The following is a 57,671-nucleotide window of genomic DNA, read 5'->3' on the forward strand; positions in this document are numbered from 1 at the left end:
CGATGGCGCCGGGTTGTCGGAGCCACGCCGCGAGAAACCGCTCACGCGCGGCGGGAAAGCACTGGCGATCGTAGTCAAACAGCGGTTCGAACGGCAACGCCGACGCACTCAAAATGGTCGACCGTGTCGCGTCCTGGGCGATGGCTTGAACGACACCCTGAAAACGAATGTTGCGATACGCAAGCCGAAAGCCGGACTTTCTGTAATTCGCCTGTTGAGCGACGACACCATCCAATCCGACATTGCGGTGACGCAGATAGTCCATGCCGTGCTGCCAGACGCGCATCCCGAAGCCTCTACCACGAAACGCCGGCTTCACGATATACAGACCGATAAAGCCAAAGTGTTCGCCGTAGGCGACTGCGGATATGCACGCAACCGGTTCGCCGCGCCACTCGCCGATAAAAAACCCGCCAGGATCCCCGGCACGAAAGGATTCGGCATCGTGCAGGCCGGGGTTCCATCCTTCCACCGCAGCCCATTCGACCGACAATGCTACGTCGTCGGCCGCCATGTTGCGCACGATAAAATCACCATGCTCGTCCGGGTGCATCACGATTGCCTCGCCCACTGCTCCTGAAGAATAGCGGCCGCCGCCGTGGCCGCCACCTGGCAGCCGAGGACGATATGTTCCTCAGCCGTATCTTCGATAAAGTCGTGGCTCACGCCGCCAATGCTCGGCACAAACATCATGCAGGCCGGCATGCAACGCGCGATCACCTGCGCATCGTGCGCGGCCCCGCTCGGCATGCGCAGCCATTGCCCCGGCGCGACGGCATCGGCGGCACTCGCGAGATGCGCCGCGAGCGCCGCGTCCATCGTCACAGGCTCCATAGGCTCATCAACGCTCGTCAGTTCCACATTCAGAGGACCTTGCGCATTGAAGTCCCGCACGAGCGCCACAAGCGTCTCTTCCATCGCCTGCAGGCGCGCGGTGTTCGCGTCGCGGAATTGCAGGTACATGTCGGCCCCCCCCGGCACGACGCTAAGCGAGCCCGGGTCGAGGTCAATGCGTCCCACGGTCCATACGGTATCGGCATCCGCGAGTTGCGCGAATGCGTCGTTCATCTGCGGGATAAAGGCGACCAGCGCCGCGCCGGCATCGCGCCGGATCGACATGGGCGTGGTGCCGGCATGATTGCGTTGCCCCGTGAAACGCAACCGCAGTTCGCGAAGCCCGACGATCGTGGTGACCACGCCGATGGATTTCCCAGCGGCTTCGAGCCGTCCGCCCTGCTCGATATGCGGCTCAAGGTAAGCAACGTGCCGGCCTTGCTCGAAGCGGGCGCGCGGCAGACCGGCAAGACCGGCGGCTTCGAGCACGTCCTGAAGGTGCTGGCCTTCCCGATTCGCTGCACGCCGGATCGACTCCTCAACGGGCTCGCCAACGAAACTGCGGCTACCGAGCAAGCCGGAAAAGGTCCCCTCTTCGTCGATCCATGACGCCACGTCGACCGCGAGATGACTCGTCGTGTCGTTTTCAGCCAGCGCGCGAGCGATCTCCAATCCATAGATGACGCCCATCGCGCCGTCCAGCCAGCCGCCAGTGGGCTGCGTGTCGGTATGAGAGCCGATCACGAGCGCGGGCCCACTTTTGCGCGAGCGGCCGAATACAGTCCCCACACCATCGATGACGGCATCGAGACCCGCCTCCGCCATGCGCCCAGCGAGCCAACGGCGCGACTCAAGGTCCACTGGCGAAAGCGCGAGGCGTACAACGCCGGGGCCTGTGGCGCCGAAGTTGCGCAGGCGCTTGAGATCGGTCAGTAACCGGTCCGGATCGATCTTCACCACGGTTTGATCTCCTTCGATCGTTCAGATTCACACATGTCGTCCGGGCTGCTATCCAGCGTATATTCACCGGACCCGCGGCCCTATGTTTCGGACCTTCACCATCAGCCTTCGTTGGCAGTCTTCGTTCTTATCGCATCTATCGATAGCGTGTTTATCGTGCAAGCGCCCGGAAATCGCTCGGCGACATGTCATACGCACGGCGAAACGCGCGATTGAAGTCCGACGCGCTATTGAAGCCTACGCCATAAGCAATCTCGACGATCGCTTTCCCCGGGTATCGGTGTAATTCATCGGCGGCCTCGCGCAGCCGGCGATTGCGAATATAGGCGGCCAATCCACCTTCGGGTTCGAAGAGACGATACAGCGTGGGCCGTGAAAGTTGCGATGCAGCGAGCACGCTCTCCAGCGTGAGATCCATCTGCCCCAGATTGGCTTCGATGTAGCGGCGCGCCGTCGAGAACATAGCGGTGCGAGCAGCCGCGCGTGCATTGCCGGTTAGACGCGCCTCCTTCCCGAACGCCGCCGCAATCAACAACGCACAGGTGTACATCGCGCTATGCGCTTCCTGCGCATTCATCTTGTGCAGGTTCTGGCCAAGATTGGCGAGATGGCCTGGAATCATCTGCGCGAGCGGCGAGTGGTATTCGATCATGCTGCCATGAATCGATTCAGCTTCCGGCAAGACGGATTCCACCAGCGAACGCGGCAGGAAAAGCGCCTGCACTCGGCACGCACTGCGCGTCATATGCATCGGCTGGTTCATATCCAGCGCGAGAATGCCCGGCCTCGTTTGCAACGCCTTGCGCTTCGGATACAGACCTGCTCCGGTCTCGATGCTGCCTTCCACGACCACATGAAAGACAAACTGGCGGACCGAATCGGTGGAAATACGCGCGACGGATCGCGCCTGCGATACCGGATCCGTGCGGCAATCCATGAACGTCAGATCGGCGGCCGTGTAACTGTCGATCGCGCCGCTGAAGCCATCGGCCAGTTGCCGGCGCGAAATCGGCACATCGAGAAAGTGGCCCAGGCGGTCCCGCCACGCAGGCAACTGCGCGCGTGGCGCTTCGTGGTGCGTATCAAAGTGGGTGTAAATGCAAGCCGCAGGAGCCGCGTCCCGGGCCTCGGAATCGGTCGTCAAGGCTTTCCCCCGCCAGTTCTGTTGTCAGCGCATGATAGCCGCAGGCGGGGGAAATTTTCGCAAATGTCGCTAATTTGCGACCGATCCGGACTTCATGCGAAACGGCAGAAACAGCTATTTTTCCGATCGCCAGTGACTCGCCGCGAGGCGATCTGCAAGGGCGTCCGCCAGCATTGATGCCCGTGCTGCGACAGACGCCCAAATCCGCGGCAACGCTCAGAAATTTGTGAAGAAGGCCCGCGCAGCAACCATGCAGAACGACGCGACCAGTTCACCGTGATAGGCCTGAAGCACCGCTGAGGCGCCGCCGTCGGTTGCGCCGCCCGCAACGGCCTGATTCGCAAGCGTCGCTTTCGCACTGGCGAAACCCTGTTTGATGGGCGCGTACGGATCATTGGGCCCGGCAATCGGAGAATCCACGTCCAGCACGGACGTGAGCCCTGCCGGCACTTTGGCGTTCTGCCAGTAGGCCTGCTCGATACGTGCGTTGAAGAAAAACACGGTGGGATCCGAGCCGCCGCCGCACAGCAGCACCGGCGCTCGCGGCACCCAGTTGCGCAAGTCATTGCGCTTGAACGCCTGGCGCAACGGATGCATAGGATTTGCCGCGGGCGTCAACGCAACCGTCGTGTTGGGAAACGCGCCATCGGGATTGGCCTCGGCGTCTTCCAGAAGACTCAGCCGATACGCGTTGCGCACGAGATTGGCTTTGCCGAATCCGGCAGCGAACAAAGGCGTTAGCGAGGGCGGGGTGAGGGGTGGCGACGTCGGCGGCGTCATCGACGCATATTGCGGTGCGGGAGGAACGCTGCTGAAGAGTTGCGCCGAGGGCAGTTTCCCCTGAGCGAACAACGTATTGAGAGGCTGCAGGCTTGGCAGCAGATTCTCAATGCCAGGGGCGTAGGCCGCTTCATAGAAGTCGCCAGGTTTGCGATAGATGTTCTCGTAGGCATGCTGATATCCCGTCACGATCAAAGTCGTGAACAGTGTCGAACCCAGGTTGACCTCGCCTTCGACGAGCGCGTCCGCGGTGGCGGCGAGCGCATACGGACCCGATCCCGGCGCGGATGCCGTGACTTTGACGCCAGCCGCCTGCAACGCACGATGCGTCGCCAATGCCACGAAGCCGCCTTGCGAATAGCCGGTGACAAAGAGCTTGCCGTTCTCGCGCGCCCCGCTTCCTGGTTTCGCTTCACTCAGTGCAACCCGCGCCGCCCGAAGCGAGTCGATCACATCGGCGGATTGCTGGTCGGCGTTCAGGTAGGGGTGGTACGTGAGATCGGAGCCGGCGTAGCCCGCGTAGTTAGTCGCCACCACGATATAGCCCTGCGCCGCGTACATGGCGGCAACGCTGATCCCTTCCCCGGCGCCGTCACCGTTGCCTGGATCCGTTTGCGTGATATCGGCGATGTTGTAGTTGCGATACGCGGTCGTGCCGTGCGCGTAGAGCATCAGCGGACGCGGCCCGCTACATGCCGCCGACCGGCCGGCCGGCATCATCAGCGCGCCGCTGGCGGTGGTGGGCTCGCCCGCGCCGCCGATGGTCCGGTAGCGGAAAGTCACCATTTCCACGCCGCAAGCAGGCGTGCCGGCGATCTGCGCGAGTTGCTGGCCGGATGCGTTCGACGCAAGCAATTTTGAAAACGCCGCGGCGCTGAGCCGTAGCGTGACGCGATGATCGAGTAGCCGGCCGCGGGCATTGCACTCCTCATCGCAACTGGAGCCGGCTTGCACACAAGCACTGACGCCCAACGTGAAACAGGTCAGCAGCACGAGGGTCGTGTTTCGCATCGCAACAGGCATGTGAGGCTCCGTCTTGTTGGTATTACGGCGATTGGGCTGCCTTACAGAGTGAGACGAGTATAGGTAAACAGAGTGGCGCACCGCCAGCCTCCAGTGCGCACCAGCGGCGCCGACGCCCTATCGCTCAGCGATACGGTGCCGGCCGGCGGCCAGGCTCGCGGACGCTGGCGTCCACCTTGCAATGTGGGTTTGAGCTTGCCTGTTACTTCCAGAGCGTGCGGCCGAAGAACGTTAGCGTGCGGTCCCAGGCCTGCTGCGACCAGACCGGATCGAACTGGGTCTTCGCGATACGGCCCGGCCCGACGGCGGTTTCGTTCGCGAACGCATGATGCGCGAGATAGCGATGAAACTCGACATCGACATCGGCCGCGGAGAGCTTGGCTTCCAGTGCGTCGACCGTTCCAACCGGGAAGAATTCGTCTTGCGTAGCCCAGTGACCGAGAACCGGAACCTTGATTTTCGAGGCATCGATATACTCGAGCGGAGGAAAGCCGTACCACACCACGCCGGCCGACACTTCAGGGATATTGCATAGCGCAAGCAAAGTAAGCGCGCCACCCATGCAATAGCCGGTCACGCCAACGTTCGCCGAATGCTGCTTCAGGTACTGAACGGCACCCCGAACGTCCTGGGCGGCGGCGTCGCCAAAGTCGAGCCCGCTCATCAGGTGGTGGGCCTCTTCTTCCTCAACCGTCGATTTGCCGCGGTAGAGATCGGGCACCAGCGCCAGATAGCCGGCCTGCGCGAGCCGGTCCGCCACGCCGCGAATCTGGTCGTTCAAACCCCACCACTCCTGAATCACCACGATGGCGGGCGCGCCCTCCGGCTTCTCTGGCCTGGCGAGATAACCCTGAACTTCCTTGCCGTCAGGGCGGTTAAACGTGATCATCGATCCTGTGGTCCGTTTCATCAGTTGCTCCTCGAGGTAGACGAAGCCGCTAGCATAGCGCCAGTGTGTGGCAGTCTCCACGCGGCAACTATTGAAGTTGGCCAAAGCAATCACTCGAACTCATACTGCGCTTACTCGTCGTTTCCGGTTCAAGCCACTCATGTTCGCCCTCAATCACATTGATGGAATCCGCCGATCCAGATCACGTGGCGGTATCAAACTGTCTGCAGCGCTCTCCCTCATTGCCGTCGCGTTGTTGAGCCCGGCCTTCGGCAGCGCCACCGCACCCGATACATCGGCTGTGGCGGCGCACGCCGCCCCCACTCACGTGCGGATTCTTCGCATCTCCGGAGACGTTGTGCGAGAGGGCCGGTGGGCCTTTCTCATCACCGCGCTGAACCACACGGTACCGACCTACGGCCCGTACGTCATAGACGACTATTTTTCGCCGATGTCGGCTCAGCGCGAGGCCGACGAGGTGATCTCGGGCCGCGTGATCAACGTCGTGGCGAGCGAGCCCGGACACCCGGAACTCGACGCAGCGGCGATTCCGGTGCCGATTCCCATCGACCGTGGCCTGCTGGGCTATCGGGTGGCGCTCATCAATCAGGGCGAGCAGGCAAAGCTCAACGCGATCCACGACCTCCAGGGTCTTCGCACGCTCAGCATCGGTCAGGGTCAGGACTGGGGCGACGTGCCCGTATATCGCCTCGCCGGCGTTCCACTCGTCACCGCAAGCCGCTACGAGCTGCTTTTTATGATGCTGGCCGACCACCGCTTCGACATTTTCCCGCGCGGCGTGGTGGAGATCACGCATGAATTGAAGGCTTTTCAGGCCAGCTACCCAAATATGAGAATCGATTCTCATCTGCTGATCCGATACCCGTATGCCCAGTTCTTCTACGTCAGCAAAACCGAGCCGCTGCTGGCGAGACGGATCAGAGACGGCCTCGAGGCCATGCTGAAGGACGGGAGCTTTGAGGCGCTGTTCCGTGAACACTTCGCGCAAGGAATCGCCGATCTGCACCTCGAACGCCGTGTGCTGATCGAATTGAAGAATCCCTCTCTCCCGCCATGGGTGCCATTGGATCGCAAAGAACTCTGGCTCGATCCATTCGACGGGAAAAAGCGGGAGGCAAGCGGGAATTGATTCGGAAGACTATAGAAGCTAAGGATTTCCTGACCAGAAAATCAGGGAACCAGCAGCCCACAGTCCGGACTGTCTGACGGCGGCGCCTGGGCAGGGCGTTTAAAGTGGTTCATCACACACCGTCGCCGGACCACCGTCATGACCGACTACTTTTTGCCGTGCAAAGAAACAGTCAAACGCATCGACGAGCTGTGCACAGGTCTATTTGAGCTTTGGTGTGAAGAAAGAAAACGGGTACCGCTTGCCTATCTTTTGCACTGCTGGCCGCTCACCGGTCACGATCTGCCTGCGATCAAGCGTCTGGCCGACGCCATGTCGGATTTGTGTCAGTTTCAGGCGGGGAAAATCACTAAGCGTGAGTGGAGCATGATGCGCGAATTAATCGGCAGTGCCCGCGAAATTGTTGGAGAGCCTGTGCCACGTGGCGCGGCTACCGCGAATGGCGTTGGCATCACGTGGATGCGAGCACGGCTCGCAAACGCAGCGGATCAGGTGTCGGCGGTTGCAGTAGCAGATATCCTCGCCGGCCCCTTATAGACCGCAATTCCGCCGCGAGTGCAGAATACAGATATAAAAATCACTGCACTCGCGGGGAAATATGGCGGTGAATAGCTTTGGCTCACTCTTTGCCACGCCCGGCCGATTCAGGCACAGCGTGGTTTTCCGGCTATTGGCTACCGTGCTGCTGTTCAGTTGCGCGGTCACGCTATTGCTGAGCGCACTACAACTCTATCGCGACTATAGCCGCGGCGTCGAACTGATTGAAACCCGTCTATCAGACATCGACAGAAGCAATCGCGACAGCCTTGGCGAGGGTTTGTGGCAGCTCAATCGCACTGAACTTCAACTTCAACTGAACGGCATCTTGCGACTTGCCGACATGTGCGCCGCCGAGGTTCGCGAGACCGGTTCGAGCGGCACGCCGATGGTGGTGACAGCTGGCCAGCGCATGACGGGCGCCGTGATATCCCGCGAATTCCCGATCTTTTATTCTATCCACGGGACTCAGCAGAAGATCGGCAGCCTCTATGTACAAGCGACGCTTGCGAACCTCTATCATGCACTGACGCAAACCGCGCTGGTCATTCTGGTCAGTCAGGCCACCTATACGTTCATCGTTGCGCTGTTCACCATCTACATCTTCTCGCGCCTCGTTACGCGGCATCTCGCCACGATTGCCCGCCTGGTCGGCGAATACGATTTCCGTGCGGCGCCGAAGCCGTTCGTCCTGCCGCGCCGCCGGCCGAGCCGGCCGGACGAACTCGATCGCGTGGTCACCGCGTTCAACAGCATGGGCGCGCGGCTGCACGACGCTTATCTCGCCGAGCGCGATGCCACCGCGCAGCGGGAAGCGCGACATCTGGCCGAAGCCGCCAACCGGGCCAAGAGCGAGTTCCTCGCGAACATGAGCCATGAACTGCGTACGCCGCTGAACGGTATCCTCGGTTATGCGCAGATTTTGCTGCGCGACAGCAACCAGAGCGAGCGTCAACGCAACGCGGTCGAAGTTATCCACCGTAGCGGCGAGCATCTGCTGACGCTGATCGACGATACGCTCGATTTCGCGCGTATCGAAGCCGGCAAGCTGCGCATTGAGATGAGCGACGTATCCCTGCCGGGCGTCCTCGATACGATCCGCGACATCATCGGCGTGAAGGCGGAGCAGAAGCGTCTGCGATTCCTGTGCGAGTCAGCCGCCGACCTGGGCTGCGCGGTGCGGGCAGATGAGCGCCGCTTACGGCAGGTACTGCTTAATTTGCTGGCGAATGCGGTCAGATTCACGGACGCAGGATGGGTCAGTCTGCAAGTCACCCGAACACCTGCGGGCGCGGTGCGCTTCTGCGTACGCGATTCGGGTATCGGCATCCCCGCCGACAGGCTCAGCGCGATATTCGAGCCTTTTGAGCAAGCCGGTAGCCCCGAACGGCGCGCCGGCGGCGCAGGGCTCGGTCTCGCGATCAGCCAGCAGTTCGTACGTGCAATGGATGGCGAAATCCGCGTAGAAAGCGAGGTGGCGCACGGAAGCGCTTTCTGGTTCGATCTCGCGCCGGCCGTTGTCGACGCGTCCGCAGCACGCGCCGACCTGTCCACCCCTGCCGCGCGGCGCGTAACCGGCTATACCGGCCCGCGCCGCAAAGTGCTGATGATCGACGACGAACCCGTCAATCGGGCCGTGGCAATCGAATTTCTGGAACAACTGGGCTTCGACGCTGTGGAGGCCGCCAGTGGACATGAAGGACTCGCGAAGGCGCGCAGCGAGGCGCCGTCGCTCATCATGACCGACATCCTGATGCCGGAAATGGACGGACTCGAGACGACGCGCAGATTGCGTCGATTACCGGGACTGGGCGATATTCCGATCATCGTCGTGTCGGCGAATCCTTCCTGGAGCGACGAGAAGCGAAGCACCGACGCAGGCGCAAACGCTTTCCTTTCCAAACCGATCGACTTCGACCGGTTGCAAACCCATCTGGCGGACTTACTGGCGCTGGAGTGGACTTACTCGCCGGTGACCCGCCCGCCGCAATCTGAAACATCGCGAACGCCCTCTTACGTGTTGCCCGAGGTGTTACCCGATGATGAGCTCGACAACCTGCATCGTCTCGCCCGTCTGGGCGATATGCGCGCCATTGCCGAATGGGCCGACAGGATGGCGGCGCTCGACGAGCGCAATCTGGCCTTGGCAACGGAGTTGCGCGCGCTCGTGAAAGGCTATCAGTCAAAAGCTATTCTGCTGCTCGTGGAGGAACATCTCGAGAGGAAGCACCAGCGATGAATGACGATTGGCCGCACATTGAAGAACGGGAGCGCGCCCAGCGCGGGCATAATCGTCCCTATTCACGTCCCGCTCAGGACCGAGAAAAACACATGATAAAAATCCTCATTGCAGACGACCATGCGATCGTGCGAGGTGGCCTGAAGCAGATCATCGCAACCACCACCGACATGATCGTTGCCGACGAGGCGGCCGAAGGCGCCGAAGTGCTCGATAAACTACGCGCCCGGTGTCCGGACCTGTTGCTGCTCGATATGACGATGCCGGGAATTAGCGGCATCGACCTGATCCGGCGCATCAGGACGGAGTACACCAGCCTGCCGGTGCTCGTGCTGAGCATTCACAACGAGGCCCAGGTCGTCTCGCGCGCATTGCGCGCTGGTGCAACCGGCTACCTCACCAAAGATAGCGACCCGGAGATCCTGCTTACCGCGATTCGCAAGCTGGCCGAAGGCGGACGATTCATCGATCCGAAGCTGGTGGACTCGATGATCTTCGGCACGCATTCCGGTGACACCCCACCGCACGACATTCTGTCCGATCGTGAATTCCAGGTGTTGCAAGCCCTGGCTGGTGGAAAGAGCATCAACGACATCGCCGAAGCGTTCTCGCTCAGCGCGAAGACCATCAGCACACATAAAATGCGCCTCATGCAAAAACTGGGACTCAACAATAATTCGGAATTGATTCGCTACGCGATCAGACATCACATTAGTACGGAATAGAACTCAACTAAGGAAATCCCTACACGAATATCAGGATGCCCTGATGCATGAATTCGGTGACGACCGACCGACAAATTTTTTTGACGGCCTTATGCTTGGCTCATGCTTTTGGTTTATGATCACTCCCCAGCGAACTTGGCCCATTAAAAGATAAATCTGTGCCACGCTGCCATGCCAACGCATAGTTAAACTTGGTACGCGGGAAAAAATGCCCGCGCCTGGCACCATCACCCGTAAGTTTGACTGACTACCGTCTCTCAGGTTCTGGCATGCAATCCTCGGACGCCAGAGTCTTTCCGGCCGACACAATGTGTCGGCTTTTTTTTGTCAATTACTGCCAGAGACTTCCAGAAAAAACTTTCATCTAATTGATTTTTCAAGTCTTTTAATTGAAGAGAAGAATAAGATCTCCCGCAAACCTTTGCGGGATTAAACCCTGTGCCTTTATACAGGCTAGATGGCGAGTACTATCACGACCGACAGACCGAGACGGCGGAATCGGGAGAAAAAAGGTTGATTAATTTTCTCGCATAAGATACCCGAAGTCTATTTGTATGAACAATAGGCAGATGTCGATTAGGACGAAGCTGGAGGCACATCGGTACGCTTCAGAAATTGTGGCTCCCTGCGCCATTGAGTGGCCTGCTCGAACGCATAACCCAGTGCCAGCAACCGTGCTTCGCTCCAGGCGGGTCCAACAAACGACAAACCAACCGGCAAACCACGCACTTGCCCCGCCGGCACTGTCAGATGCGGATAGCCGGCCACCGCGGCTGGCGTTGAAAAGCCGCCGTTATTGCTGTCACCGTTGATGAAGTCGGTCAACCATGCGGTCCCGCCCGTCGGCGCGACGATCGCGTCCAAGTCATGCTGACGGAGCACGCGGTCCAAACCTTCGTCACGCGATTGCGTGCGGCAAGTTGCCAGCGCGCTTTTATACGCATCGCTATCGAGACCACCCAGGGCTTCAGCCTGAGTGAAGAGTTCCTGGCCGAAGTAAGGCTGTTCGCGATTGAGATGCGCGTTGTTGAAAGCGAGCAGATCGGCGAGATTGCGAACCTGTGCATGCGGCGCGAACGTGTCGAGCCACAGCGGCAGATCGTGCTTGAATTCATGCAGCAAGACGGACAACTCTTCCTTGTCGTAACTGACGCGCGGCAGATCGACCGGATCAATCACTTCGGCGCCGAGCAGCCGCAGTTGCGCGATCGCCAGTTCGATCTGCTGGTCGACTTCGTCGTGCCCTGTAAAAAACTCTCGCGCGACGCCAATCCGGGCGCCTTTCAACGCGTCCTTGTTCAGCGCGCGAACATAATCGTCCGGTGCAGGTGCTGTCGACGTTTGCGGATCACGCGCGTCCGTTCCTGCAATTGCCGAAAGCAGCAACGCCGCGTCGTGGACCGATCGGGTAATCGGACCGGGCGTGTCCTGCGTGTGTGAAATCGGAATGATGCCGTCACGGCTTACCCGTCCGACGGTCGGCTTGAGTCCTACCACCCCGCAGATCGACGCAGGTGACACAATCGATCCGTCTGTTTCGGTGCCGATCGCCATTGCCGCCAAACCCGCGGCGATCGCCGCCGCGGAGCCGGAGCTCGATCCGCTCGTATTCCTGTCCAACGCATAGGGGTTGCGCGTCAGCCCCCCGCGCGCACTCCAGCCGCTAGTCGAGCGCGTGGAACGGATGTTCGCCCATTCACTCAAATTCGTCTTTCCGATGATGACCGCACCCGCTTCACGCAGACGGCGCACGAGGTCGGCATCGCGGGTTGCGCGAACGCCGTCGAGGGCAAGCGAACCTGCCGTTGTTGCCATCCGGTCGCCGGTTGCAATGTTGTCCTTAATAACGACGGGCACGCCATGCAACGGGCCACGGCGCACGCCCTTGCTGCGCTCGCCGTCCATCGCGGCCGCGATCCGCATGGCATCGGGATTCAGTTCGATCATGCTGCTCAAGCGCGGGCCACGCCGGTCGATCGCTTCGATACGGCCCAGGTAGTGGCGCGCGGCCTGCGTGGCGCTCATATCCCCGCCCGGTATGAACGCAGAGCGTTCGACGGGTGCCGATGCCGATGAAGTGGCGCCGGCGCCTTTTGACAATAACCCGGCGGCTAACAAGCCGAATGATTCAAAGAATCTGCGTCGTCGCATGGGGAAGGTTGAATTGAGGTTTGTCGTGGGGTTCCGCGAGGCGTGACATGTTGGCCACGCGGTCCATGTATGCGCGGGTCCCCACAGGCACCGCACAGCGCCGACGCCCCCTTCAAGTCAGCCGATCACGGCGTCCAGCGATAAACAATCATACTGGACCCGTTGTAGTTGTCTTTCGTGATCACATACTCACCGGCCGATCTAAGGTATGCCCTGAGGCCATACATCGAATCCACGTCATTGCCCACATCCACCGTACCCGCACTCGAATTGATCAGCGTCGTATCGAGGTTGCCTGTCGTGAGATTGAAGGCGTCGATGTTGGGCACCGTATGCACGTAACCGACGAAAAGATAATTCCCGGCTGCCGTGATCGACTTGGGATTGGCACTGGTGAGGGTGATCACCGGATTGGGCTTCGTCGTGTTGCCCGCGCTCCAGCCGTGATACACCTCGATCCTCGATTGTATCGCCGTCCAGTCCCAGCTCCCGGCGATGCCTTGCGCGAGAATCATGGTGTCACTCTCCGGCAGATAGATGATGCGTGTCAACGGCCGGATGCTCTGCGGAATGGAGATGGCGATTCCCGGCCCCCATGTCGGCTTGCCCTCACCATCGAAACTGGTCAGCGGGTAGTGATAAATGTGGTTCGTCCTGTCCAGACCGGCCCATACGTCTCCCCGGCTATCGATGCAAAACCCGCCTGTGACCGATAGCGTCGTATTGAATGCGGTGCCCGGAATCGACGCATCCGGAATAGCGATGTAGCCGCTCGCCGGATTGAAATGGAAGAAGTAAAAGATGCCCGGATTCTGGCCCGATGCGACGAGTATCCGGTTTCCGCCGACGCTGACGAGCTGACCGAAATGCTCGTCGCGCTGGGTATCGTTCATGTTGAGGCGTGGATCGGACGGATAGCTGAACGGGTCGACGGTATTCGCAACAAACGTGCCGCCAGCAGTGCCGGTGTAAATGTTGGTGCCGCTATAGAAGTAAGTGGCGTCCGTAACCGGGTCTGGCGCTGCGACCGCCTCGAAGTTGAGGGACTGAAGCTTCCATTGCAGGACGCCGGCACTGTTATACGCGTGAATGTCGGTGCCGCCATTGCGGCCGAGGTCCCAGCCTCCGCCCCATGGGTTGTTGAGCACATACAGGGTGCCGGCTGCGTCTTTGCCGATGCCGGTAACACGCGTGAAGCGCTTGTCGCCGACCTGGCCTTTGATGCCTGTGGTGGTGTCGAGATATCCGCCCTGAATACCGAACGTGCCGACCGGGGTCGGCGCACCCGAGACGTTGTAGAGTTTGATATTCATGTCGGGACCCTGATCGCCAACCATGAGCTGTCCCGACGATGCGTCAAAGTACAGCGCGGACGGTCGCGAGGCCGCAGGCATCTGGATGGTGTTCAGCAGCGCGCCGGCCGCACTGAATTCGACGACTGTGGCCGCGCTTTGCTGCGCGACCCAGAGATTCCCCGCGCCATCCAGAGCGAGTGCACCGGGACTCGATACGCTGATGTCCTGCTGCCACGCGCCGTCAGTGGTGTAGACCCGCACGCGATTGCCAAAAAGGTCGCTCGCATAAAGGAGAGAACCGGTTGTTGCGAGTCCGGTGATGACATCGGCCCGCTTGACGGCGTTCCACGTACTCACGGGAATGAGGAGATCGCGTTTCTGAGTCGCGCGGTTGTACCGCCCTACCGCCCCGCTGCCGTACACGGTGCTGTACTGCAAGGCGGCGAAGATCGACGTGGCATTCCCCGTGATGGCCCCACCCTGAAACTCGCTGTTGATTCCGATGGATCCGATGCTCTTGCCGTTCTGGTATATCGCAACGCCGCCTTCGTTTTCATCCCATAGGGAAGCCGTGTAGATCACGCCTTCGGGCGCGACCCACATCGAGCGCGCGCCGTTGCCTACGTGCGTAGCAAGGGTGCCGAATGTATTCGCCAGCCAGTCGGTGGTGTATTGCGCCTGACACACTGACGCAATCACGGTGATCAGTACGCCAAGCAGTGCAGCACGAATTCGTTTTTTAACCATGGGTGATGCTCCCCTGACAGTTGTTCCTCGATAACATAAATCACCGTAAATCATCGAGTGAAACGTGATAAATGCAGCAAGCATATGTTTGCCGGCCATTCGCAAATTCGCGAGTATCGCTCAGGTTATTGCTATTGCGTATCGAATAAAATTCTGAAAAAAAACATAATTAATTACTGCGGAAGACCGCGACCATCCTTGCAGAGAGCGTTGCGCGGTATTGATTTGATCTGAAGCGATTCGAGATAGAGTCTCGCGCTCCCGATGTCAGTGAATCAAACGCTGATGCATTTTCGCCATGGCGAATGAAAAACATGTGATTGCGCCAGACATTTTTCAGAACGATGCTTGTCACCCGCTGCGCATATCTATCGGAAAATGGCCTGGCAATCCGATGTCTGCGGCCTGGTACGTGGCGCCGGCATGCTTCGTGAACTTCCGCGCGCTTGCCCTATTCAGGAAGCGGTCCGTCAGAGCCTGACCGAGTCCGGTTTCAGCATGTCCATAAACGCCCGGACCTTGGCGCTCAGCAATCGGCGCGAACTATAAAGTGCCCAGATTTCCACGGGCGAACCCGCCTCCGCACCCCAGCAAACAAGCCGTCCCGTCTGCACATCCTGCTCGACCAGCAAGCGAGGCAGGAGCGCCGCGCCCACGCCCTGCAACACCGCCTCGCGCACCATCAATAGCGATGACATCCGCAGCACCGGTATCGGCTTGATGATCCTCACACCACCGCCTTCCGTCCGTATGTTCCAGAGCACGCCGGACGGGGCCGCGATCGACATGACCGCCGGCACCTGCAACTCGTCTGCTTCGCTTGCAGCCACCGACGGTATCGACATGGCCGGCGAAGCGACCACGAGGCGCTCGTCACCGAGAATGCGCCGCCCTACGAGCTGCTCGTCATGCGATGGATCGATGCGGATCACGAGGTCGTACCCGTCCTCTACCGGATCCGAGACACGGTCTTCTGCAATGACTTCGAGCTCGACCTGCGGATAGGCGAGCGCAAAACGCGCGGCGATCCGGCACAGCACGACATGTGCGAAAACGACCGGCGCGCTGATACGCAACCGCCCACGCGCAACGGGTGCACGCGACGCGACCGCTTCACCCGCCTCCTGAATCTCCGTCATGAGCCCCCGCGTGCGCTCGTGGAGTGCCAGACCTTCCTCGGTCAGACGCAGCCGGCGCGCGCCCCGCTCGATCAGCCGCACACCGAGGTCCTCCTCCAGCTCGGCCACACGCCGCGAGAGCGTGGCCTTGGGACGGTCGAGCGCGCGACTGGCCGGCCCGAAGCCGCCGTGCAACGCGACGGCATTGAAATCCGCCAGCGACGTCAAATCCATGATCGTTCCATATACGAGACAAGATGTCTTGATTCTGGCACTTTCGGCCACTCAATGGAACGACTATTGTTCGTCTCATGGACTAACCCGGTCCACTCAACCCCAGGAGAAAATCATGGCAATCCTCGTAACTGGCAGCACAGGCGTGATCGGCAAGCAGGTTCTCGACCATCTGAACGGCAGCGGCGCCGAAGTGCGGGCACTGACCCGCTCGCCGGAGAAAGCGCAATTCCCCGACGGCGTCACCGCGGTCAAGGGCGACCTGTCCGATATCGACGCAGTGCGGCGCGCAATGAATGGCGTCAGCACCTTGTTCCTGCTGGCCCCCAACGCCGCGGACGAACTGACCCAGGCCCTGCAGACGCTGAGCGTGGCGCGGGAGGCCGGCGTGAAAGGCATTGTTTATCTGTCGGTTTTCAAGGGCGCGGAGTACGTCGACGTGCCTCACTTCACCGGCAAGCACACGGTCGAGCGCATGATCGAGCACGACGGCCTGCCGGCGACGGTGCTGCGCCCCGCCTATTTCATCCAGAACGACATCAGGCAGAAAGACTCGCTGCTGACGCACGGTGTCTACGGCATGCCGATTGGCAGCAAAGGGATTTCGATGGTCGATGTCCGCGATATCGGCGAAGCCGCGGGACGTGAACTCCTGCGCCGCGAGCGCGCCGCCAACGCACTGCCGCGTGAAACGTACGAACTCGTGGGTCCCGACGCGCTGACTTCGGACACCATCGCTGCGATCTGGGCCGAGGCGCTGGGCCGCCCGGTCCGCTACGGCGGCGACGATCTCGACACCCTCGAACAGCGTCTCAAGGCAGTCGCGCCGGGCTGGCTCGCCTACGACATGCGCCTGATGATGCGCCGGTATCAACAGGACGGCGCGGTCGCTTCGAAAGCCGAAGTGGATCGCCTGGCTGCGCTGCTCGGGCGGCAGCCAAGATCCTATCGGGACTTCGCGATTGCAACCGCCGCCGCGTGGGCGAAGGGCTGACGTGCACCGATCTCTGTTCAGGATCCGAGGGCGGCCTTGATCGCACGCGCCGCCGCATCCAATGCTTTGGCCGTGACAAGTGGCGCGCGGGGGATCGCGTTGCCTGCTGCGGCGCTCGTCGCGCGCGCCGCTTGATCCGGATACGAGGAAAACTTGACGATCGTGATGCCGGCTTTTGGATTCACGAGAATCGACTGGCCAAATCGTCCGCCGGCCGCGAATGATCTGTCATCGTCGTTCACCTGGTACCAGTAGTCGTGATAGGAATAGCCGGGCCGTCCCACGGCAAGATTGCCCTTCGCGAACGCGCCGGCGTTGTCAGTGGGTTTCAAGGCAAGACGAATCGACGAAACCGGGAACAGCGTTGAAGCGCCGGCCGCCCCTTTGCGCATTAATTCGCCGAAGCGGGCAGCGTCGCGCAGCGTCGTATTGAAGCCGCCGCTTGCCATTTCCGCCCCCGTGCGATCCACGACGACGTCTCCGTCATCTTCGGCGATTTTTTGCCATATCGAACGCGATACCATCTCGCTCCACGATAAACCGGTAATGCGCCGGAGCGCCCAGGCGACCGCTTCCGGCGAGCCATTCTGGTAATACCACACCTCACCCGCTGTCGCATTCGGCGTGGCGTGCGTCACCTTCAGAAAATCGTAGATGCTGTCCGGTGCATCGCTGCGCCGGGGAATGAATCCTACGGCGCCAAAGAGACCCAGATCCGGTGGCAGATCTGCCGGATAACTGACTGACACTTCCATATCGAGGTTCTGCTGCACGGTGGCATCGCCGAATGGGATGCCGGCCAATTCAGGTACGTACGTGGACAGTTTCGCTTCCGGGTCGAGCTTCCCCTCGTCGATCAATTGCGCGGCAATCAGTCCCGTCATCGATTTGGTCATGGAGGCCCACGCGTGAGTCTGATGCGGCGTATAGGAGTTGAAATAGCCCTCGTAGACGATCTTCCCGTCGTGAATGACGATGAAACCATCGGTATAGGTTCGCCGCAGATAATCGCTCAGACTCAATGTCGTTCCATCCACCGTGAACTGCACCTTGTCAGGGTCGAGCGTGGACGCTACGGGCAAAGGCATCGGCACACGCGCATGCTCGACATTGGCCGTCGGCATCATCATGCGCGTGTTGCGCAGCGCCCAGCCAAGGTTGGGAAAGCGCAGGGAGTTCGCCTTGGTTACCAGCTTGTCCGCCGGCGGAGGAAAACCTTGCATGACGCCGAGCTCAACGGGATCCGTGACGGGCGCAGCCATTTGCGAATGCGCGGCTGTCGGCAATATTGTGCCGATGAGCATGGCGGACATCGCAACGCGCAAGCGGATTGTCGAAGCCGACGAAAGTGTGCTGATGTTCATACTTTTTCTCTTGATGAGCGGTTTTGCAAATTCATCGTTGTCGTTATCGCCTTCGCAGCAGCAAGGCTCGACATAACACGATACGAGGTTTCTCAACGCCATTAGAGCGACGGCCCGGAAACGCGGACGAAATTCTCCACAGTCTTGACGCCGTCGACTTGCCTTGCGGCATCCGCAGCCAACGAGACCTGCTCGTTGTCGGTGACCGAGCCGTTTAGCGTGACATGCCCGTCGCGAACCTTGACGAGAATGCGGGCCGCGTTCAGTCCGCGGGTCCTTTCGAGCGCGGTGGCAATGCGATGGGCAAGCTTCCTGTCCGCCGCTTTCGAAGCCTTCGTGGTAGCGACTGTGGAGGCGCTGTGTGCCATTCCGTCTGCCGAGGCGGGCGCGGACTGCGCCATTGCATTGCCAGCGCATGCGACAAGCGCCGCGGCAAACAGGGTACGCAGGCTTAGGTGCGGGTTAATCATGCGATTCCTTCGGTCAATGTGAACAAATAGGGGATATGAACGCTCATCACGTCGCCGCGAATGCCTAGAAGCGAGTCATCAACCCGACTGAAACGCCGGTCAATCCATGGCCGCCAGGATTGAGGCCAAGGGCCGTGATGTTGGCAGGGTCATAGCGATAGGCGCCCGAGAAGCCATTGCGATCCACCTCCGCATAGAGCTCGGTCTGCTTGGAAATGAAATACTCGGCGATCGCAAACGTCGTGATCTTGTGGCCGCTGGCAGACTGAACGTTGCCGAGGTCGCTGGCGATATCGTCGGTGAAAGCCGCCGTGACCTGGAACGACGGCGTCACCACCCACACCAGGCCGCCGCCTGGAATCTTGTCACGGCGCCGGGGCGCGCCCGGCGTCGCGCCGGTAACCGTGAGGTCGGCATAGTTCAGGTAAAGGCGCGCCGGCCCGATCTGCAGCGTACCGCCTGTCTGGAACGTTTGCGCCCACTGCGTCGCAGCGGCGTTGTAGGTCTTCTGATAGGACACGCCGCCAAGCGCGGGTCCCCATTGATACATGGCAGCACCGGAGAAGTTCGTACCAGCGCGCGTATTGCCAGCCACGCCGCCTGGCGAATAGCTGGCGCCGAAGCGGAATCCGCCGACCTGCCCGAGGTACTTGATGGTGTTATTGAAGCGCGAATCGAGCGTGAAATAGTTCGCGCTGTACACAACGCCGGGTTCGATTGCGATGGACGACCCTCGCCCGCCACTGGGATCGATGAGAATGCCAAAGTCTTCGTTGGCGTTCAGTTGCCTGCCGAATGTCAAACGCCCGAAATCGCCCGTCAAACCGACAAAGGCCGCCTGAGAAAACAGCGTACCCGAGGTCTTTACCGCGCCAGTGCCGCTGCTGAATGAGCCCTCGAGCTTGAAGATCGCCTTGAGACCGTTGCCTAAGTCCTCTTTGCCGGTAAAGCCGAACTGATTGCCGGCAATGATATTGTTGTTGAAGCCAACTACGCTACCGCCCTTGGCACCATTCGTCCATCGGAGACCACCACCGATGTCGCCGTACAGCGTGACACTCGATTGCGCATAGGCTGCGCCGGAAAGCACACTCATCAGCGTCACATACAAGACCTTCTTCATACGTCTCCTTGATTATTCTATCTATATTAATATGGATAACTAATAAAGCAGTGAACTGTCGCGCATTCGAAGTACGCGACGAGAAACAGTCTTGCTGGTGCCGTCAGCCCCGCTCAGCCAGGTTGAGCTCCGCCGGCACGTGTGTCGTGCCGAGGGCCAGGCGGCGTTGCGAGCGCTGCGGGTCGAGGCAGAAAGCGCAGAGCACGCCGCATCCCAGCAGCACCACGCCGCTCGCGACGCTCGCCTGTTCGAACCCGACAGCAGTCGACCGACCGGCGCCTTCGATCAACAAGCCGGTCACGATCGGCGCGGCGAGTCCGGCGAGTGACGAAAAACCGTTGCTTAACGCGAGAATGCCGCCGCGCTGTGAATCAGGTGTCACTTCGCCGAGCATGGCCGGCCCAATCGAGTACGTCACGAGCGTCATGCCGCTGCCGAGCGTCAGCAAGACGAACCTGAACATCGGTGGGAGACCTGGCCACGCCGTTGAGGCAAGCAGCGCGCCCGCCACGACGAGCGTCACGGTCAGGAAGCCGCCACGCCCAACCCGCGACGGCACGCCGCGCGCCAGCAGGCGCTGGGACAGCCAGGCCAGGCCCAGACTAAGCGGCGCGGTGATCGCCACGAACAACGCGAACATTCGGCCCGCCACCTGCGGTGGGTAACCCATCCCAAGTTGCAACCAGGTCGGCGTCCAGGTGAGCGTCATCGCGAGAATCCAGTTTGCAGCGAAATGCCCCGCGAAAATGCCCAGGACCGTTCGGTCCGTCAGCAGCAGCGCATACGGAACCCGCGCGGTGTGGCCCGATCGCGCCGGACTCGACAGTTTCCCCTCGGCGCCGAACACCAGCCACGCGACGCACCAGAGGCTGCCAAGTACCGACAACGCGAGAAAATTGGCTCGCCAGCCCCAATGGGCGGTAATAGCCGGAATGGTCAGGCCGGCCACCAGCAGGCCGAGCGCGCTGCCCTGGTGAAGTACCGCGACGGGCAGGTTGCGCTTTGCATCGGGAAACCACTTGTAGAGCGCATGCACGGCAACCGGCGACGCAGGCCCTTCGCCCGCGCCAAGCAGGACACGGCACGCGATCACGCTCCAGATCGAACCGGCAACGAGCATCGGCAATTGCAGCACGGTCCATGCGCCGGCCATCAGCAGCAACAGCCATTTTGTCGACGCGCGGTTCGCCGCGAGCCCGCCGAGCACGGCAGAGATCGAGAACAGCCAGTTGAGACTGCCGCCGATCAGCCCGAACTGCGTGGGCGACAGATGAAGCTCGCGCATCATCGGTACGGATACGAGGCCAAGCACGACCTTGTCCAGAAAGTTCACGAGCATCATCAAGGCCAGCATGATCGCGATGGACCACGCCCGCCAGGGTCGATACCGGCTTTGTTCGGTTGCCATTCGGTTTGTCTCCATGATTGTCGGAGCGTCTTTGCGTTCCTGGTATTGTGTTGTCTCAGCCGTCGTGCTGTCCGAGCAGCGGGACAGTGTCGCCGGCGTCGGGCAAACCTGCGGAGAACTTCACGGGAAAGCGCACCGCCATGGATCCGTCGTGAGCGAGTTCGCGGACCATGCCGCGTGCGCGCACGTGCGGATCGAGAAACAGCTCGTTTGCGTCAAGCAGCGGCGACACCGGCAGATCGAAAGTCTCCAGCGTCTCGAGCCATTCTGCAAGCGTGCGCGCGAGGAACAGGTGCGCGAGCAGCGCGTTGACCTCGCGCTTGAACTGCTGTCTGCCGAGGCGCGACGCGAACCGATCGTCCATCAGCGCGGGGTAGTCGGCGCCGAGTGCTTCGCGCAGCGTCAACCAGAATTTGTTTTCCAGAATACCCAGCGCAAGGTAGCGCCCGTCCCGGGTTTCGAAAATGTCGTTCTCGGGCATGACCGTCGGCGATGCCAGGGGCTCCGCCACATAGTCGCGCGACGTCCACGCGGCAGGCGCAGTCCATGCCATCACACAGTCGTGAATCGACACGTCGAGATGCTGGCCACGGCCATTCTGACGTGCGCTGAGAACCGCCACGGCCAGCGCGAGCGCGGCATGACTCGACGCGGCATAGTCCGCGAGGCGAACCCGTGGGCGCGTGACACGGTCGTTCACCTGAACCGGTGTCGACCAGAAGCCGCCGAGCGCCAGATAGTTGAGATCGTGGCCGGGCTGCGCCGAATACGGTCCGGTCTGCCCGAACCCGGATATCGAGCACATGACGAGGCGCGGGTTCACTTTGACGAGTGTGGCGTAGTCGAGTCCGAGCCGCTGCATGACGCCTGGCCGGAAGCCTTCGACGACTGCATCCGCGTCCCGTATCAGATCGAGAAACGTCGCCTTGCCGGTGGCGCTCTTCAGATCGAGCGCGACCGAGCGCTTGCCGCGGTTGAGCTGCGCGAAAACCGCGCTTCCAAGCTGGCGCGCCGGATCGCCCGTGCCTGGCGGCTCGACCTTGATGACGTCCGCACCCAGTTGCATCAGCATTGATGTGGCGTGCGGCCCGGGCAACAACTGACTCAGATCGACAATCTTGACGCCGTTCAGGCATGACCAGTCGGGTTTCATCTGTTTCGTTTCCTTGCAATGGGTGCGGCCTGTGTCACAAGTACTGTGCTGGCCTGTCATGCCGCTGTACCGGCAGGGTCGAGAATCACCCGGGCGATCGTATTGCGCTGGATCTCGCTCGTGCCGGTGAAGACCCGGAACATGCGCAGTTTGCGGAACGTCTGCTCGATCGGATGATGGCGCGTCACCCCGACATTGCCGTGAATCTGCACGGCCTTGTCCGCGATTTCGAAACAGCGTTCCGACACGAACAGCTTGCAGGCAGCAGCCTTCATGCGCAAATCGGCGCCGGCATCGGCGAGCGCGGCCGTTTGCGCAATCATGCTTTCGCATGCCCATAGCGCAGCGGCCATATCGGCGAGCATGTGCTGGATTGCCTGAAAGCGCGCGATCGGGCCGCCGAACTGCCGGCGCGTACGCGCGTAATCGAGCGACGCTTCATAGGCCGCGGTGGCAAGGCCGAGCATCGTCGGACAGTGCAATAGCCGATTAACGTTGATGCGCGACATGCCGAGCTTGAACCCATTGCCCTCGCCGCCGAACACGTTCGCGCGCGGCACGCGAACGTCGACGAAGCGGATGTCCGCATCGATGTGCTGTCCCGACATCGGCACGTATTGCTGTTCCACCGTCACGCCGGGCAGATCGAGATCGACAAGCACCGCGGTGATGGCGGGCGGCGTGGTCGTTGCGTCCGTCACGCACATGACGATCGCGAAGTCGGCGAACGGTGCACCGCTGATGTAATGCTTGACGCCATTGATCACCAGTTCGTCGCCGTCCACGACCGCCGTGGTGGCAATGCTCTGCGCGTCCGAGCCGGAGTGCGGTTCGGTCAGCGCGAAGCAGGTCGACTTCTCGCCGCGAATCACCGGATCGAAATAGCGCGCGAGCTGATCCGCGCTCGCGTACTTGAGCATGTTGCCGACCCGCGGCGGACCACCCAGGTCGCCGAGCACATGCGGCGCGAGCGCGGAACCGGACGCAGCGAGGTCCGCCTTGAGCGCGCACTGCTCGAGAATCGAGAGCCCCTTACCGCCCAGCTGGACGGGCAGGCAGGCCGCATAGTAACCGAGTGCGGCGGAGCGGCGCCATACGCGGCGCAGCGTCTCGCGCGGCCAGACGTCCTCGCTGCCGAGGCCAAGCTCCTGCTCAATCGGCTGCAATTCTTCCGCGACGAAGCGGCGAATACCCTCGCGGATTTCGACGAACGTCGGATTATTCAGGGAATCGAACATAAGCTTCCTCTTCAATTGACTCGACGTGAGACACCGTGCCAGTACTGCTCGCGAACCAGCTTGCGGGCGATTTTTCCGCTCGCGTTCTTGGGCAGATCGGCAACGAAGTTCACGGTACGGGGGAGCTTGTAGTCAGCGAGCCGCGCGCGGCAATGGGCGATGATCTCGTCCGCGACCGTGTTGCGTCCGCTCTTCAGCACGACGACGGCCTTCACGCTTTCTCCCCACGTCTCATCGGGAACGCCAATCACGCACGCTTCCATGATGTCCGGATGCTGATAGAGCGAAGCCTCGACCTCGGTCGGATAAACGTTGAAGCCGCCCGAAATGATCATGTCTTTCTGACGATCGACGAGGTAGATGTACCCTTCTTCGTCGACTCGCGCGAGATCGCCGGTCCGCAGCCAGCCGTCGACGAGCACTTCGCGCGTGAGCTCCGGCGCGCCCCAGTAACCTTGAAACACGTCTGCGCCGCGAATGACGATTTCGCCCATCGCATCCCCGGTGACCTCGCGGCCGTGTTCGTCAACCACGAGAACTTCCGTCTCGCCCGTAGGACGGCCGCACGACGCGAGCCGCTCGGGGCGATGGAGAATCGCGTCGGCATGATCGGCGATGGAAAGACGCGTGACGCCCGAGGTCGACTCGCTCGCGCCGTAACCTTGCGACAGCACCGGACCGATGCGCGCCCACGCTTCCAGGATACGCGCAGGGGCCATTGGCGCCGCACCGTAGCCGAGCATCTTCAGGCTCGTCAGATCGGCTGTGTCCAGCGCGGGGTCGTTAAGAAGCATGTTGATCATCGCCGGCACCATGAATACGTGCGTGATCCGCAGCCGCGCGATTTCCCGCAGAAAGTGCGCGGGCTCGAACGTGTCGAACAAGACGAGCGTGGCGCCCGAATACAGGTACGGCTGCATCAGCATGCCGGACGCGTGGGTGACCGGACCGATCAACGCGAGCCTGTCGCCGGGTTTTGCCGGACAATCCATGCCTAGCAGGATCTTGCGCAGCGACGCGAGGCGGTTGCCATAGGTCTGCATGGCCGCCTTGATCTTGCCGGTCGAGCCGGAGGAGAAGTGCAGCACGGCGAGATCGCCGGACGACAACGCAACTTCGGGCAATTGCGGGCTGGCGCGCGAGATCAGTGTTTCGTAATCGATGTATCCGTTCGCAGGAACGCCGAGCGAAATGAACGACTCGACCGACCCGAACCCTGGCGACGCACGATCGTAAGCCGTGAATCCTTCGCCTGCGATCATGACGCGCGGGGCGCAATTCTCGACGACGTCAGCCGCTTCGTGCGCCGTAAAGCGCGGATTCAGCGCGGCCTTGACGAGCCCTGCCTTGTATAGCGCGCATTCGATTTCCACCAGCTCCGTGCAGTTGCGGGCCTGAACCGCAACCCGGTCGCCTTTCGCGAGCCCCAAGCCGAGTAGTGCATTCGCCAGCAAGGTCGAGCGCTCGTCGAGCTGACGGTATGTCAACTCGCGATTGCGATGAATGACCGCTACGTTGTCGCCCCAATAACGCGCGGCGCGGCGCAGAAAGTAAGCAAAGCCCAATCGGTGTCTCCTTTATCAATGCTGGCGCTAGTCTGTAAGATGCATGTCATCACCACAATGCGGCGTTGGCTATAAAGCCATAGCCAACAGGAATGACCATGGAGACGCGGGATCTGGATTACCTGCTTGCGGTAGAAGAGCACGGCGGCATCGGCAAGGCTGCGGAAGCGCTGGGCATGAGCCAGCCGGCGCTGACGAAAGCCATCCAGCGTGTCGAGGCGCAAACCGGCCTCGCGTTGTTCCAGCGCACGGCGAATGGCGTCGCGCCGACTCAGGCGGGTTCGCTATTCCTCGCGCGTGCGCGCCGGATTGCACTGGAATACGAGGACGCGCTGAAGGAAATGCACGCGATTCGCAACGGCGAACAGGGTGTGCTGAGTCTTGGCTATTCTCCGACCGTGCCGGCGGCGCTCGTTCTGGGTGCATGTCGCCAGTTGCTGAAGGAGCGGCCGGCTGCACGCCTGCGACTGCGGCGCCGGCTTGCGCGCGACCTTGTCGACCTGCTCATTGCGGGGGAACTCGATCTGATCGTCGCTCCCGAGCCAAACCGGGATGCGGATGAACTATCGTTCGTCGAACTCTTTCGCGACAGCCTTTCTGTGCTCGCCGACGACTCGCATCCGCTGCACCGCAAGCGCAATCTGCGGCTGGCCGATCTGGTGGATCAGGAATGGTTACTCCCGGGGCCAACCATCGTGGTTCGGCAGCAAGTGGACGCAGCCTTCATCAGGCAAGGTCTCGCAGCGCCGAAGCTGCGTGTAGAAACCGACTTCGGCAGCACGTCGTTGCTGCACCTGCTGCGCGGCACGACGATGCTCTGCGTTGCGGGCACTGAATCGTTCGATGCGCTCGAAGGACTGCGCGCGCTCAACCTCGACACGAATGAACTCGACTTGCGCCGGCATATCGGCGTGGTCTTCCGGAAAGGGGCTTACCTTTCTCCGCTCGCACAGCGTGCGATGGCGCTTTTAAAGGAATGGACGAGATGAACGGTGCGGCGTGCATGACCGATTGAAGCAAACCCCGTTGCGAGGTTTGCGTGCGTGTCCGCACTCGCGATGCGAACCGACACGAAAACGCGACTTTCGAACGGCTTCGACGCATCAATCCAAAAGCGCGAGGATTTGCCTCAATGCCCGTTGCAGAAAACGGCTGTAAGAAGAAGCGGAATCACTTCGTGAACAACCGCAGTGCTGCCCGCCCTTCGCACGCTCGCTTCAACCGACTCAACAGAGCCGGTCACCACCACGCCGTACCTTGAGGGATTGACAGGCTGGCCGCTGCCTTGTTTGAACATAGGATCGTCCGGCTCATACCCGAAGACGGCATAGACATGAAAACCGAATGCCGTCAGGTTACTTCCGCGCGTGGGTCGAAATGCGTTGACCGAGTTCGCCTCAATGCGCATTGGCTTTGGGTCGATCGACTGCTCATTCAGAAGCGGAGCAATGAAATCATGCGGGCTCGACTGGCAGTCCAGTTGTGTGTCGAGCGCATAAGCATTGCACACGGCCGAAGGAAATCCCACGCCCAGCAATGCAAGGGAAGTCAGCATACGGAGAACGGACAGTTTCATCGTGGTGGCGCGATCGTTCTGCTGGAGTGCGCGAAAAGCTCGAGGACATGCGGCAGCAGATCGTTGAGACTTCAGAATCGTACGGATGACCCGGCAAGTCTGTACGGTGACGCTCAGATCGGTCAAAACCCGCGAACGGCGAGCGATATCCCGTGCCGCGCAACTCGTGCGGCCGGCGGCGCCCTGCCCCTGCTATGCTTCCACACGGAGTCAGTCCGTCACGCCAGGCCGCGACCCGACGCGCAAGGCTGTCGACTTCCCGTTCGCTAAACGTCACACACCCATGACCCTCTCCTCACATTACGACCTGCAATCACTGCGCGTTTTCATCGTCGTAGCAGAACTTGGCAGCCTGACAAAAGCGGCCGAGCGCACCTGCATGACCTTGTCAGCGGTCAGCAAGCGCATGACTGACCTGGAACGCAGCATCGATTGCACGCTGATGCTGCGGCAACCGCGCGGCATCGAACTGACTGCCGCCGGCAAGGGGCTGCTCGCGCATGCCCGGCAAGTCGTCGATCGCGTGAACCGCATGGCAAACGAGATGAACGACTACGCCGCCGGCGTGCGCGGACACGTGCGGGTCTGGGCCAACACGTCATCAATCATTCAGTTCTTGCCGCACGATGTGCAGGCTTTTCTCTCCGATAACCCCAGCGTAAAGATCTCGCTCGAAGAGCGACTGAGCGACGATATCGTCGCGGCGATCCGAAGCGGCACGGCCGACATCGGCATCTTTGCCGACAACGTGCTGGCGCCGGGTATCGACAAGGCCGCATATCGTGAGGACCGGCTCGTGCTGCTGGTACCGAACGGCCATCCCCTGGCATCCCTCGAAGAAGTCGCCTTCGCCGATACGCTCGACTTCGAGTACGTCGGTCTGAACCAGGGGAGCTCTCTGCTCGCACGGCTGCTCGATGCCGCATTCAGCGCGGACCGGGCGCTCAAGCTGCGCATCCAGGTGCACAGCTTCGACGGCATCTGCCGGATGATCGAGCATGGGCTCGGTATCGGCGTATTACCCGAGGGCGCCGTACGCTCCGAAATTCTCGCGGCAGGCCTGCGCGCCGTGAAACTCACCGATGCGTGGGCGCATCGCACCTTGTGGATCGGCACGCTTTCACGCGAAACGCTGTCGCCCGAAGCGCTGCGCCTCTTCGACTTCATGTCCGGCCGCACAGACGGCTAAAGTCACCGACCCTTTCCAGAATGGAAAGGGTCATTGAAAATCCATTGATTTTCAGCGCGCGCGGGTTGTCGCAAAGTAAGCGTCAAGAGAACGACGTTTGCAAGGAGACAACCATGACGAAGCCGCTAGAAGGCGTTCGCGTGCTCGAAATGGGCCAGCTCATCGCCGGCCCCTTCGCAGGGAAAATGCTCGCTGAGTTCGGCGCGCATGTCATCAAGATCGAACCCCCCGGCACCGGCGACCCGCTGCGCAAATGGCGCCTGCTGCATGAAGGCACCTCTGTCTGGTGGGCAGCGCAATCGCGCAACAAGGAATCTGTCACGCTCGATCTTCGTTCGCCCGAAGGCCAGGATGTGGTTCGCCAACTGGTCGCACAGAGCGACGTGCTGATCGAAAACTTTCGTCCCGGCACGCTCGAAAAATGGGGCCTCGGTTGGGACGATCTGCATGCCTTAAATCCTGGCCTCGTGATGCTGCGCGTATCCGGCTATGGGCAGACCGGTCCCTATCGCGACCGTCCCGGCTTCGGCGTCGTAGCCGAAGCAATGGGTGGCTTGCGGCACCTGAGCGGCGAAACCGGCCGCACGCCAGTGCGCGTGGGCATCTCCATCGGCGACTCCCTCTCCGCCTTGCATGGCGTGATCGGCATCCTGCTCGCGCTGCGCCATCGCGACCATAACGGCGGTGCCGGCCAGATGATCGACGTCGCGCTCTACGAGTCGGTCTTCAACATGATGGAAAGCCTGCTGCCCGAATACTCGGCGTTCGGCACCGTGCGTCAACCGGCTGGCAGCAGCCTGCCTGGGATCGCGCCGTCGAACGCGTATCGCTGCAGCGATGGCAAATATGCGCTGATCGCAGGCAATGGCGACAGCATCTTCCGGCGTCTGATGGAACTGATCGGCCGCCAGGACCTGGCCGACGAACCCGCACTCGCTCAAAACGATGGCCGCGTAAAGAACGTCGAGCGGCTCGATGCCGCGATCGCCGACTGGACCCAGCGCCGAACGCTCGACGACGTGCTCGCCGCGCTCAATGAAGCGCGCATTCCCGCCGGAAAAATCTACGATGTCGCCGACATTGCGAGCGACCCGCATTACCACGCACGCGACATGATTCTCGACGCCCAGCTACCCGATGGCACACCGGTACAACTGCCCGGCGTCGTCCCGAAGCTGAGCGCGACACCAGGCACGGTGAATACCCGCGCCCCCGCGCTCGGCCAGCACACCGACGAAGTACTGGAAAACCTCGGCATCGACACCGCGACCCGCGACGCCTGGCGCGCACGCGGCATCATCTGAACAGGAGCAGAGCATGAGCAGCAAGCGTCTGTATATCCAGGAAGTCGCCACCCGCGACGGCTTCCAGAACGAGGCCAGGTTCGTCGACACCGACGCCAAGATCGAACTAATCGATCGTCTGAGCGCGTGCGGTTACGCCAAAATCGAAGTGACCTCGTTCACCTCGCCGAAAGCGATTCCCGCCTTGCGCGACGCTGAAGCCGTGATGCACCGGATCGCGCGACGGGATGGCATCGTCTATACCGTGCTCGTTCCGAATCTGCGCGGCGCCGAGCGTGCGCTGTCGTGCGGTGTCGATGAAGTCAATCTCGTGATGTCGGTGAGCGAAAGTCACAACCGCGCGAACTTGCGCATGAGCCGCGAGCAATCATTCGCGCAGTTGCGCGACGTGATCGGCGTGGTCAGGCAAACGAAGGTGGCAATTAATGTGTCGCTGTCCACGGCGATGGGCTGCCCGATGGAAGGCGATATCGAACAGGCTGACGTGCTGGACTGGATGCAGCGCTTCGCCGATCTCGGTGTGCATGGTGTGACGTTGTGCGACACCACTGGCATGGCCTACCCGTCACAGGTCGGCGCGCTGTGCACCGCCGCTCGTGAGCGCTTCACCGCGCTCGAACTCACGCTGCACTTTCATAACACGCGCGGCATGGCGCTCGCCAACACGCTCGCCGCGCTAGAAGCCGGCATCGACCGCTTCGACGCGTCGCTCGGCGGCCTCGGCGGGTGTCCCTATGCGCCGGGTGCGACGGGCAACGTCTGCACCGAGGAGCTGGTGCATATGCTCGAACTCGACGGCTACGACACCGGCGTGGATCTCGCTGCCGTGCTGTCCGCCTCCGCCCTCCTTCCCGGACTGATCGGCCATGACGTGCCGAGCCAGTTGCTTAAGGCTGGCCGGCGCCTCGATCTGCACTCAATGCCTTGCATCGCGGCGGACGGTCTGCCGGAACAGCACGCATTTTCATCAGGAGCATGACATGGCACTCATCGACCACCTTGATCACCTTGTACTCACTTGCGTCGACTTCGCTGCGACGAAGCGGTTCTATACCGAAGTCATGCAGATGCAACTCGAGACGTTTGGCGAAGGACGTATTGCATTTCGCTTCGGCAATCAGAAGATCAACGTCCACGTGCGTGGCGCCGAATTCGAGCCGAAGGCCCATGTTCCCGTACCGGGCGCGCTCGACCTGTGCTTCATCGCCACCGTGCCGCTTGACGAAGTGATTGCGCATCTCGCCCGTTGCGAATGGCCGATTGTCGAAGGCCCGGTTGCGCGCACCGGCGCCACGCAGAAGATTCGTTCCGTGTACGTGCGAGATCCCGATCTGAATCTGATCGAGATATCCGAACTGATCGGGTGATGTCATGACACCCCGCTTTCCACGATCCGATGACTTTCATGTGCCGTTCAGCGACCTGAACAACACTCCTTTGCGGCCCACGCTGGCCAAGGCGGGGGTTCGATGAACATCGTCCTGCTCGACAGCGGCACCTTGCCCACACCGTTCGCCGCGCCTGTCTGGGCAAGCGAATGGTCCGTTCGCCCGGCCACGCGTGCCGCCGACGTGGTCCATGCGCTCGAAGATGCCGCCATTGCGATCACGAACAAGGTGCCCATCCGCGCGGCCGATCTGGCACGCCTGCCGAAACTGCGTTTTATCTGCATCGCCGCGACGGGCTTCGACTGCATCGACATCGACGCCTGCCGCAGGTTCGGCGTGATCGTGTCGAATGTGCCGGGCTATTCGGCACAGAGCGTGTCCGAGTGGGCGCTCGCGTCGATCTTCGCGTTGCGGCGCAATCTGTTCGCTTATCGTGAAGCCGCTCGCATCGCGTGGCCGGGGTCGCCGCATTTCTGCGTGCACGATGCGCCGATTCTCGACATCGCCGGTTCGACGCTCGGCATTGTCGGGCGCGGCGCGATCGGGACTGCACTCGCACGGCTGGCTCGCGCGGTCGGCATGAACGTGATGTTCGCGGAACATCGCGGACGGCAGACGGTTCGCGAAGGCTTCAAACCATTCGACGACGTGGTGCGGTCCGCCGATGTTCTCTCGCTCCACTGCCCGCTTACGGACGCGACTCGCAACCTGATCGACGCGCCCACACTTCGCAGCATGAAACGCGGCGCACTACTCGTGAACAGCGCCCGCGGAGGTCTTGTCGATTCGGCGGCGCTCATCGAGGCGCTCGAGGGTGGCCACCTCGGCGGCGCCGCGCTCGACGTCCTCCCGCAGGAACCGCCCGATCCGCATGAACTCTTGCTCGCGTGCGCACATTCCAACCTTATCGTCACGCCGCACATCAGCTGGGCAGCGACGAATGCCGCGAACCGGCTCAATGCCGGCATTGAAGCCAACCTCGCCGCGTTCCATGCGGGCGCGCCGATCAACGTGGTGAACGGCGCATAAGCCGACCCAAAACAAAGAAATGGAGACAAACATGAACACCGAAAATCTGGACATGGGCGGAAGTGCAACCGCCCATTCGCGCATTTCTTCATCCGGACCGGGCGCAGCCGGCGATACACACTCCCTTCATGCTAACGCCACCACGTTGGGCGGCTGGATGGATAACATGCCGGCGGGTTCGCTGCATCGATTTGTGGTGTGGGTGATCGGCATAGGGTTGTTTTTCGACATGTTCGAAATTTTCCTTGTCAGCTCAATCGGCACGGCGTTGCAGGGGGAATACGGTATCGACAGACACAGCACAGACTTCAAGCTGCTGCTGGCGTCGGCCTTTATCGGCATGTTCTTTGGTGCATTTTTTCTGGGCAGCATGGCCGACCGAATCGGCCGTCGCAGAGCGTTCCTATTCAATCTGATCTGGTACAGCGGCTTTTCGCTGATCGGCGCATTCTCGGTCAACGCCGAGATGCTGGTGATCTGCCGCTTCCTCACCGGCATTGGTGTAGGGGCGATCTATCCGGTTGCCGATAGCTTTCTGTCCGAGATTCTGCCCAAGGAGCGTCGCGGGCGAATGGCCGCGTGGGCGTACACCACCTCGTATGTCGCCGTGCCACTGGTTGGATTCATGGCGCTTTGGCTCAATCCTCTGCACTTCGGTGCCGTGGCCGGCTGGCGCGTTATTCTGGTCATCGGCAGCCTGGGCGCAGTCCTGGTTCTGCTTGTGCAACATAAGTTGCCCGAAAGCCCACGCTGGCTACTGGCGCAGGGTCGCGTCGAGGAAGCTCACGCCATGCTTCGGCGCTTTGCCGCCAGTGCTGGCGTTACGGTATCGACCATCTCACCCGAAGCGACCGGCAAGCGCAATCCAATGACGTTGGGTGAGCGCGTTGCCTTGCTGCGCCGCGCCCCCTACAACAAGCGTTACCTGATGCTGACCATCTTCCATCTGCTGCAAGGATTTGGTTACTATGGCTTTGGCACACTGGCCAGCACCGTGGTGAAAAGCCGTGGCTTTGACGTCACTGACGGAACGCTTTTTATCGCTCTGTCGTTCCTCGGCTACCCGGTCGGATCTTTGCTTTCGATTCCGCTACTCAACTGGATAGAACGCCGGACACTGGTTATCGGCGCCATATTATCCATTGCGGTTTTTGGTCTGGGTTTCGCCTATTCCAACACCTCGGGGCTGATCGTTCTCTTTGGCGTGTTGACAACATGTGCATCGAATGTATTCAGCAATGCATATCATGTCTATCAGGCTGAAATCTTTCCGGCCAGTGTGCGCTCAACTGCCATCGGCAGTACTTACTCGTTGTCCCGCATTGTGAGTGGCATGCTGCCTTTCATATTGCTCCCCGTGTTGAGCCAGCAAGGAGCCGGCGCCATGTTCGGCATCATCGCGGCCGCGCTGATAGTCGTGGCTATCACACTGCGGATCCTCGGCCCTCGCACTACACGGCGAAGCCAGGATGAAATCAATCCGGGCTAAACGGCATGTCGTATTTTTCGTCGTTCGCCTGGCGCCTCTCTCCATGAGGGGTCCAGGTGAAAATCGGATGAGCCGGCAGGTTACACCCGAGCCCGAGTGACTGCTTGTAACGCCGTCACGCTACGGACTTCTTACGAAACTTGAGTGTTTCCAGGAGTCCGCTTACGCCGGGTCTCACACTGGAAGTGACGACGCGGAACTCATTCTCAAGTCCGGCGACCCCGGTGGCCAGGCCCATTCCACCTACGACGGCAACACTATCAGCGGACTGACACCGGATGAGATCAAAGGGGGTGGCTGTCCGGACATGCTACCCAGGGAGCCAGCGCTGCAGGTCACATCGACCAGCCTCGGCAATGATGCCTACGCCATCAAGGTAACCATAAGCATAGCCGGCGTCGGTTGTCAGGGTCTGGTGATCGAGAGGTATGCCGCGGCCTCTTCTATCTGCGTCTCGTTCAGCATCACCGCCACGGCCGTCATTGTTCCCGGGGCGGGGGATTTCTTCTTCGCGCGTGCCTGAAATTCATGCAGCCGTGCGACGACAAACGCTGCAGGTTCGCCCGCGATGGCCGGAAAACGCGCACCATTTCCTTTACCAACCGCTCCATGGCAGCTAAAGCAGGCGGGGACATCGGGTCCGGCTCCCAACTCGGCAAGCTGCCTTCCGGCGATCACCATGTCAGGGGACGGCGCAGCCGCCCCCGCGGCAAGCGGTGGATTCTGCTGTGAAAAGAACGTCGCCAACTCGTGTATCTCGCTATCGGAAAGATCAAGTGCGACCGCCTGCATCACGCCGTTCGCACGCGTACCTGTCTTGAACGTTGTGAGCGCGCGGGCAAGATAGTCCGCATCCTTGCCAGCAAGTCGCGGCCCTCCGCTTGCCGTGCCCTCGCCCAGCGCACCGTGACACGCGACACACGCCGTGATCGACGGCGGGTGCACTTCGCCGCCCGTCTCCTGCATCTCCACCGCGGATTGCGCGTGACATGTACTGACGAAACTGACAAGCGCCGTAAGCAAAATCGAATGCAGGCCGTCGCACAGCATGCGAGTATGGCGTAAGCCGATCATGGAGGTCTTTCCAATATTCTGCAAAGAAGCGCCGTGAGAACGGCGCACTAATGCGATTCTGCTGCAACGACCGTGACCGTCAGCCCACGAGCGAATTACGATTTTGTTATGTTGACGCAGAGATATCGCCTCTCACACGTCTCCCGATCACCTCAGGTTTGTTTGGGCGAGTTCAACGACCTCGTCACCACGCCCGTTCAATACCGCTCGAAGCATGTACAAGCTAAAGCCCTTCGCCTGTGCCCATTGAATCTTCGGCGGTAGCGCGAGCTCGTGCTTCGATATCACCACGTCGATGACCGCCGGCCCCGGACGCACAAGCGCCCTCTGTAATGCCTCGGGAAGAGCCTCCGAATCTTCGATCCGCACGCTGTAAATTCCCGCTCCTCGCGCAATCGCAGCGAAGTCTGTGCGATGCAGATCCGTGCCCGTGTCGAGATATCCGCTCGCCTTCATCTCCATTGCCACAAAGCCAAGCGTGCTGTTGTTGTATACGATGACCTTGATTGGCAAATCGAGCTGCCGCGCCGTCAGAAGATCACCCAGCAGCATGGAGAGGCCGCCATCACCCGATAGCGCAATGACCTGTTTATCTGGAGCAGCTGCCTGCGCGCCAAGCGCCTGCGGCATCGCGTTCGCCATTGAGCCGTGATTGAACGAACCGTAAAGACGACGCCTCCCATTCATGCTCAGATATCGGGCCGCCCACAGTGTGGGGGTACCGACGTCAGCGGTGAAGATTGCGTCGCGCTGCGCAAACTCATCGACGAGACTCGTCAGATATTGAGGATGAATCGGGCGCCCTGGCGCAGAAGGCCGGGCAAGGTCGTCGAGGCCGTTCCGCGCTGCGGCGTAGTGCTCCAGCGCGTTATCCAGAAAGCGCCGGTCAGTCTTTCTCCGTAGAAGCAAAGACAGCGCCCTGACCGTATCTCGCACGTTTCCGACAAGTCCAAGTGAGAGTGGTGTACGCAGTCCCAACGCCTCGGGGCGCCGGTCGATTTGCACAACGTTTCCATGCGAAGGGTAGAAGTTGCGGTAAGGGAAGTCCGTTCCTAGCATCAGCAACGTGTCGCATGACTTCATCGCGTGATAGCCCGAACTGAAGCCGATCAGCCCAGTCATACCGACGCTATTCGGGTTGTCATATTCCACAAACTGCTTCCCGCGCAGGGCGTGAACTACCGGGGCACCAAGTGTATCTGCCAGTGCGACGACTTCGTCATGTGCGCCCTCGCAACCGCTGCCACACAACAGTGTGACGGCCTTCGAGGCGTTGAGAATATCGGCCAGTCTACTGACATCGGGCGCCGAAGGAAGCAGTGTCGGCGGATCGGTTTCAACCCACTTCGGCGTTTCGTCAGGAGCGTCGGAAAGCGCGACGTCGCCAGGCAAGACGATCACTGCGACGCCTTTCTGCTCGATGGCGGCGCGCATGGCCCGCTCCAGCACTCGGGGAAAATGCGATCGGTTCGTCACCAGTTCGACGAAGTGACTGCATTCCTTGAAAAGCTCCTGCGGATGAGTCTCCTGGAAATAACCCAATCCCACTTCAGTCGAAGGAATATGCGCCGCAATCGCCAGTACCGGCACGTGGTTGCGGTGACAATCGAACAGGCCATTGATAAGATGAAGATTGCCAGGACCGCAACTGCCGGCGCATACAGCAAGCTTTCCGGTCTCGGCCGCCTCAGCCCCTGCAGCGAAAGCCGCAACCTCCTCGTGACGGGTGTGCATCCATCTGATCGTTCCCATCCGGTGCAAGCTGTCGGACAGGCCATTCAGGCTGTCGCCCGTGACGCCCCAAATCCGCGACACACCGGCCGCGTGAAGGGTTTCCGCCAAATAGTCAGCGATGGTTCGTGCCATGACAGCTTCCTTAGATCAGGTGAAGTTCCCGGGCCTGCTTCGTGAGCGCTTCACGCGCGTCGGGATGAGCAAGTTTGATGAGCGCGGTTGCGCGCTCGCTGGACGACAGACCCTTCAGGTTGGCAACGCCATATTCCGTGACGACCATATGCGTGTCGGTACGTGGCGTGGTGACGGGTCCGCTGAGCCGGGGCACAATTTTCGATATCTTCCCGTTAGCCGCAGTCGAATGGAACGCGATAATCGATTTGCCGCCACGTGAGGCATAAGCGCCCCGCACAAAATCCAGTTGTCCGCCCGAAGCGCTGTACTGGTGCCCCTTGACGTACTCAGAGTTGCACGCGCCGGTCAGATCCATCTCGATCGTCGAGTTGACGGAGAACACCCTGTCGTTCTGCGCGATGACATGTGGGTTATTCACATAGTCGACGGGATAGCTTTCGAGTGCGGGGTTGTCGTCCATGAAGTCATACATTGCCCGGTTTCCGAGCGCAAACGTGAACACCGACTTACCACGATTGATCGCCTTGCGGCTGTTATCTACGACGCCACGCCTGATCAGATCGACGAGACCCGGTGTGAGAAGCTCAGTGTGGACGCCAAGATTCCGGTGTGACGTCAACGCACCGCAGACCGCATTGGGAAGCGCGCCGATACCCATTTGCAGGCAAGCACCATCCGTCACCATCTCAGCGATGAAATCGCTGATCACCTTGTCGGTATCAGAGGCCGTCTTGGGCGTCATCTCCGGCAGCGGCCGATCGCTCTCGACAATCGCGTCGACTTCCGACACGTGAAGCAGCGATGCGCCGAACACGCGTGGCATGTTCGGATTGACTTCAACGATCAGGCGCCCTGCCGCGCGCGCAACTCCGCTCGTGTAATCGTTATTCGTTCCAAACGTGAAGTAGCCGTTCTCGTCCATCGGCGAAACCATCACCAGCATCGCATCAACCGGAATGTGCTCTTCGAACAGACGGGGTGACTGGCTGAACGTATTGGGGACGAAGTACACGACCTTCCGGTTGCCGTCTTCTTCACCTAGCCGGATGAGTTCGCGCTCCGGCGCGCCAAGAAACATGCTATGCGGCACGATGCGCCCCATCAGCGAATAGCGCAGCAGGCTTTTGCGCAAGAACTCTTCGGCATGGAAGTAGTAGACCTTCATATCGTCGATGTCGCCAGCTTCGGCTCGCCCGCCGAGCGCCTCCAGCAAGCTCGGCGGTTGCGACATGGCCATGCCCAACGCAATCGTGGTGCCGCTGCGCAATCTGGAAACCGCCTCCGCGGCGCTCGTGAGTTTCTGGTTATAAAGCGCTTCCAGTGTGCTATTTTTTACTTTCATCTTGATCCTCGAATCAATAGTTCGCCGCTTCTTCCGGGGAATGACCGCGCTTGTAGATCAGCATGGTCCGCTCAAACGTCATCACTACGGTGCCGTCCTGGTTGATGCCTTTTGTCTCGACAGTGACAATGCCCTGGGTGGGACGGCTGCTGGACTCGCGTTTTGAAAGCACGGTGGATTCCGCGTACAGCGTGTCGCCGGCGAAGACCGGTGCGGTGGCTTTCACCTTGTCCCAGCCAAGATTGGCAACCACTTTCGCACTAACGGTTCGAACGCTCATACCGGTCAGCAACGCGAGTGTGAAGGTGCTGTCGACAAGCAGCTTCTTCCATTCCGTCTTCTGCGCGTAGGCGCTGTCGAAGTGAACCGGTTGCGAGTTGAGCGTCAACAAGGTCATCCATATGTTGTCGACATCCGTGATTGTCCTTCCGGGACGATGCTCGTAGGTGACGCCCGGCGTGAAGTCTTCGAAATAGAGTCCTGATGTTTCACGAAAGCGATTTTCTGCGAGTCTTTTATACGCTGAAATATTTTCAGTCATTCTGGCATCCTATCTATATTGAATAGAAAATTCATTCGCAAAGCCCTTCAGCTGACTAGATGTAGGAAAGAACCTCTCGTGCCTCACGGGCGATAGCTTCATCGACCATCCTTCCGTCGACCACACCCACACCTCGTTCGCTAACTGCAATAACGCGGCGTGCCCAATCGATCCGCGCAGCTGACGGCGTAAACGCCTCATTGATTGCTTCGATATGCAATGGATGGATGGCGGCTTTAGCTGAAAATCCGTTCTTCTGAGCGAATGTCAGATCGTCACGGAGGGCCTGGGCGTCATGAATTGTGAAGCACGGTGCGTCGATGGCTTTGACCCCGGCCATAGCGCACGCTGATGCGACTCTGCATCGAGCCAATTGCATGGCTAGTGAATCCGGCTGTATGCGTGCATCAGAGGCATAGTCTGCCGCGCCGAACATCACGCCGTAGACAGAGTCGCAACCGGCAACCGCGTCGACGCAATTCAGCCCTTTGATCGACTCGACAAGAGGCACAATCAGAACGGATTTTTTGACATCGCGGAACAGCGAGACGATCGACTGGATCTGCTCCGTCGATTCGACCTTTGGGACCATGATGAACTCGGGCACACTCGCGCTCGCGACTAGCATGCTGAGGTCGTCGTGGCCAGCGAGGCTGTGGGGATGATTGATTCTGACAGCGAGCTTGGGTAAGTCGAGACGTTTCGCCCCGTCTTCCAGGAGCGCCTCGACGTTCGCTCGCGCGTCATTCTTTTGATCGAGTGCGACAGAATCCTCAAGATCCACAATGAGAATATCAGCACCTGCTTCGCTGGCCTTCGAAAAGCGTTCGGGGCGTGTAGCGGGCGTAAACAGCCAACTGCGCGCCTTAATCGTTTTATTCTGCAGTAGAGACATTCAGGTTACCTCGGACAATGATCATCGACAGACCGATTCTCTCCCGTGGTCTTGCGCCAGACAATGCGGCATTCCCGGCACCAGGCTTCGGGTTTCCCGTAGGCTCTCCCAAACAGAAGGTCTACTGCTCCTGTCGTTCCGCGCTTGCGATGAGATGTTCCAGAAGTTGCTGGGCGTACACGGGCATGACGTCGCGATCCAATACGCAGACCCGCATTTCGCGCACTGCCCAATCGTCCTTTAACCTGAGAACGCGAACGCTCATCGTACGTTTGCAGCGGCGCGCCGCTGACTCCGGTACGATCGATACCCCGACTCCGTTTTCCACGAGGCGGCAGATCGCATCGAAGCTGCCTAATTCGATGCGTTGTCTGATCTTTCGATGCACACTTTGCGCGCGCTCATCGAGGAAAGTCTGAATGGCGGCGCCGCGCGTGTATCCGACAAAATCGTATTCCAGCAGATTTTCGAAGCTGACGGCTACGGCATGACTGAAATCGCCGAGGCTGGCAGGCGCGATCGCGCAGAGATGGTCTGTGGCGAAGGGAAAGCTCTGAAGGTCCCCCAGGTCTGACGTCGCTGCGACAATGCCTATGTCTGCCATGCCTTCCACCAGGGCACCGACAATCTCGCCGCTCTTTTTTTCCTCGATATCAATATTGACACTGGGATGACTCGCAAGGAAATGGCTCACAGGTACGGGAAGGTACTCGGTCAGCGCATTTGTATTCGCGAGCAAGCGAACCGTTCCTCGTAGTCCGTGCGCGAACTGATCGAGGTCGTCAGTCATTCGTTGTATCGAGGCCAGCGTGATTCTGGCATGGCGCAGCAGGGTCAACCCGGCATCGGTAAGGCGAACCCCCAGGCGCTCGCGGGCAAGCAGTGGCACGCCCACCGCCTCTTCCATCTGCTTCATTCTTCCGCTCGCGGAGCCAACTGCGAGATTGACCCGCGCCGCACCGTGCGTGATGCTTCCCGCTTCCGCGATGGCGACAAACAGTCGAAGATTGACGATATCGAAACGCATGTCGGTTCCGCTACCGCTTCCGGCCAAGGAAAAAAGCGGCACAAGCACTGACCATCGACATGAACGCCAGGAAGGCCGCGACCGCATATCCCGAATGGAATGTCTGAAACAACCAGAGCGAAATCAGCGGTGCCGGTCCGCCCGCGATAATCGACGCCCCCTGATAACCGAGCGAGGCGCCGGAGTACCGGATATGCGCAGGGAAAGACTCGGCGATATAAGCGGCTTGCGAACCATACATGATGTCGTGGATCACCATCAGCATCACGATGCCCACGATAATCAGTAACGGCATCCGGGTTTCGAGCATCGCGAAGTACGGGAAAGCAAACAGCATCATCGCGATCGCGCCAACAAGATACGTGGTTCGGCGTCCGATACGATCGGAGAGGTAACCGAACAGGGGTACCGTAAAACAGGAGACGAGCGCCGCAATCAGGACCGCATTGAGAATGAATTCGCGGCCCATCCCAAGGGTTGTTGAGCCATACAGCACGACGAAAGTCGAGAGCATGTAGAACGACGCCTGCTCGCCAGGTCGAATGAGAGCGGCCAGCAGAATGGTCCGCCACTCAGTGCGAATGGCTTCGACGAGTGGCGTTCGCCGTTCCTTGACGTTCCTGTTCGCTTCGATGAAGTCGTGCGTTTCCGGCACGCCCATGCGAATAACCAGTCCAATGACAAGAAGCGCACCGCTGGCAAGAAACGGAATTCGCCAGCCGTATTCCAGAAGATGCGCGCCGCTCAGATGGCTGCAGGCGCTCCAGGCAAGCACCGAAATCACGAGACCCAGCGGAACGCCGATATGCGGCAGGCTCGCCATAAAGCCCCGATGTGATCCTCGATGCGATTCCATCGACAACAGCACTGCGCCGCCCCATTCGCCCCCCACGCCCACGCCCTGAACGAAGCGCAACGCTACGAGTAGCCATCCCGCGACTGGTCCAAGTGTCTTCGCGGTCGGCAGCAACCCAACCAGCACCGTGGCGATTCCCATCAGCATCAGCGTCGCCACCAGCGTCGACTTGCGCCCGACCCGGTCGCCCATGTGCCCGAAGATCGCGGCACCAAGTGGACGCGACAGGAAGCCGACAAAAATCGTGGCAAACGACGCCATCAACCCCGCCGAGCCACTGTGGCTGAAAAACACACTCGGGAAAACCAGCGCGGCCGCCGTGCCGTAGATGAAGAAGTCATACCACTCGATGGTCGTGCCGATAACACTGGCAATTGCGGCGCGCCGTTGTACGCTCCCTGACGATGTCGCGCCGGCGCTCACGCCGGGCAGTCCCGCTGATTGAATGTTCATGATTTGTCTCCGTATTGTTTGTATGGGGCTATCGATATCGCCTCGCCAACGTACCGATAGTCGCTCGTCGTCTCATGCCCGCGACGCTCAGAAACTCGCGTCGGCCCGCATGGATACCGATCCATCCGGCAAGCTCACCCAGACCGCCCATCCCTCTCCATTCGCCGCTGCATTCACGGTGAGTTCGTTCCCGAGGATGCTGGGTTGAAGCCCCCGATAGGTGAAACGCCGGAGCGGCTTGCCCGCGACCTCCTCAGCAAAGGCCGCCAACAAGGTCGCGTTCAGCGGCCCATGAATAACCAGATTCGAATACCCTTCGACTTCCCGGCAATAGTCAACGTCGTAATGAATACGATGGCCATTGAAGGTCAGCGCCGAATAGCGGAACAGCGTGGTAGAGGTCGGCAAGAAGCGTTTGCTGTGTTGCGCCACAAGCGCCTCTTGGGGCGCGGTGCGTGCGGACGGCGCCGTCGCTTCCTTGTAGACGATATCGTGATGCTCGCTGATGGCGACTTGCCCACCATGCAGCACCTCATGCAGCACGGTGACGAATATGAGCTCGCCGCTGCGACCTTGCTTATGCTCCACTGACACCACGGTGGAGCGCTTTTCGACGTCCGCGTCCAGCGGCACCGAGGCGCGAAACTCCAGCGTTCCGCCCGCCCACATCCGGTTCGGCAGCGGGACAGGTGGCAAAAATCCGCCACGCGCGGGATGACCATCCCGGCCCAGTTCCGACGCCGGCAGGCCTTCAAGAAAATAAAGCCAATGCCACAAAGGCGGCAGCCGTGTCCCGGACATCAAAGCCGTCTGAGGCAAACCCAGCGTAGCCGCCATCAGGCGGGCGTGGCGCGAGGAAAGCACATCACGGTCGACGTATGGCTTACCGATCCATTGGCGCAGGTAGACGAGATCCACGGTGCTCATACTGTCGCCCCAGCCTCGCTTACCGCGAATTCGGCACGCAAGCTCGCGCTATGTTCGCCAAGTGCAGGTGCCCGGTCAAAGTGCCCTTGGTCCCACGGCGCACGCACGGGGGGGGCCACCATGTGCAGTTCGGCGTCGCCGACCCGCATCGGCCAGGTGCGCAATGCGGGGTGCGTCGACATCTCCGCGACAGAACGCACCTGACCATACGCGGTGTTCGCGGCAGACAGCCGGACCAACGTCTCGTCCGTGTTCAGTTCCGCAAAGACACCTGCGATCAGACTGTCAAGCGCGGCACGATTGCGTACGCGTTCGGTATTCGACGCAAAGCGGGCATCCTGCGCCGCATCGGGCCGCTGCAGGAACGCCGCACAGAACTGCTGCCATTCGCGTTCGTTCTGGACGCTGATAACGATGTCGCGCCTATCTTTTGTCGTGAACGCGCCATACGGTGCGATGGACGGATGCTTCAATCCCTGCCGGGTCGGTGCGCCCTGACCATATAGTTCATGCAGGTAGGGAATCGTCATCCAGTCGGCTGCGCCATCGAACAACGACACGGACACGCCTGAACCCTGGCCGGTGCGTTCGCGCAGCGCCAGCGCAGAAAGGACGCCGATGGCGGCATTCATGCCGGCGCCGATGTCGCAGATCGAGACGCCGATGCGGCCATAAGCTTCGGGGGCGCCGCTGATTCCCGCCAGACCGCTTTCACACTGCACCAGCAGATCGTAGGCCTTGAGCTTGCTCGCTTCGCCTTGCGTGCCGTAGCCGGTGATGTCGCAGGTGATCAGGCGCGGATAACGCTCGCGCAGCGACGCTCCGTCGAAACCAGCCCGTGCAAGCGCGCCGGGCGCGAGATTTTGCACGAACACGTCGGCTTCGCCCAGAATGCGATGAAGCAATGCGGCGTCGTCCGGCTGTTTGAAGTCGATGACAAGTGACTCCTTACCGCGATTGGTCCAGACGAAATAGGACGACTGCCCGTTCGCGGCGTCGTCATAACCCCGTGCAAAATCCCCCTCGGCGCGTTCGATCTTGATGACCCGTGCGCCCATCTCGGCCAGCCGGCTTGTGCACAACGGCGCCGCCAGAGCCTGCTCGATCGATACGACCACCACGCCGTCCAGCGGCCTCGCGGTTCGCGCCTGCTCGAGGAATGCAGCCATTCCCGTCTCCTTGTCTGTCATGTCCATGACGACAAGTATGGTCACGCGGACACACCTTTTACAGCGAGCAATCCCAAAGGGAGCGTTTGTCATTTTCGAACGCTGCAGTGCAGCAGACTCAGGTCGAGGCAGTTTTTTGCGCGTATCTGTGGCATAAAGGCAGAAGGATTCGCGACTCTCTAACGCCATGCACTACGACCTGATCGACCTGAAGGTATTCCTCGCGGTTGCTGAAGAAGGCAATGTTTCGCGCGGCGCCGAGCGCTGCCATCTCGCACCGTCATCCGTCAGCCTGCGCATCAAGGGGCTGGAGGAGAACATTGGTACCGCCTTGCTGAAGCGGCAAGCACGCGGCGTGACGCTCACACCCGCCGGGCACGTGCTTGTCGAGCACGCGCGGCGCTGCGTGGCGCAACTCGAACAGATGCACGTCGATCTGCTGCCGTTCGCCCGCGGGCTGACCGGTCACGTCACGTTCTTCGCCAACAACAACGCCATCAGTTCTCACTTGCCGGATGATCTGGCGCGCTTCTTCACCCTCTATCCCAGCGTGCGAATCACGCTCGAGGAGCGCATGAGTCACGATATCGTCGCTGCGGTCGCCGCCGGCCGTGCAGACATTGGCGTAGTTGCATTGGAAACCGAACATCCCGAACTGGACTTCCTGCCCTATCGGGAAGACCGGCTAGTCCTGCTCGCTCCTTTGGGCAGTCCGCTCGGGCGGCAGGGCGTCGTCAGTTTCGCGGATTGCATGGACGAACCGTTCATCAGTCTGCAGTCAGGCGCCGCATTGCATACATTCCTGATGAATCATGCCAGCGCATTAGGCAAGCGCCTGGATATCCGGGTTCAGGTATCGGGCTACCGGGCGATCGCACGGCTTGTCTCCTCTGGTGCCGGTATAGGCATCGTGGCACGTTCGGCACTCGAAGAGTCGGACAGTGAGTACCTTGACATCATTGCTCTATCGGAGCCGTGGGCACGGCGCGATCTACGCGTATGCGTACAACGCCGTCCGCACGAGACCAACTTTTTCCGCGACAAGCTGATCGAAATACTCTGCAGTGGCACCGAATCACATCCGTCAGAAGCCTAGGTATCGTGCACCACGGGGCCGATTGAATCCGCTCGCCTCACGGCGTGATGGGCAACCGGTACGGATTCCAGCCATGGAATGCGTACCCGTATTCCCGCTCCCGTCCGGCCTGGATCGAAGATACTCACGTCGCCGCCGTGCAGTAGCACGATCTCTCTGACCAGACTCAAACCGAGTCCGGTCCCCGAAGTGGATCGCGCATAGCGGGAGAACGATTCGAAAATCCGGTCGCGGAAGCCGTACGGAATGCCTTGCCCGTTGTCTATGACCTCCACCACCGCATTCGCCCCAGTGGCGAATACCTTGACGGTGACAGACAACGCATCGCCTCCGTGTTGCATTGCATTTTGTGTCAGGTTGATGATGACCCGTTTGAGAGGCGTCGGGTCACCCAGCACAACCAGCCGTTCCAGCGAGGACACCAGTTCCAACTCGTGCCCCGCCGCTACGGCAAGCGGTGCAAGTTCCGCAAGCGTCTCTTTCGCGAGTTCAACCAGATCAACTTGCTCCATGTTCAGGTCGACGCTTTTTAGCCTCTGAAGGTCGAGTAGCTGATCGCCGAGATTGCTTAGACGTTCGACATCCTGTTCCAGCTTCACCTTGATCGGCCCCGGCCCTAAACCATCGAGCCGGGTACGAATGATGGCAATGGGCGTACGCAACTCGTGCGCGGCATTGGCAATGAAACGCTCCTGTTGCTGCCTGCCACCGTCCAGTCTTTCCAGTGCCGCATTGAAGGCAACCACAATGGGAGCAATTTCACGCGGCAGCCCGTCTGCAGGCATGCGCAGGCCAGGCCGTCTGATATCGATCTGTTGCGCGAGTAACGCTATCCGCTTCAACTTGCGATGAGCACCGGCGACTACGATCGGTATCAGAATGAAGTTTGCTATCAGTAGCGGGACAAAGAAAGGAAGCTCGAAGTAGTCGAAGACAGCAATTCCCACGCGTTTCCAGCCGGGCTCCAACGGACCACCGCCGAAAGCAACATGTAGAGGCCCCAGGCTCGTGCGCGCAGTGTCGATATGGCACGACAGATTATTGTGCCCGCTGATGTCTGTCACGTCCGCGGTAAGAATCCGCGAAGCCAGGCTCACCGCAGAAGCGCAAGCGGGCGTCACCTGGCCATATCTTACGAGGCGACCCTGAGCGTCCTGAATGACGAACCACAAGTCTGGCGCTTCGCGCTTCAACTGCTCGATGGCAGGCGTGCCGATTACGTGGAGTTGCTCGTCCGCACCGCGGACCACCGAACTCGCGATGGTTTTCATAGCGCTGTTTTGCAGCAGATAGCCCGAGAAATTCCAACGAAGGATAAAACCGAACATCACGATACCGGAAGCTAAAGCAACAATCGCCTGCGCAGCAAACAGTCCAATCGATATACGACGAGTAATAGAAAATGTACCTGCGCTAAGCATCTTTTGCCCTAACAAGGTATCCAATTCCGCGCATTGCGTGGATCTCAACGCCGGCATCCGCATGATCGAGCTTGCGCCGGAGATTCGATACGTGCGAGTCCAGTGCGTTCGACGCGATATCCCGATCGAATCCGTAGACTTGTGTCGAGAGTGACTCGCGCCTGACGGTCTTCCCACGTCGCTCGATGAGCGCCTGGAGCACCAGCAATTCGCGGCGCTGCAAGCCAAGGCGCTCACCATCAACCGACGCTTCCTTGGCCTCGAAATCGAAGACGAGTCGTCCAATGCAAGCCTCCGGCTCCCTAAGCACAGCGGGGCGGCGATCAAGAGCGCGCAGTCGCGCCAAGAGTTCGTCCATTGAGAACGGCTTCGCCAGATAATCGTCGGCGCCCGCATCGAGACCCTCAACTCTCGCGGTCACGTCGCAGATCGCGCTCAGTACGATGATCGCTACGCCAGGCGAGCTGGAACGCAAGTTCGGAATGATCGAAAGACCGTCGCCGTCAGGCAGTTTCCGATCGAGGAGTACCAGTTTGTACATCACCTCGTTCATCGCATAGCACGCCATACTGAGCGTTGACACGTAATCGACCACCATCTTCCGCTTTTCCAGCGCACTCTGAATGGCAGATGCAAGTTCGACCTCATCTTCGATAAGCAGTATTCGCATGAAGCCTTGGGGTCGTGCGCATTTGGGACGACGGGGCCGTTTGGACCTCGTGTCAACCTTGTACTACGCAAACCCCATGACATCCTTGCCAATTTTTCAATGACCCTTTCCCCGCGTTCAACTCAAGGGAGCGCCACACGAACGACGTGAAACACCTTCGCCGGCCGATCTCACTAGAATGTGTAGCCAACCAGCGCGTCAGTCGACAGCGAGACGCGCCGCTGCACTATCGGACTATTGACGGCATGTCCGGTCAGATTGGTAATCTGTTGCGACGCCGACAACGACCAGTGCTTGTTGAACTGGTGTTCCCAGGTCACCCCGGCACGTACTGCATAGAGTCCCGAGCCCACGCCGTATTCGGGAAACGCGGTGTCCGCGCTTTGCGACGCATCGACACCGAAGAATGTCTGGTTGTATTTCGATGAACCGAAATCCGCCTCCGCGCTCGTACTCAAACGATCACGCCCTATCTGCAGGGCGATATAGTCGAAGCCGAGCCGGTATGTCTCTCCGCGACTGCGATCCGTAAGTGGCAGATTCGCTGAAAGCGTCACGTCACCTACCGTGCCCAACCGGTATCCAGCGGTGATCGTCGTGATCAAGGCGCCGGGAATATCGCCCATGCCCTTCAGATAGTTCGAACCGCTTTGCCACGCTTCATTCTCATCCTTTCGGCCGAGTGCGTAGTTGATGCTCGTATCGATGAAGAAGTTCGAAGGCAGCAGCCATTTGTACCCGATACCCTTTTCTGAATCGATATAGATGCCTTTGGGCGTGACCACATCAAGGTATGGAACAGGCACAACCTGATAGTCGCTGCTTCCGAGGTATCGCGGGGCAATCGCCGCGCCGAATCCAGCGGTGACACTGTATCCACCTTGCGCACCGTCAGCCCGGGCAAGCGGTGCAGCACAAAGACATGCAACCGCTACGGAAATACTGGAAAAATCTCGAAAATTCATGGAATCTCAACTCGATGATGACGCCGCCTGAAGCGGTCACGGATCGTCAAACCCACGCGACGCCAGGAAAATAACGTCAACCGAAAGCGCGCAGGGAGCGATAGCACGCGCTAGCGCACAGATGCATCCTCACGGTGACCCCAGGCAACTTGCTAGCGCAGAAGAGATTCTAAGGACAACACATTGTCGGAACATTGTGGAAACGACGGGTCAACCCTCGAAAGTGTAGGCACGCACTATCGCGTTACGGATCGCGCACTGGTGAGTCGGATGACGTGCGAACGCACTCGGCGCACCGCAGACGCGGTGTCAGAGAAAGATGGTGCAGATAGGGATGGCGGTTTGAGTGCGGTATGCGCTATTGACACCACGCAACGCAATTCAGGAATATAGGTGTGTCAGGCGCACCTATATTCCTGTTAAGGCTGAAGCGGTTACTCCGCGCTTTGCGCCTCTTCGTCCAGCATGCGCAGGGCGACCTTCTCGGCATTGGCTACATGCAATCTGGCCGCGGCTTCTGCGGCCTCGGCATTGCGCGCCTTAAGCGCCTTGTACAGCTTGTCGATCTCGCGCAAACTGGCCGGCAAGCGGTCGGGATGCATCAGGGAGGTTGCACGCAGCAGATTGACCCGGGAATAGAGGCTCGTCAGGATCTCTTTCGCCAGCGCGTTGCCGCAATTGCCCAGCAGGACGTCGTAGAGTTCGCCCTTTGCCTTGAGTACGCCGTCCTGATCGCCTGCAAGCGCCGCCGCTTTCAGAGCTTGGGCACATTCGCCGAATCTGGCCACCGAAGCGTCATCTGCATGGCGGGTGAACCCCGCAGCCGCAAAGCCTTCGAGTAATCCCCGGATCGCATAGAGTTCAGACGCTTCCTGGCGGGTCATGACCGCCACCATCGGTCCCTTGTGCGGCACGATACGTACCAGCTTTTCCGCTTCAAGCCTGCGTAGCGCCTCCCGGATCGAAGTCCGGCTCACGCTGAGTGACTCGCACAGCTCTCTTTCAATCAGGCGTGCCCCGGGGGCCAAACGCCCAGACACAATTGCCTGCCGAAGCACATGCTCAACTTGATGACGCAGTGTCTCCGGCCGAACCAGATCCATCTCAGCTGCCATAACTGTATTCCCGTCCGACAATATTCACTCCAGGATGATACTCCAGTCACTCGTCTGACAAAAGGACTGGGACGGGGATACACCCTCAAAAATCCACGTCTCTGGTTTCCGGCCCGATTATGGCGCCGACTGCGGCAATCGCGCCGCCAAGGCAAAGCATGGCCGCTGGCGCAACCCGGTCCGGCATGAAGCGACCGAATCCACTCAGGTAGAAGGCGTAGAACGACGGGATAATGACCGACAGGCTGAAACTCACGCCGAAGCCCGTCGCTCTGACGTCAGTCACAAAACGTTCGTTGATGTACGTGAGAAGCCCCCCCACGGCGAGGTCACCAGAATGGCAAGCGCACAGATCAGGGCGACCATTGGAGCGAGCGACAGGCCCTCTACGTTGGCCAGAACATAGCGTGCTCCAGCACCCGCCGTAGCAATCAATACGGAGACGACAATGAAGAAACACCTGCGTCCTATCCGCTGGCTCAGCACGCCAGCCCCCACATAGCCACGCTGATCCTTTCGCGCCGATTCGATGGCCAATGGAATCGCACCCGTATACGGTCTTCAACCCGGCGGGCCGCCGTTGCATGGCTCCTGGCGTCGTCCTATGCCATGACGCTCGTGATACCCGCTCGTAACGCTCGCGCGAACGAATCGACCCGAGCGCCACACCGTCAGCGCCGGGCCGTTTCCTCGTCGTCGTACGCCTTGATGGCTTCGCTCGCCACACGGAACGCGGCGAGCGCGAGCGGCACGCCGCAATACACCGCCGCCTGCATGAGCACTGAACGAATCTCTTCCCTGGTGACGCCGTTGCGAAGCGCGCCCCTGACGTGTACCGACAGTTCGTGATGCTGGCTCATTGCCGTGAGCATGCCCAGATTGAGCAAACTGCGGGTCTTGAAGGGCAGCGTAGTGTCGCCCCAAATCTCCCCCCAGCAGTATTCGGTGACAAGCGCCTGCATAGGACGGTTGAAATCGTCCGCGTTTTCCCACGACCGCTCCACATGACTCGCGCCAAGCACCGCTTTCCGGTTCTCGAATCCGCTGTCAAAGCGACTGTTTTCGTTCATCGACCACTCCGTATTCAATAACGTCCAGTCTCGATCGACTGACGTCGAAACCAGACGACTGGTGCTTATCTGTATCAGACAGCGCCTGCTTTTCGCTCCAGCACTTCCGGATTAACGAGGTTGGTGGGGTCGCCTTTTTCGAAGGCGAGCAGATTGTCGAAGGCACCTCGGAAAAATATTTCGTAGGTATCTTTCTCGACGTAGCCGAGATGCGGTGTTGCGACCACATTGCTCATCCGGAACAACGGATGATCGATCGCGGGCTCGACTTCGTATGCATCCACTGCCGCGAAACCCGGCTTGCCCAGTTCAAGCGCAGCCACCAGGGCACCGCTTGCAACCAGATCGGCGCGACTGGTATTGACCAACACCGCGGTCGGCTTCATCTGTGCCAGATCCGCTGCCATGATCGAACCACGCGTTTCTTCATTGAGGCGCAGATGCACGCTCAGCACGTCGCTCTGACTAAAGAAATCGGCCCGGCTGGCGGCCGCCTCGAAGCCGTCCTGCTGCGCGCGAGCAATCGATCCTTCCCGGCCCCATACGATCACGCGCATGCCAAAAGCCTTGCCATAACCAGCGACGATCCTGCCGATACTTCCGTAGCCGAAAATGCCCAGAGTGCGGCCACGCAAGCAGGTGCCGATGGGCTCGCGCTGCCAGTTGCCAGCTTTCGCGTTCGCGACCTCTTGCGGCACCTTCCGCACCGCAGCGAGCACCAGGGCCCACGTCAGTTCCGCGGGCGCATACGCATTGCCCCCGCTCGCGGCGACGGCCACGCCACGTCGTGTGCAAGCTTCCACGTCGATGTGCGTCACACCCTTACCGGTCTGGCTGATAAGGCGCAGGTTGGGCAGACGGCTCAACAACGCATCGTCGATGACAGTGCGCTCCCGGATGGGAACCAGCACGTTCGCATCGACAAGACGCGCCGCCAGTTGCTCGACATCCGTAACGGCGTCCCGATAGATATCCACGGTATGCCCTGCAAGCTTTCCGAATGCGGCTAAACCCCGCACCGCATCCTGATAGTCGTCGGGGATTGCAATTCGCATGGACGACACCACGCCTTGATTTTCATTCATGACTTACGCTCCTGTTTCAATTACACCGTGCCGGCATGGCCTGCCCGTTCGCCAAAGCGCGCACTTCGCACACGCTCTGGCGCCTTAGGCGGTTGGTCCGACAAACATCTTTTCCACTTCCATGTCGCGGAAGGTATGAGGTATGCCGCCAACGCCAAGACCCGACACGCGAAGCCCTGCAAACGGCATCCAGTCCGCCCGGAAGGCGTGTGGCCATTGATCACGATCGCGGACGCATCGAAGCTGCAGAAGGCGCGCATGGCCGTGCAGTAGTCGCGGATGAATATCGCGGCCATTTCGAGCGCGTGGCCGACCGCGGCGGAATCAGCCGTTTGAACGGTTGCGAGCAGCGTACCGTCGAACGGAGAACGCCCTTCCTTGTGCGGGCCCCCAGAGCTCGCACCGGCAACCATCAACCCATAGTGCAGGGCGGTCATCTTGTCCTCTTGAGTATGTTGAAGGCCGCCGGTCATGGAAAGGTCACGCCCACGGCGCGCGCTGCGACTTTCGCTATCTCAGTGTGATCATGGCCCGCGCCGAGGTTTTCAAGCGCCTCCGTCCATGCTGCCTGACATGCCGACGAAATCGGCACGGTCGCGCCGAGTTGATCAGCCAGTTGCACCGCAATGCCAATGTCCTTTACCAACAGATCGAGAGAAAATCCCGCAGCGAAGGTTCCGGATAACAGGAACTGCTTGAATTTGGTTTGCGTGTTGTAGTTCATTCCGGATGATGCGTTCAGGACATCGACCACCTGCTCCGGATCCAGACCGAATTTCTTCGCGACCAGCAGTGCCTCGAGTGCAATGAGAAAACTGCCTGCCTGCGCGAGATTGTTGAGTGCCTTCATCGCCTGCCCCGCACCGATCGATCCCATCCGCGTAACCGAGCTTCCCAGCGTGCGCAAGACCGGCGTGACCGCTTCAATCGTTTCAGCCGCGCCACCCGCGATAATCGCAAGCTCCGCCGTGAGAGCCCGGCGGGTTCCGCCGGATACCGGTGCATCCACCAGTTCGATGCCCCGTGCCTTCAGTTCGGCAGCCAACTCCACCGTTTCTCCCGGCACGCCCGAGCTCATATCGATCACGACGGCACCGGAGCGCAACGCGCTCGCGATACCGTTCTCTCCCAACAGTACAGCCCTGACGACCTTGCTCGTCGGCACCATCGTGACGACGATTTGCGCCGCCATGCCAACCTCACGCAAGGAAGCGCATGCATGCCCGCCTACCTCTGCGGTGAATTTCTCCAGCGTCTCGCGCGATGCGTCGAACGCAAACACGTCATACCCGCCCTTGACCAGATGGCTGGCCATCGGCCAACCCATCGCGCCCAGTCCAACAAAACCAATTGCCGTATCCATACCGCGACTCCGTGCTTATCCGCCCGCCTGTATCCAGCCGGCGTGTCGTGAGTGATTGGCGTCACCTCATCAAATCTGTATGCATATCCTTGAAAGGACGCAACTGGCCCTTGCAGACTGCCGGACTCGCACTTCAGTTTGACGACGCGCTGCCCTTCATGTCCTTGATCACCTCGTTGGCGATCTTGAAGCTGTCGAGCGCCGCCGGCACACCGCAATAAATGCAGGCCTGCAGCAGTACTTCCTGGATTTCTTCCGGCGTCACGCCGTTGTTCACCGCGCCGCGCACGTGCAGCTTGACCTCGTTAGGCCGGTTGAGCGCACTCAGCATCGCCAGATTGATCAGGCTGCGCGTCTTGCGGTCCAGCAACGGCCGGGTCCAGATTTCGCCCCAGCACCACTCCGTCGTCATTTTTTGCATCGGCTTCATGAAGTCCTCGACTTCATTAACCGACTTGTCGACGTACTCCGCACCAAGCACTTCGCGGCGCACAGCCAGTCCCTTCCTGAACTCAGGGGTATCGAACTCTGGGGGTAATGTCATCTCGCTTCTCCTTGAAAGATGTCCTGCAGACAGCACCTAATCGGGTAAGGCCTGATCGCGCGTCTCAGGCATGAACCACGGAACCAGGACGCCCAGCAGGTAGATACAGCCGATTGCCAGGGCGGCCTGGGACGCGCCGCCAAACGAGCGGATCATCTCCCCTGCAATGATCGGAAAGACCCACGCCAGCAACCGGGCGCCATTGAAAACAAGACTGATTGCACTCGCACGGACCGAGGACGGAAACAGCTCAGCCGGGTAAATTGCCATCCATACGTACGCGCACCCAAGCGTGAAAAACCCGTTGATCGGCGCGACATAAAGCATTGTTCCTACAGATGCTACCCACCAGTAAGTCACGATCGTCATGACGAAACAACCGGCGAAGGACAGAGAAATAAATGCTCGACGTCCAATCGCATCGACGATAAATCCGGCGACGGTATAGGCCACGATCGCGCCGACGGTATAGGCAATCGAAACCTTCGCCCCCCAGGCTGCCGCGTCGGCTATGCCCTGGGCTTTGGCGATCGCCACCGTGTGAACCGGCAACCATGTCGAAATAGCCCACCACCCCACCGAAGTGACAACTGACAGAATCAATGCAAGCAGCGTTCTACGTCGCGCTTCAGGTTCCCGGAAAAGCTGGGCGAGCGGGAATGGTCTTTTCCCATCCCGACGCCCTGCAGAAGGAGCGCTCCCATCAGAACTCGCGGTCCATTGTTTGTTCTTGACAGCCGCCTCCCATTTTGCGGATTCCTTAACGCTGCGGCGCAGGTAGAGAACAAAGATGGCCGGCACAGCGCCAATCAGAAACATCAACCGCCACGTATCCGGACCCAACGGCTTGAACGAAGACAGGACATACCAGATGCTCGCTGCGAGGAACGTTCCCCACCCATAGCCGGACTGCAAAAAACCCGCGCCTTTCGCTCGCGCCCTTTCCGGCCATGTTTCCGACACCAGCGCGATACCGGTGCTCCATTCACTGCCCATTGCGAGACCGATCAGAAAACGCAGTGCACAAAGTGTCCAGAAGCCGTTGACCGCCGCAGTGATGCCGGAGAAACACGCGTACAGGAACACCGACCACAGCATCACCTTCTTTCGTCCGAGGTAGTCCGCCAGCACACCGCCTACCAGCCCGCCGATGCCCCATCCAAGCAATGTCATGCCAAGCAGCAGTCCTGCGTAAAACGTCGGCGTGGCGGACTGCGCCGGAGTAAGAACCGTATGTAGCAAAGGCACCATGACGACAATGAGCGCCAGTGCTTCGTATCCATCGAAAATCCATCCTAGAAAGCTGCCAAGAAGGATTTTCCAGTGCATCTTCGTGAGTCCTTCGGACCACCCTTTCCTTGCGGAAACCATCGTTTCGCCTGGCGTCATTGCTTGTCTCCACTTTGATTTATCGTCCGACCGTCATGCCAGGCTGAACTGCTGCAGCCCGCGAGGTTTGAGTTTCCGGGGATATCTCCCGACGCGAACATCTATCGGTACGCGTCCACTTCCGATCACATCTCTACCCGGCGTTTCCAAGTTCCTGTCTCAGATTATATTCTTGTCATACAATCCGTCAATCATAAAAATTGCGCGTCTTCCGGCGAAACTGGAACAGCAAGCATGGATGGGAAGCGCACAACGAATGCCGGCTCACGCCAAGAGCGGTCCGCGTCGCCGAGACAACCGCTGTGCGTGAGGCGCGGGCCAAGCCGGCGGAAAACGGGGTAAATCGAAGCGGCTGTCAGCAGAGGTGTCCGTCGAACTGAATCAGGACGGCACGGCACGCGTGGCAACCGCCACGCAGGACATTGGTACGGGGACATACACCATACTCGCTCAGCTTGTCGCCGAGGCGACCGGCATCGAGCTTGAGAAGATCAAGGTCGCCATTGGTGATTCGCGACTGCCGCCGGGTCCGCTGTCAGGCGGGTCGCAGGTCACCGCATCGCTTGTGCCGGCAGTCGCTCAGGCCGCGCACGCCGCCATTCAACAGATGCTCACAACCGCTACACGCGTAGACGGCTCGCCGCTTGTGAAGCACCGGCCGGATTCGCTCGCGTTCGGCGACGGCATGGTCTACCGCAGGGGTCCGCCGCCAGGCACGGGTGTGCCATTCGCGCGAATCCTGCAGGCAGCGCAGATCAGCAACGTTTCCGGCAAGGGGCGCTCAGGGCCGAGTCAATCCGATCCGGACGCCTCCAGAATTTCAATTCACTCGTACTGCGCGCATTTCGTCGAGGTGACATGGCAACCCGAGACCGCGCGGTTGCGCGTCAGCGAGGTGCTGTCTGTCATCGACGGCGGAAAAATTATCAACACGCGCACGGGTCGCAACCAGATCGAGGGCGCCATTGCGATGGGCGTGGGCATGGCGCTGTTCGAGGAGGCCGACTACGACCCCGTCTCAGGCGCAGCGCTCAACAGCAGTCTTGCCGACTACATGATGACGACGAACGCCGATTTGCCCAGGATCGACGTGACGCTCCTGAACTATCCGGATATTGCGCTCAACTCGATTGGCGCGCGGGGAATCGGCGAAATCGGCCTGGTCAGTGCCGCCCCCGCGATCGCGAATGCGGTATTTCACGCGACCGGCGTACGAGTACGCGATCTGCCCATCCGGATCGAGGATCTTCTCCTCTCGGAGGTAGTGGCTTGAACGACAGACGATTCCTTCGGCACTGCCCGGAGTCGGCCGGATTAGTGGAGTCAGTTGCGACCGCTGATATGGATCGGCCGCCACCCCATTTCGCTAACGCGCAGGACTGAGGGGTGCGACGAGCCTGTATCCGAAGCGATTGACAGTTTCGATCTGGGTCTTCATGTGACTGTGCTCAATCTTGCGCCGCAACCTTGTGACAACGACATTTAGCCTGGACGGCTCGACTTCATCGTCCTCCGGCCACGCGTAACGCACGATACCTTCTCTTTCCGTCGGGAAGTTGACCTTACGGATCAGGCATTCCAGGATCAGGTATTCCCGCTTTGTCAGCGACAGCCGGTTTCGTCCCTCGACAAGTTCCCGTCTCGACGAATCGAGCCACGGTCCCATGCCTTCGTTGTCTGTACCCGGGTCACCCGACAGCGAGATTCGACGTAGCGCCTCGATCCGCACACGCATTTCTTCAAACGAGTACGGCTGGCTAAAGCAAACGTCGGCGCCGGCGCGAAGCGTCGCCACGCGGTCAGTCACCGAGTTGCTTCCGAGGACTGTCACGGTCACCACGCCAGGGATAAGCCGATAAAACTGTGGAAGCGCATCCGCCAGTAGATTGAACGTGGATGCTTCGATTGCGACGATGATCAGCACGTCGAATGCAGTTTCAGCGGCACAGAACAGCCCGTCAGGAATGCAATGCGTTCGCTGCACGCTATACGCGCACTCTTCCAGTGCCTGATGTATCCAGTTGCCCTCCAGATGGGAGGGAGAGACAAGAAGAACCCGCATAGGCCACTTTCCTTTTTCACGTTCTCAATCAGGCCAGCGAGCGAGACCAGCATTCCACCGTAAGACGCGCCCCTGGACAGGCATCGCTAATGCGCAATGTAAAGTCGTGAACACGCAGCACCGCCGACACGATACTCAGTCCGAGCCCGGAACCCTGCAAGCGGCGAGCCTGATCGCCCCGATAGAATCGCTTCAATACGGCCTCGCGCTCACCGACCGGTATGCCTGGCCCATTGTCGTAGATGTCCAGCCTGGGTCCGGACCCGCAATTGGAGAGCTCGATCCGGACCTGACCTCCGTCGGGTGCGAACTTGATTGCATTGTCCAGCAAGTTGCTGAACGCTTCGAAGAGCAGCGCTCGATCAGCATGGATGGCTGCAACCGGCGCAGTGCGAACGACCCAATGAATATTTCGGCTTTCTGCCAATGGTTCGAATAGACCCGCGACTTCGTCCACCAACGTCTCGAGGTGAACGCCCGCAAAACAGCCACGACGCTGCGAAGCACCGATTTCCGAAATGCGCAGCATCGCGCTGAAGCGCTCCAGAAGCAAATCAGTTTCGGCCCGGGCTTGCATCACCAGTGCAGCGGCGTGAGTATCCCCGCTCGTATCCCGCTGCGAAGCAATACGTACAAGTAGTGAGCGCACGTGTGCCAGAGGCGTGCGCAGATCGTGTGCGATGCCGTCGCACGCACTCTTCCCCTCACCCATCAATCGTTCGACCTCATTCAGCATGTGGTTGACGAGGTGCACGAGAAGATCGAGTTCGTCGCGACCGCCATGGGGCAGCCGATGATGCAGATCACCGCTCGCAATGCGGCTGATCACGCGCCGTATGGCACGGACCCGGCGCATCTGTCGCATGCTCAGCAAAAGACCGCCGATGATGCCGGTTGCCAGCACGACCAGTCCGCCGCCAATCATCGCACTGACCGTTGCCTCGCGCATCCGGTTGTCATGCGTCAGGTTACGGGCAATGACCAATTGCATTCCATCCTTCCGTCGTTCGATCACGGCACGCACGAATGGGGCATTTGGCGTGTCACGCAATTGAAGTGTGTGATTCAACGTCTTGCCCGCCACGTCTGTTGGGATGTCTTTGGGCAAAGTCCGGATATCGCCATCGACATAATGCCCGTCACGCGTGAACAATCCATAGAAGTTGGTGTACAGCCGTTCGTGCTCGTATTCGAGACGTTTAGACACGGCTCGCTCAAGCAGAGCGTCGGGAACCGAATCGAAGTAAATCAGTTCCCAATGGATAACGATGTCGGCATCCCGATCCGTTCTATGCCGCGACGAGATATCGATATACAGAACCAGAATCGCCAGAGAAACGGCAAACATTGCCGCGTAGGCAAACAGCCAGCGGAAGGTTGTCGTGTGCCAGCCGGTGCCGAGACTGTCTGGCGGTGGCAAAGCCGTTGGATTGCCCACGCGTCCTCCTATTCGATCACATAGCCGGAACCGCGCACGGTTTGAATCAACGCCGCTACGCCTGGCGGATCGATCTTCTTGCGCAGGCGGGCAACATGAACGTTGATGAGGTTGGTGCCCGGATTGAAGTGATACCCCCACACTGCCTCGAAAAGCATGGTCCGGGTAATCGTCTGTCTTGCGT

The 57,671-nt window shown here is 60.2% G+C and carries 53 protein-coding genes (2 of these 53 only partly in view); 14 read left to right on the forward strand and 39 right to left on the reverse strand.

Annotation, left to right across the window (positions count from 1 at the left end; all coding sequences use genetic code 11):
- The 5 genes from PQR40_RS07100 to PQR40_RS07120 form a co-directional block, all read right to left on the reverse strand.
- Positions 1–553 carry the 5' portion of a GNAT family N-acetyltransferase gene (locus tag PQR40_RS07100; RefSeq protein ID WP_408483989.1) on the reverse strand. 311 nt of this gene lie to the left of the window's left edge, so 553 of the gene's 864 nt are visible here — the first part of the coding sequence; the start codon lies at positions 551–553; its stop codon lies off the left edge, out of view.
- Entirely contained in the window at positions 553–1,794 is a 1,242-nt protein-coding gene (locus PQR40_RS07105) for a Zn-dependent hydrolase (RefSeq protein WP_408508676.1), read from the reverse strand. The genes PQR40_RS07100 and PQR40_RS07105 overlap by 1 nt, the downstream gene beginning before the upstream one ends.
- A gap of 151 nt (positions 1,795–1,945) precedes the next feature.
- On the reverse strand, positions 1,946–2,938 hold the full coding sequence (locus tag PQR40_RS07110; protein ID WP_408236526.1) for a helix-turn-helix domain-containing protein: 993 nt from the start codon (positions 2,936–2,938) through the stop codon (positions 1,946–1,948).
- 216 nt (positions 2,939–3,154) lie between these two features.
- The gene (locus PQR40_RS07115) at positions 3,155–4,741 is read right to left on the reverse strand and encodes an alpha/beta hydrolase family protein (RefSeq protein WP_408390306.1); all 1,587 of its coding nucleotides are present in this window, start codon (positions 4,739–4,741) and stop codon (positions 3,155–3,157) included.
- A 202-nt stretch (positions 4,742–4,943) separates the two neighbouring features.
- Positions 4,944–5,651, reverse strand: coding sequence for a dienelactone hydrolase family protein (locus PQR40_RS07120; RefSeq protein ID WP_408236532.1), 708 nt, complete (start codon positions 5,649–5,651; stop codon positions 4,944–4,946).
- Between the two features lie 139 nt (positions 5,652–5,790).
- Here PQR40_RS07120 and PQR40_RS07125 point away from each other — a divergent pair, with 139 nt between their 5' ends.
- From PQR40_RS07125 to PQR40_RS07140, 4 genes are all read left to right on the forward strand, one after another.
- Complete coding sequence (locus PQR40_RS07125; protein ID WP_408508677.1) at positions 5,791–6,780, forward strand: transporter substrate-binding domain-containing protein; 990 nt, start codon at positions 5,791–5,793, stop codon at positions 6,778–6,780.
- Between the two features lie 138 nt (positions 6,781–6,918).
- Complete coding sequence (locus PQR40_RS07130) at positions 6,919–7,317, forward strand: hypothetical protein (RefSeq protein ID WP_408508678.1); 399 nt, start codon at positions 6,919–6,921, stop codon at positions 7,315–7,317.
- Between the two features lie 61 nt (positions 7,318–7,378).
- On the forward strand, positions 7,379–9,556 hold the full coding sequence (locus PQR40_RS07135) for an ATP-binding protein (protein ID WP_408508679.1): 2,178 nt from the start codon (positions 7,379–7,381) through the stop codon (positions 9,554–9,556).
- A gap of 92 nt (positions 9,557–9,648) precedes the next feature.
- Positions 9,649–10,281: a response regulator gene (locus tag PQR40_RS07140; RefSeq protein WP_408236752.1), complete on the forward strand. Its 633-nt coding sequence runs from the start codon at positions 9,649–9,651 to the stop codon at positions 10,279–10,281.
- Positions 10,282–10,857: 576 nt separating this feature from the next.
- On the opposite strand, the gene PQR40_RS07145 is transcribed toward PQR40_RS07140, so the two are convergent.
- The 3 genes from PQR40_RS07145 to PQR40_RS07155 form a co-directional block, all read right to left on the reverse strand.
- Positions 10,858–12,432 carry an amidase gene (locus PQR40_RS07145; RefSeq protein WP_408338315.1) on the reverse strand — a complete coding sequence of 525 codons (1,575 nt, stop codon included), beginning with the start codon at positions 12,430–12,432 and terminating at the stop codon, positions 10,858–10,860.
- A gap of 125 nt (positions 12,433–12,557) precedes the next feature.
- Positions 12,558–14,474, reverse strand: coding sequence for an SMP-30/gluconolactonase/LRE family protein (locus tag PQR40_RS07150; protein ID WP_408390309.1), 1,917 nt, complete (start codon positions 14,472–14,474; stop codon positions 12,558–12,560).
- A gap of 470 nt (positions 14,475–14,944) precedes the next feature.
- Positions 14,945–15,826: a LysR family transcriptional regulator gene (locus tag PQR40_RS07155; protein ID WP_408236550.1), complete on the reverse strand. Its 882-nt coding sequence runs from the start codon at positions 15,824–15,826 to the stop codon at positions 14,945–14,947.
- A gap of 115 nt (positions 15,827–15,941) precedes the next feature.
- Between PQR40_RS07155 and PQR40_RS07160 the strand changes: the two genes are divergently transcribed.
- On the forward strand, positions 15,942–16,820 hold the full coding sequence (locus PQR40_RS07160; protein ID WP_408390312.1) for an NmrA/HSCARG family protein: 879 nt from the start codon (positions 15,942–15,944) through the stop codon (positions 16,818–16,820).
- A gap of 17 nt (positions 16,821–16,837) precedes the next feature.
- On the opposite strand, the gene PQR40_RS07165 is transcribed toward PQR40_RS07160, so the two are convergent.
- The 7 genes from PQR40_RS07165 to PQR40_RS07195 all read right to left on the reverse strand — a co-directional run bounded on the left by PQR40_RS07165 (position 16,838) and on the right by PQR40_RS07195 (position 25,141).
- Positions 16,838–18,184 carry a serine hydrolase domain-containing protein gene (locus tag PQR40_RS07165; RefSeq protein ID WP_408390315.1) on the reverse strand — a complete coding sequence of 449 codons (1,347 nt, stop codon included), beginning with the start codon at positions 18,182–18,184 and terminating at the stop codon, positions 16,838–16,840.
- 101 nt (positions 18,185–18,285) lie between these two features.
- On the reverse strand, positions 18,286–18,654 hold the full coding sequence (locus tag PQR40_RS07170; protein WP_408508680.1) for a BON domain-containing protein: 369 nt from the start codon (positions 18,652–18,654) through the stop codon (positions 18,286–18,288).
- A 64-nt stretch (positions 18,655–18,718) separates the two neighbouring features.
- Positions 18,719–19,777, reverse strand: coding sequence for a porin (locus PQR40_RS07175; protein WP_408236561.1), 1,059 nt, complete (start codon positions 19,775–19,777; stop codon positions 18,719–18,721).
- A gap of 103 nt (positions 19,778–19,880) precedes the next feature.
- Positions 19,881–21,185 (reverse strand): MFS transporter, encoded by a 1,305-nt coding sequence (locus PQR40_RS07180; RefSeq protein ID WP_408236564.1) that lies wholly within the window; start codon positions 21,183–21,185, stop codon positions 19,881–19,883.
- Positions 21,186–21,240: 55 nt separating this feature from the next.
- On the reverse strand, positions 21,241–22,338 hold the full coding sequence (locus PQR40_RS07185) for a CaiB/BaiF CoA transferase family protein (RefSeq protein ID WP_408236567.1): 1,098 nt from the start codon (positions 22,336–22,338) through the stop codon (positions 21,241–21,243).
- A gap of 56 nt (positions 22,339–22,394) precedes the next feature.
- On the reverse strand, positions 22,395–23,576 hold the full coding sequence (locus PQR40_RS07190; RefSeq protein WP_408390321.1) for an acyl-CoA dehydrogenase family protein: 1,182 nt from the start codon (positions 23,574–23,576) through the stop codon (positions 22,395–22,397).
- An 11-nt stretch (positions 23,577–23,587) separates the two neighbouring features.
- Positions 23,588–25,141, reverse strand: a complete 1,554-nt coding sequence (locus PQR40_RS07195) for an AMP-binding protein (protein ID WP_408236573.1) — start codon at positions 25,139–25,141, stop codon at positions 23,588–23,590.
- A gap of 98 nt (positions 25,142–25,239) precedes the next feature.
- Between PQR40_RS07195 and PQR40_RS07200 the strand changes: the two genes are divergently transcribed.
- Positions 25,240–26,130: a LysR family transcriptional regulator gene (locus tag PQR40_RS07200; RefSeq protein ID WP_408236576.1), complete on the forward strand. Its 891-nt coding sequence runs from the start codon at positions 25,240–25,242 to the stop codon at positions 26,128–26,130.
- 140 nt (positions 26,131–26,270) lie between these two features.
- Here the strand turns inward: PQR40_RS07200 and PQR40_RS07205 are convergent, their stop codons facing one another.
- Positions 26,271–26,717 carry a hypothetical protein gene (locus tag PQR40_RS07205; RefSeq protein ID WP_408236579.1) on the reverse strand — a complete coding sequence of 149 codons (447 nt, stop codon included), beginning with the start codon at positions 26,715–26,717 and terminating at the stop codon, positions 26,271–26,273.
- A gap of 283 nt (positions 26,718–27,000) precedes the next feature.
- Between PQR40_RS07205 and PQR40_RS07210 the strand changes: the two genes are divergently transcribed.
- The 6 genes from PQR40_RS07210 (at position 27,001) to PQR40_RS07235 (ending at position 33,116) form a co-directional block, all read left to right on the forward strand.
- Positions 27,001–27,906: a LysR family transcriptional regulator gene (locus tag PQR40_RS07210; RefSeq protein ID WP_408390324.1), complete on the forward strand. Its 906-nt coding sequence runs from the start codon at positions 27,001–27,003 to the stop codon at positions 27,904–27,906.
- 113 nt (positions 27,907–28,019) lie between these two features.
- Positions 28,020–29,210, forward strand: coding sequence for a CaiB/BaiF CoA transferase family protein (locus PQR40_RS07215; RefSeq protein WP_408338329.1), 1,191 nt, complete (start codon positions 28,020–28,022; stop codon positions 29,208–29,210).
- Between the two features lie 13 nt (positions 29,211–29,223).
- Positions 29,224–30,189 carry a hydroxymethylglutaryl-CoA lyase gene (locus tag PQR40_RS07220; protein ID WP_408390327.1) on the forward strand — a complete coding sequence of 322 codons (966 nt, stop codon included), beginning with the start codon at positions 29,224–29,226 and terminating at the stop codon, positions 30,187–30,189.
- 1 nt (position 30,190) lies between these two features.
- A complete protein-coding gene (locus tag PQR40_RS07225) occupies positions 30,191–30,577 on the forward strand; it encodes a VOC family protein (protein WP_408236591.1) in 387 nt (128 codons plus the stop codon).
- Between the two features lie 102 nt (positions 30,578–30,679).
- A complete protein-coding gene (locus PQR40_RS07230; RefSeq protein ID WP_408338333.1) occupies positions 30,680–31,627 on the forward strand; it encodes an NAD(P)-dependent oxidoreductase in 948 nt (315 codons plus the stop codon).
- Positions 31,628–31,658: 31 nt separating this feature from the next.
- Positions 31,659–33,116 carry an MFS transporter gene (locus PQR40_RS07235; protein ID WP_408236597.1) on the forward strand — a complete coding sequence of 486 codons (1,458 nt, stop codon included), beginning with the start codon at positions 31,659–31,661 and terminating at the stop codon, positions 33,114–33,116.
- Positions 33,117–33,521: 405 nt separating this feature from the next.
- Here the strand turns inward: PQR40_RS07235 and PQR40_RS07240 are convergent, their stop codons facing one another.
- The 9 genes from PQR40_RS07240 to PQR40_RS07280 form a co-directional block, all read right to left on the reverse strand.
- Positions 33,522–34,190, reverse strand: a complete 669-nt coding sequence (locus tag PQR40_RS07240) for a c-type cytochrome (RefSeq protein ID WP_408236600.1) — start codon at positions 34,188–34,190, stop codon at positions 33,522–33,524.
- Positions 34,191–34,337: 147 nt separating this feature from the next.
- The gene (poxB, locus tag PQR40_RS07245; RefSeq protein WP_408390330.1) at positions 34,338–36,056 is read right to left on the reverse strand and encodes a ubiquinone-dependent pyruvate dehydrogenase; all 1,719 of its coding nucleotides are present in this window, start codon (positions 36,054–36,056) and stop codon (positions 34,338–34,340) included.
- A gap of 10 nt (positions 36,057–36,066) precedes the next feature.
- Positions 36,067–37,401, reverse strand: coding sequence for an acetyl-CoA hydrolase/transferase family protein (locus PQR40_RS07250; RefSeq protein ID WP_408508681.1), 1,335 nt, complete (start codon positions 37,399–37,401; stop codon positions 36,067–36,069).
- 13 nt (positions 37,402–37,414) lie between these two features.
- Positions 37,415–37,942, reverse strand: coding sequence for a (R)-specific enoyl-CoA hydratase RipB/Ich (gene ripB / locus PQR40_RS07255; protein ID WP_408236609.1), 528 nt, complete (start codon positions 37,940–37,942; stop codon positions 37,415–37,417).
- Positions 37,943–37,997: 55 nt separating this feature from the next.
- Positions 37,998–38,837, reverse strand: a complete 840-nt coding sequence (locus PQR40_RS07260; protein ID WP_408508682.1) for an aldolase/citrate lyase family protein — start codon at positions 38,835–38,837, stop codon at positions 37,998–38,000.
- 121 nt (positions 38,838–38,958) lie between these two features.
- Positions 38,959–39,864: a LysR family transcriptional regulator gene (locus tag PQR40_RS07265; RefSeq protein WP_408236615.1), complete on the reverse strand. Its 906-nt coding sequence runs from the start codon at positions 39,862–39,864 to the stop codon at positions 38,959–38,961.
- Between the two features lie 10 nt (positions 39,865–39,874).
- A complete protein-coding gene (locus tag PQR40_RS07270; RefSeq protein ID WP_408390339.1) occupies positions 39,875–41,173 on the reverse strand; it encodes an MFS transporter in 1,299 nt (432 codons plus the stop codon).
- 87 nt (positions 41,174–41,260) lie between these two features.
- The gene (locus PQR40_RS07275) at positions 41,261–42,100 is read right to left on the reverse strand and encodes an HTD2 family dehydratase (protein ID WP_408236621.1); all 840 of its coding nucleotides are present in this window, start codon (positions 42,098–42,100) and stop codon (positions 41,261–41,263) included.
- The gene (locus PQR40_RS07280) at positions 42,097–43,269 is read right to left on the reverse strand and encodes a CaiB/BaiF CoA transferase family protein (protein ID WP_408236624.1); all 1,173 of its coding nucleotides are present in this window, start codon (positions 43,267–43,269) and stop codon (positions 42,097–42,099) included. The genes PQR40_RS07275 and PQR40_RS07280 overlap by 4 nt, the downstream gene beginning before the upstream one ends.
- A 187-nt stretch (positions 43,270–43,456) precedes the next feature.
- Between PQR40_RS07280 and PQR40_RS07285 the strand changes: the two genes are divergently transcribed.
- Positions 43,457–44,365: a LysR family transcriptional regulator gene (locus PQR40_RS07285; RefSeq protein WP_408236627.1), complete on the forward strand. Its 909-nt coding sequence runs from the start codon at positions 43,457–43,459 to the stop codon at positions 44,363–44,365.
- On the opposite strand, the gene PQR40_RS07290 is transcribed toward PQR40_RS07285, so the two are convergent.
- The 11 genes from PQR40_RS07290 to PQR40_RS07340 all read right to left on the reverse strand — a co-directional run bounded on the left by PQR40_RS07290 (position 44,362) and on the right by PQR40_RS07340 (position 53,987).
- Positions 44,362–45,810: a sensor histidine kinase gene (locus tag PQR40_RS07290; protein WP_408236629.1), complete on the reverse strand. Its 1,449-nt coding sequence runs from the start codon at positions 45,808–45,810 to the stop codon at positions 44,362–44,364. The two genes, PQR40_RS07285 and PQR40_RS07290, sit on opposite strands and share 4 nt — an antisense overlap.
- Positions 45,779–46,456: a response regulator transcription factor gene (locus tag PQR40_RS07295; RefSeq protein ID WP_408236632.1), complete on the reverse strand. Its 678-nt coding sequence runs from the start codon at positions 46,454–46,456 to the stop codon at positions 45,779–45,781. Before PQR40_RS07295 ends, PQR40_RS07290 begins: the two co-directional genes overlap by 32 nt.
- 173 nt (positions 46,457–46,629) lie before the next feature.
- Complete coding sequence (locus PQR40_RS07300) at positions 46,630–47,421, reverse strand: MipA/OmpV family protein (RefSeq protein ID WP_408390342.1); 792 nt, start codon at positions 47,419–47,421, stop codon at positions 46,630–46,632.
- Between the two features lie 434 nt (positions 47,422–47,855).
- Positions 47,856–48,536: a GntR family transcriptional regulator gene (locus PQR40_RS07305; protein WP_408236638.1), complete on the reverse strand. Its 681-nt coding sequence runs from the start codon at positions 48,534–48,536 to the stop codon at positions 47,856–47,858.
- An 85-nt stretch (positions 48,537–48,621) separates the two neighbouring features.
- The gene (locus PQR40_RS07310; RefSeq protein WP_408508683.1) at positions 48,622–48,858 is read right to left on the reverse strand and encodes a hypothetical protein; all 237 of its coding nucleotides are present in this window, start codon (positions 48,856–48,858) and stop codon (positions 48,622–48,624) included.
- Positions 48,859–49,207: 349 nt separating this feature from the next.
- On the reverse strand, positions 49,208–49,606 hold the full coding sequence (locus PQR40_RS07315) for a carboxymuconolactone decarboxylase family protein (RefSeq protein WP_408236647.1): 399 nt from the start codon (positions 49,604–49,606) through the stop codon (positions 49,208–49,210).
- Positions 49,607–49,680: 74 nt separating this feature from the next.
- Complete coding sequence (locus PQR40_RS07320) at positions 49,681–50,661, reverse strand: D-2-hydroxyacid dehydrogenase family protein (RefSeq protein WP_408236755.1); 981 nt, start codon at positions 50,659–50,661, stop codon at positions 49,681–49,683.
- Between the two features lie 50 nt (positions 50,662–50,711).
- Positions 50,712–51,164, reverse strand: coding sequence for a hypothetical protein (locus PQR40_RS07325; RefSeq protein ID WP_408508684.1), 453 nt, complete (start codon positions 51,162–51,164; stop codon positions 50,712–50,714).
- On the reverse strand, positions 51,161–52,054 hold the full coding sequence (locus PQR40_RS07330; RefSeq protein ID WP_408508685.1) for an NAD(P)-dependent oxidoreductase: 894 nt from the start codon (positions 52,052–52,054) through the stop codon (positions 51,161–51,163). Before PQR40_RS07330 ends, PQR40_RS07325 begins: the two co-directional genes overlap by 4 nt.
- A 133-nt stretch (positions 52,055–52,187) precedes the next feature.
- A complete protein-coding gene (locus PQR40_RS07335; protein ID WP_408236656.1) occupies positions 52,188–52,598 on the reverse strand; it encodes a carboxymuconolactone decarboxylase family protein in 411 nt (136 codons plus the stop codon).
- A gap of 36 nt (positions 52,599–52,634) precedes the next feature.
- Complete coding sequence (locus tag PQR40_RS07340) at positions 52,635–53,987, reverse strand: MFS transporter (RefSeq protein WP_408236659.1); 1,353 nt, start codon at positions 53,985–53,987, stop codon at positions 52,635–52,637.
- Between the two features lie 352 nt (positions 53,988–54,339).
- On the opposite strand from PQR40_RS07340, the gene PQR40_RS07345 reads away from it, so the two are divergent.
- Positions 54,340–55,260, forward strand: a complete 921-nt coding sequence (locus tag PQR40_RS07345) for a xanthine dehydrogenase family protein molybdopterin-binding subunit (RefSeq protein WP_408508743.1) — start codon at positions 54,340–54,342, stop codon at positions 55,258–55,260.
- A 93-nt stretch (positions 55,261–55,353) separates the two neighbouring features.
- Here PQR40_RS07345 and PQR40_RS07350 read toward each other — a convergent pair whose 3' ends face one another.
- From PQR40_RS07350 to PQR40_RS07360, 3 genes are all read right to left on the reverse strand, one after another.
- A complete protein-coding gene (locus PQR40_RS07350) occupies positions 55,354–56,049 on the reverse strand; it encodes a response regulator transcription factor (RefSeq protein WP_408236662.1) in 696 nt (231 codons plus the stop codon).
- 28 nt (positions 56,050–56,077) lie between these two features.
- On the reverse strand, positions 56,078–57,397 hold the full coding sequence (locus PQR40_RS07355) for a HAMP domain-containing sensor histidine kinase (RefSeq protein ID WP_408508744.1): 1,320 nt from the start codon (positions 57,395–57,397) through the stop codon (positions 56,078–56,080).
- 98 nt (positions 57,398–57,495) lie between these two features.
- On the reverse strand, positions 57,496–57,671 hold the 3' portion of the coding sequence (locus PQR40_RS07360; protein WP_408508745.1) for a response regulator transcription factor. The gene runs 499 nt beyond the window's last position; the window shows 176 of its 675 coding nt (coding positions 500–675); its start codon lies off the right edge, out of view; it ends in the stop codon at positions 57,496–57,498.

The organism is Paraburkholderia sediminicola, assembly GCF_046026855.1.
Taxonomy (GTDB): Bacteria; Pseudomonadota; Gammaproteobacteria; order Burkholderiales; family Burkholderiaceae; genus Paraburkholderia; species Paraburkholderia sediminicola_A.

Coding starts and splice junctions, on each gene's coding strand:
- PQR40_RS07325 (WP_408508684.1), bottom strand. CDS start 51,164: ATGACCGGCGGCCTTCAACATACTCAAGAGGACAAGATGACCGCCCTG.
- PQR40_RS07240 (WP_408236600.1), bottom strand. CDS start 34,190: ATGATCGGCTTACGCCATACTCGCATGCTGTGCGACGGCCTGCATTCG.
- PQR40_RS07180 (WP_408236564.1), bottom strand. CDS start 21,185: ATGGCAACCGAACAAAGCCGGTATCGACCCTGGCGGGCGTGGTCCATC.
- PQR40_RS07270 (WP_408390339.1), bottom strand. CDS start 41,173: ATGAACATTCAATCAGCGGGACTGCCCGGCGTGAGCGCCGGCGCGACA.
- PQR40_RS07190 (WP_408390321.1), bottom strand. CDS start 23,576: ATGTTCGATTCCCTGAATAATCCGACGTTCGTCGAAATCCGCGAGGGT.
- PQR40_RS07350 (WP_408236662.1), bottom strand. CDS start 56,049: ATGCGGGTTCTTCTTGTCTCTCCCTCCCATCTGGAGGGCAACTGGATA.
- PQR40_RS07230 (WP_408338333.1), top strand. CDS start 30,680: ATGAACATCGTCCTGCTCGACAGCGGCACCTTGCCCACACCGTTCGCC.
- PQR40_RS07355 (WP_408508744.1), bottom strand. CDS start 57,397: ATGTTTGCCGTTTCTCTGGCGATTCTGGTTCTGTATATCGATATCTCG.
- PQR40_RS07330 (WP_408508685.1), bottom strand. CDS start 52,054: ATGGATACGGCAATTGGTTTTGTTGGACTGGGCGCGATGGGTTGGCCG.
- PQR40_RS07135 (WP_408508679.1), top strand. CDS start 7,379: ATGGCGGTGAATAGCTTTGGCTCACTCTTTGCCACGCCCGGCCGATTC.
- PQR40_RS07140 (WP_408236752.1), top strand. CDS start 9,649: ATGATAAAAATCCTCATTGCAGACGACCATGCGATCGTGCGAGGTGGC.
- PQR40_RS07120 (WP_408236532.1), bottom strand. CDS start 5,651: ATGAAACGGACCACAGGATCGATGATCACGTTTAACCGCCCTGACGGC.
- PQR40_RS07200 (WP_408236576.1), top strand. CDS start 25,240: ATGGAGACGCGGGATCTGGATTACCTGCTTGCGGTAGAAGAGCACGGC.
- PQR40_RS07295 (WP_408236632.1), bottom strand. CDS start 46,456: ATGCGAATACTGCTTATCGAAGATGAGGTCGAACTTGCATCTGCCATT.
- PQR40_RS07130 (WP_408508678.1), top strand. CDS start 6,919: ATGACCGACTACTTTTTGCCGTGCAAAGAAACAGTCAAACGCATCGAC.
- PQR40_RS07340 (WP_408236659.1), bottom strand. CDS start 53,987: ATGACGCCAGGCGAAACGATGGTTTCCGCAAGGAAAGGGTGGTCCGAA.
- PQR40_RS07275 (WP_408236621.1), bottom strand. CDS start 42,100: ATGAGCACCGTGGATCTCGTCTACCTGCGCCAATGGATCGGTAAGCCA.
- PQR40_RS07335 (WP_408236656.1), bottom strand. CDS start 52,598: ATGACATTACCCCCAGAGTTCGATACCCCTGAGTTCAGGAAGGGACTG.
- PQR40_RS07260 (WP_408508682.1), bottom strand. CDS start 38,837: ATGTCTCTACTGCAGAATAAAACGATTAAGGCGCGCAGTTGGCTGTTT.
- PQR40_RS07220 (WP_408390327.1), top strand. CDS start 29,224: ATGAGCAGCAAGCGTCTGTATATCCAGGAAGTCGCCACCCGCGACGGC.
- ripB (WP_408236609.1), bottom strand. CDS start 37,942: ATGACTGAAAATATTTCAGCGTATAAAAGACTCGCAGAAAATCGCTTT.
- PQR40_RS07320 (WP_408236755.1), bottom strand. CDS start 50,661: ATGCGAATTGCAATCCCCGACGACTATCAGGATGCGGTGCGGGGTTTA.
- PQR40_RS07150 (WP_408390309.1), bottom strand. CDS start 14,474: ATGGTTAAAAAACGAATTCGTGCTGCACTGCTTGGCGTACTGATCACC.
- poxB (WP_408390330.1), bottom strand. CDS start 36,056: ATGGCACGAACCATCGCTGACTATTTGGCGGAAACCCTTCACGCGGCC.
- PQR40_RS07210 (WP_408390324.1), top strand. CDS start 27,001: ATGACCCTCTCCTCACATTACGACCTGCAATCACTGCGCGTTTTCATC.
- PQR40_RS07225 (WP_408236591.1), top strand. CDS start 30,191: ATGGCACTCATCGACCACCTTGATCACCTTGTACTCACTTGCGTCGAC.
- PQR40_RS07185 (WP_408236567.1), bottom strand. CDS start 22,338: ATGAAACCCGACTGGTCATGCCTGAACGGCGTCAAGATTGTCGATCTG.
- PQR40_RS07205 (WP_408236579.1), bottom strand. CDS start 26,717: ATGAAACTGTCCGTTCTCCGTATGCTGACTTCCCTTGCATTGCTGGGC.
- PQR40_RS07175 (WP_408236561.1), bottom strand. CDS start 19,777: ATGAAGAAGGTCTTGTATGTGACGCTGATGAGTGTGCTTTCCGGCGCA.
- PQR40_RS07305 (WP_408236638.1), bottom strand. CDS start 48,536: ATGGCAGCTGAGATGGATCTGGTTCGGCCGGAGACACTGCGTCATCAA.
- PQR40_RS07170 (WP_408508680.1), bottom strand. CDS start 18,654: ATGATTAACCCGCACCTAAGCCTGCGTACCCTGTTTGCCGCGGCGCTT.
- PQR40_RS07300 (WP_408390342.1), bottom strand. CDS start 47,421: ATGAATTTTCGAGATTTTTCCAGTATTTCCGTAGCGGTTGCATGTCTT.
- PQR40_RS07235 (WP_408236597.1), top strand. CDS start 31,659: ATGAACACCGAAAATCTGGACATGGGCGGAAGTGCAACCGCCCATTCG.
- PQR40_RS07115 (WP_408390306.1), bottom strand. CDS start 4,741: ATGCCTGTTGCGATGCGAAACACGACCCTCGTGCTGCTGACCTGTTTC.
- PQR40_RS07155 (WP_408236550.1), bottom strand. CDS start 15,826: ATGGATTTGACGTCGCTGGCGGATTTCAATGCCGTCGCGTTGCACGGC.
- PQR40_RS07165 (WP_408390315.1), bottom strand. CDS start 18,184: ATGAACATCAGCACACTTTCGTCGGCTTCGACAATCCGCTTGCGCGTT.
- PQR40_RS07315 (WP_408236647.1), bottom strand. CDS start 49,606: ATGAACGAAAACAGTCGCTTTGACAGCGGATTCGAGAACCGGAAAGCG.
- PQR40_RS07265 (WP_408236615.1), bottom strand. CDS start 39,864: ATGCGTTTCGATATCGTCAATCTTCGACTGTTTGTCGCCATCGCGGAA.
- PQR40_RS07160 (WP_408390312.1), top strand. CDS start 15,942: ATGGCAATCCTCGTAACTGGCAGCACAGGCGTGATCGGCAAGCAGGTT.
- PQR40_RS07285 (WP_408236627.1), top strand. CDS start 43,457: ATGCACTACGACCTGATCGACCTGAAGGTATTCCTCGCGGTTGCTGAA.
- PQR40_RS07125 (WP_408508677.1), top strand. CDS start 5,791: ATGTTCGCCCTCAATCACATTGATGGAATCCGCCGATCCAGATCACGT.
- PQR40_RS07250 (WP_408508681.1), bottom strand. CDS start 37,401: ATGAAAGTAAAAAATAGCACACTGGAAGCGCTTTATAACCAGAAACTC.
- PQR40_RS07280 (WP_408236624.1), bottom strand. CDS start 43,269: ATGGCTGCATTCCTCGAGCAGGCGCGAACCGCGAGGCCGCTGGACGGC.
- PQR40_RS07145 (WP_408338315.1), bottom strand. CDS start 12,432: ATGCGACGACGCAGATTCTTTGAATCATTCGGCTTGTTAGCCGCCGGG.
- PQR40_RS07215 (WP_408338329.1), top strand. CDS start 28,020: ATGACGAAGCCGCTAGAAGGCGTTCGCGTGCTCGAAATGGGCCAGCTC.